The organism is Demequina sp. B12 (assembly GCF_028823635.1).
GTDB lineage: Bacteria > Actinomycetota > Actinomycetes > Actinomycetales > Demequinaceae > Demequina.
The window spans coordinates 56,236-110,730 of the sequence record NZ_JAPEHU010000001.1; the positions used below are offsets into that span (position 1 = coordinate 56,236).

The 54,495-nt window shown below is 64.7% G+C and carries 63 protein-coding genes, 1 tRNA gene and 1 riboswitch (2 of these 65 cut by a window edge); of the genes, 30 read left to right on the forward strand and 34 right to left on the reverse strand.

The window, feature by feature from the left end; genetic code table 11:
• Nucleotides 1-1,082, forward strand: partial view of an acetate--CoA ligase gene (gene acs, locus ON058_RS00280; protein ID WP_274667037.1) — the 3' portion only. 916 nt of this gene lie to the left of the window's left edge; 1,082 of the gene's 1,998 nt are visible here — the last part of the coding sequence; its start codon lies beyond the left edge, outside the window; it ends in the stop codon at nt 1,080-1,082.
• Nucleotides 1,083-1,206: 124 nt separating this feature from the next.
• Here acs and ON058_RS00285 read toward each other — a convergent pair whose 3' ends face one another.
• From ON058_RS00285 to ON058_RS00295, 3 genes are read right to left on the reverse strand one after another with little or no spacing between them, the layout of a single operon-like run.
• A complete protein-coding gene (locus ON058_RS00285) occupies nt 1,207-2,064 on the reverse strand; it encodes an ABC transporter ATP-binding protein (protein WP_274667038.1) in 858 nt (285 codons plus the stop codon).
• Entirely contained in the window at nt 2,057-2,899 is an 843-nt protein-coding gene (locus ON058_RS00290; protein ID WP_274667039.1) for an ABC transporter ATP-binding protein, read from the reverse strand. The genes ON058_RS00285 and ON058_RS00290 overlap by 8 nt, the downstream gene beginning before the upstream one ends.
• The gene (locus ON058_RS00295) at nt 2,896-3,924 is read right to left on the reverse strand and encodes an ABC transporter permease (protein ID WP_274667814.1); all 1,029 of its coding nucleotides are present in this window, start codon (nt 3,922-3,924) and stop codon (nt 2,896-2,898) included. Before ON058_RS00295 ends, ON058_RS00290 begins: the two co-directional genes overlap by 4 nt.
• Before the next feature lie 160 nt (nt 3,925-4,084).
• Here ON058_RS00295 and ON058_RS00300 point away from each other — a divergent pair, with 160 nt between their 5' ends.
• A complete protein-coding gene (locus ON058_RS00300; RefSeq protein ID WP_274667040.1) occupies nt 4,085-4,681 on the forward strand; it encodes a TetR/AcrR family transcriptional regulator in 597 nt (198 codons plus the stop codon).
• 22 nt (nt 4,682-4,703) lie between these two features.
• Here ON058_RS00300 and ON058_RS00305 read toward each other — a convergent pair whose 3' ends face one another.
• From ON058_RS00305 to ON058_RS00330, 6 genes are all read right to left on the reverse strand, one after another.
• Nucleotides 4,704-6,881 (reverse strand): prolyl oligopeptidase family serine peptidase, encoded by a 2,178-nt coding sequence (locus ON058_RS00305; protein ID WP_342452931.1) that lies wholly within the window; start codon nt 6,879-6,881, stop codon nt 4,704-4,706.
• 136 nt (nt 6,882-7,017) lie between these two features.
• The gene (locus tag ON058_RS00310; protein ID WP_274667041.1) at nt 7,018-7,290 is read right to left on the reverse strand and encodes a hypothetical protein; all 273 of its coding nucleotides are present in this window, start codon (nt 7,288-7,290) and stop codon (nt 7,018-7,020) included.
• A gap of 44 nt (nt 7,291-7,334) precedes the next feature.
• Nucleotides 7,335-8,039: a phosphatase PAP2 family protein gene (locus ON058_RS00315; protein WP_274667042.1), complete on the reverse strand. Its 705-nt coding sequence runs from the start codon at nt 8,037-8,039 to the stop codon at nt 7,335-7,337.
• A gap of 27 nt (nt 8,040-8,066) precedes the next feature.
• The gene (locus ON058_RS00320) at nt 8,067-9,722 is read right to left on the reverse strand and encodes an ABC transporter permease subunit (RefSeq protein WP_274667043.1); all 1,656 of its coding nucleotides are present in this window, start codon (nt 9,720-9,722) and stop codon (nt 8,067-8,069) included.
• Nucleotides 9,722-10,681: an ABC transporter ATP-binding protein gene (locus tag ON058_RS00325; RefSeq protein ID WP_274667044.1), complete on the reverse strand. Its 960-nt coding sequence runs from the start codon at nt 10,679-10,681 to the stop codon at nt 9,722-9,724. The genes ON058_RS00320 and ON058_RS00325 overlap by 1 nt, the downstream gene beginning before the upstream one ends.
• On the reverse strand, nt 10,678-11,190 hold the full coding sequence (locus tag ON058_RS00330; protein WP_274667045.1) for a GbsR/MarR family transcriptional regulator: 513 nt from the start codon (nt 11,188-11,190) through the stop codon (nt 10,678-10,680). Before ON058_RS00330 ends, ON058_RS00325 begins: the two co-directional genes overlap by 4 nt.
• A 166-nt stretch (nt 11,191-11,356) precedes the next feature.
• Here ON058_RS00330 and ON058_RS00335 point away from each other — a divergent pair, with 166 nt between their 5' ends.
• Both ON058_RS00335 and ON058_RS00340 read left to right on the forward strand, forming a co-directional pair.
• Nucleotides 11,357-13,522, forward strand: coding sequence for an RNA degradosome polyphosphate kinase (locus tag ON058_RS00335; RefSeq protein ID WP_274667816.1), 2,166 nt, complete (start codon nt 11,357-11,359; stop codon nt 13,520-13,522).
• A complete protein-coding gene (locus tag ON058_RS00340) occupies nt 13,519-14,490 on the forward strand; it encodes an NUDIX domain-containing protein (RefSeq protein WP_274667046.1) in 972 nt (323 codons plus the stop codon). Before ON058_RS00335 ends, ON058_RS00340 begins: the two co-directional genes overlap by 4 nt.
• A gap of 429 nt (nt 14,491-14,919) precedes the next feature.
• Here ON058_RS00340 and ON058_RS00345 read toward each other — a convergent pair whose 3' ends face one another.
• Together ON058_RS00345 and msrB are read right to left on the reverse strand one after the other, a co-directional pair.
• Entirely contained in the window at nt 14,920-15,549 is a 630-nt protein-coding gene (locus ON058_RS00345; protein WP_342452933.1) for a hypothetical protein, read from the reverse strand.
• Between the two features lie 5 nt (nt 15,550-15,554).
• Nucleotides 15,555-15,980 (reverse strand): peptide-methionine (R)-S-oxide reductase MsrB, encoded by a 426-nt coding sequence (msrB, locus tag ON058_RS00350; protein ID WP_274667047.1) that lies wholly within the window; start codon nt 15,978-15,980, stop codon nt 15,555-15,557.
• Between the two features lie 492 nt (nt 15,981-16,472).
• On the opposite strand from msrB, the gene ON058_RS00355 reads away from it, so the two are divergent.
• From ON058_RS00355 to ON058_RS00420, 14 genes are all read left to right on the forward strand, one after another.
• Nucleotides 16,473-17,489: a siderophore ABC transporter substrate-binding protein gene (locus tag ON058_RS00355; RefSeq protein ID WP_274667048.1), complete on the forward strand. Its 1,017-nt coding sequence runs from the start codon at nt 16,473-16,475 to the stop codon at nt 17,487-17,489.
• A 3-nt stretch (nt 17,490-17,492) separates the two neighbouring features.
• Nucleotides 17,493-18,479, forward strand: a complete 987-nt coding sequence (locus ON058_RS00360; protein WP_274667049.1) for an ABC transporter permease — start codon at nt 17,493-17,495, stop codon at nt 18,477-18,479.
• Nucleotides 18,466-19,530: an iron chelate uptake ABC transporter family permease subunit gene (locus tag ON058_RS00365; RefSeq protein ID WP_274667050.1), complete on the forward strand. Its 1,065-nt coding sequence runs from the start codon at nt 18,466-18,468 to the stop codon at nt 19,528-19,530. Before ON058_RS00360 ends, ON058_RS00365 begins: the two co-directional genes overlap by 14 nt.
• Nucleotides 19,527-20,285: an ABC transporter ATP-binding protein gene (locus tag ON058_RS00370; RefSeq protein WP_274667051.1), complete on the forward strand. Its 759-nt coding sequence runs from the start codon at nt 19,527-19,529 to the stop codon at nt 20,283-20,285. Before ON058_RS00365 ends, ON058_RS00370 begins: the two co-directional genes overlap by 4 nt.
• A 71-nt stretch (nt 20,286-20,356) precedes the next feature.
• A complete protein-coding gene (locus ON058_RS00375) occupies nt 20,357-20,737 on the forward strand; it encodes a DUF2218 domain-containing protein (protein WP_274667052.1) in 381 nt (126 codons plus the stop codon).
• Nucleotides 20,738-20,977: 240 nt separating this feature from the next.
• Nucleotides 20,978-21,265, forward strand: coding sequence for a DUF1540 domain-containing protein (locus tag ON058_RS00380; RefSeq protein ID WP_274667053.1), 288 nt, complete (start codon nt 20,978-20,980; stop codon nt 21,263-21,265).
• Between the two features lie 130 nt (nt 21,266-21,395).
• Complete coding sequence (locus tag ON058_RS00385) at nt 21,396-22,157, forward strand: PH domain-containing protein (RefSeq protein WP_274667054.1); 762 nt, start codon at nt 21,396-21,398, stop codon at nt 22,155-22,157.
• A gap of 22 nt (nt 22,158-22,179) precedes the next feature.
• Entirely contained in the window at nt 22,180-22,992 is an 813-nt protein-coding gene (locus ON058_RS00390) for an AzlC family ABC transporter permease (protein ID WP_274667055.1), read from the forward strand.
• A complete protein-coding gene (locus ON058_RS00395; RefSeq protein ID WP_274667056.1) occupies nt 22,989-23,306 on the forward strand; it encodes an AzlD domain-containing protein in 318 nt (105 codons plus the stop codon). Before ON058_RS00390 ends, ON058_RS00395 begins: the two co-directional genes overlap by 4 nt.
• Nucleotides 23,307-23,608: 302 nt before the next feature.
• Nucleotides 23,609-24,049 (forward strand): MarR family winged helix-turn-helix transcriptional regulator, encoded by a 441-nt coding sequence (locus ON058_RS00400; protein ID WP_274667057.1) that lies wholly within the window; start codon nt 23,609-23,611, stop codon nt 24,047-24,049.
• A gap of 2 nt (nt 24,050-24,051) precedes the next feature.
• Nucleotides 24,052-24,705 (forward strand): NAD(P)H-dependent oxidoreductase, encoded by a 654-nt coding sequence (locus ON058_RS00405; RefSeq protein ID WP_274667818.1) that lies wholly within the window; start codon nt 24,052-24,054, stop codon nt 24,703-24,705.
• 33 nt (nt 24,706-24,738) lie between these two features.
• Nucleotides 24,739-25,089 (forward strand): YciI family protein, encoded by a 351-nt coding sequence (locus tag ON058_RS00410; RefSeq protein ID WP_274667058.1) that lies wholly within the window; start codon nt 24,739-24,741, stop codon nt 25,087-25,089.
• Between the two features lie 19 nt (nt 25,090-25,108).
• On the forward strand, nt 25,109-26,086 hold the full coding sequence (locus tag ON058_RS00415) for a phosphotransferase (protein ID WP_274667059.1): 978 nt from the start codon (nt 25,109-25,111) through the stop codon (nt 26,084-26,086).
• Between the two features lie 13 nt (nt 26,087-26,099).
• Nucleotides 26,100-26,175, forward strand: a tRNA-Lys gene (locus ON058_RS00420).
• A gap of 96 nt (nt 26,176-26,271) precedes the next feature.
• Here ON058_RS00420 and ON058_RS00425 read toward each other — a convergent pair.
• Together ON058_RS00425 and ON058_RS00430 are read right to left on the reverse strand one after the other, a co-directional pair.
• Nucleotides 26,272-27,480, reverse strand: a complete 1,209-nt coding sequence (locus ON058_RS00425; RefSeq protein ID WP_274667060.1) for a site-specific integrase — start codon at nt 27,478-27,480, stop codon at nt 26,272-26,274.
• A gap of 12 nt (nt 27,481-27,492) precedes the next feature.
• Nucleotides 27,493-27,912: a hypothetical protein gene (locus ON058_RS00430; RefSeq protein WP_274667061.1), complete on the reverse strand. Its 420-nt coding sequence runs from the start codon at nt 27,910-27,912 to the stop codon at nt 27,493-27,495.
• Between the two features lie 42 nt (nt 27,913-27,954).
• On the opposite strand from ON058_RS00430, the gene ON058_RS00435 reads away from it, so the two are divergent.
• Together ON058_RS00435 and ON058_RS00440 are read left to right on the forward strand one after the other, a co-directional pair.
• The gene (locus ON058_RS00435) at nt 27,955-28,539 is read left to right on the forward strand and encodes a hypothetical protein (RefSeq protein ID WP_274667062.1); all 585 of its coding nucleotides are present in this window, start codon (nt 27,955-27,957) and stop codon (nt 28,537-28,539) included.
• A complete protein-coding gene (locus tag ON058_RS00440; protein WP_274667063.1) occupies nt 28,539-29,240 on the forward strand; it encodes a hypothetical protein in 702 nt (233 codons plus the stop codon). Before ON058_RS00435 ends, ON058_RS00440 begins: the two co-directional genes overlap by 1 nt.
• A gap of 367 nt (nt 29,241-29,607) precedes the next feature.
• On the opposite strand, the gene ON058_RS00445 is transcribed toward ON058_RS00440, so the two are convergent.
• The 4 genes from ON058_RS00445 to ON058_RS00460 all read right to left on the reverse strand — a co-directional run bounded on the left by ON058_RS00445 (nt 29,608) and on the right by ON058_RS00460 (nt 32,144).
• On the reverse strand, nt 29,608-29,940 hold the full coding sequence (locus ON058_RS00445) for a hypothetical protein (protein WP_274667064.1): 333 nt from the start codon (nt 29,938-29,940) through the stop codon (nt 29,608-29,610).
• A 155-nt stretch (nt 29,941-30,095) separates the two neighbouring features.
• Nucleotides 30,096-30,515: a type II toxin-antitoxin system death-on-curing family toxin gene (locus ON058_RS00450; protein ID WP_342452934.1), complete on the reverse strand. Its 420-nt coding sequence runs from the start codon at nt 30,513-30,515 to the stop codon at nt 30,096-30,098.
• A complete protein-coding gene (locus tag ON058_RS00455) occupies nt 30,482-31,039 on the reverse strand; it encodes a Panacea domain-containing protein (protein ID WP_274667065.1) in 558 nt (185 codons plus the stop codon). The genes ON058_RS00450 and ON058_RS00455 overlap by 34 nt, the downstream gene beginning before the upstream one ends.
• Before the next feature lie 202 nt (nt 31,040-31,241).
• A complete protein-coding gene (locus ON058_RS00460) occupies nt 31,242-32,144 on the reverse strand; it encodes a hypothetical protein (protein WP_274667066.1) in 903 nt (300 codons plus the stop codon).
• Nucleotides 32,145-32,208: 64 nt separating this feature from the next.
• Between ON058_RS00460 and ON058_RS00465 the strand changes: the two genes are divergently transcribed.
• Nucleotides 32,209-32,403: a hypothetical protein gene (locus tag ON058_RS00465; protein ID WP_274667067.1), complete on the forward strand. Its 195-nt coding sequence runs from the start codon at nt 32,209-32,211 to the stop codon at nt 32,401-32,403.
• 76 nt (nt 32,404-32,479) lie between these two features.
• Here ON058_RS00465 and ON058_RS00470 read toward each other — a convergent pair whose 3' ends face one another.
• Genes ON058_RS00470 through ON058_RS00480 form a run of 3 tightly spaced genes read right to left on the reverse strand, consistent with a single transcriptional unit; the run spans nt 32,480 to nt 33,302 of the window.
• Nucleotides 32,480-32,725 carry a helix-turn-helix transcriptional regulator gene (locus ON058_RS00470; protein ID WP_274667068.1) on the reverse strand — a complete coding sequence of 82 codons (246 nt, stop codon included), beginning with the start codon at nt 32,723-32,725 and terminating at the stop codon, nt 32,480-32,482.
• Nucleotides 32,722-33,069 carry a hypothetical protein gene (locus tag ON058_RS00475; protein ID WP_274667069.1) on the reverse strand — a complete coding sequence of 116 codons (348 nt, stop codon included), beginning with the start codon at nt 33,067-33,069 and terminating at the stop codon, nt 32,722-32,724. Before ON058_RS00475 ends, ON058_RS00470 begins: the two co-directional genes overlap by 4 nt.
• Nucleotides 33,069-33,302 (reverse strand): helix-turn-helix domain-containing protein, encoded by a 234-nt coding sequence (locus ON058_RS00480; protein WP_274667070.1) that lies wholly within the window; start codon nt 33,300-33,302, stop codon nt 33,069-33,071. The genes ON058_RS00475 and ON058_RS00480 overlap by 1 nt, the downstream gene beginning before the upstream one ends.
• 392 nt (nt 33,303-33,694) lie before the next feature.
• Between ON058_RS00480 and ON058_RS00485 the strand changes: the two genes are divergently transcribed.
• Entirely contained in the window at nt 33,695-34,147 is a 453-nt protein-coding gene (locus ON058_RS00485) for a hypothetical protein (protein WP_274667071.1), read from the forward strand.
• 55 nt (nt 34,148-34,202) lie between these two features.
• Here the strand turns inward: ON058_RS00485 and ON058_RS00490 are convergent, their stop codons facing one another.
• On the reverse strand, nt 34,203-34,910 hold the full coding sequence (locus ON058_RS00490) for a GPP34 family phosphoprotein (protein ID WP_274667072.1): 708 nt from the start codon (nt 34,908-34,910) through the stop codon (nt 34,203-34,205).
• 183 nt (nt 34,911-35,093) lie between these two features.
• Here ON058_RS00490 and ON058_RS00495 point away from each other — a divergent pair, with 183 nt between their 5' ends.
• From ON058_RS00495 to ON058_RS00515, 5 genes are all read left to right on the forward strand, one after another.
• Nucleotides 35,094-35,648 carry a VanZ family protein gene (locus ON058_RS00495; protein WP_274667073.1) on the forward strand — a complete coding sequence of 185 codons (555 nt, stop codon included), beginning with the start codon at nt 35,094-35,096 and terminating at the stop codon, nt 35,646-35,648.
• A gap of 57 nt (nt 35,649-35,705) precedes the next feature.
• Nucleotides 35,706-36,077 carry a VOC family protein gene (locus ON058_RS00500; protein WP_274667074.1) on the forward strand — a complete coding sequence of 124 codons (372 nt, stop codon included), beginning with the start codon at nt 35,706-35,708 and terminating at the stop codon, nt 36,075-36,077.
• A 137-nt stretch (nt 36,078-36,214) separates the two neighbouring features.
• The gene (locus tag ON058_RS00505) at nt 36,215-37,501 is read left to right on the forward strand and encodes a nitrate/nitrite transporter (RefSeq protein ID WP_274667075.1); all 1,287 of its coding nucleotides are present in this window, start codon (nt 36,215-36,217) and stop codon (nt 37,499-37,501) included.
• A gap of 51 nt (nt 37,502-37,552) precedes the next feature.
• A complete protein-coding gene (locus tag ON058_RS00510) occupies nt 37,553-39,061 on the forward strand; it encodes a CotH kinase family protein (RefSeq protein WP_274667076.1) in 1,509 nt (502 codons plus the stop codon).
• Nucleotides 39,062-39,269: 208 nt separating this feature from the next.
• The gene (locus tag ON058_RS00515) at nt 39,270-40,121 is read left to right on the forward strand and encodes an aldo/keto reductase (protein ID WP_274667077.1); all 852 of its coding nucleotides are present in this window, start codon (nt 39,270-39,272) and stop codon (nt 40,119-40,121) included.
• 2 nt (nt 40,122-40,123) lie between these two features.
• Here the strand turns inward: ON058_RS00515 and ON058_RS00520 are convergent, their stop codons facing one another.
• The 6 genes from ON058_RS00520 to ON058_RS00545 form a co-directional block, all read right to left on the reverse strand.
• Entirely contained in the window at nt 40,124-40,846 is a 723-nt protein-coding gene (locus ON058_RS00520) for a GTP pyrophosphokinase family protein (protein ID WP_274667820.1), read from the reverse strand.
• A gap of 143 nt (nt 40,847-40,989) precedes the next feature.
• Complete coding sequence (locus tag ON058_RS00525) at nt 40,990-41,769, reverse strand: siderophore-interacting protein (RefSeq protein WP_274667078.1); 780 nt, start codon at nt 41,767-41,769, stop codon at nt 40,990-40,992.
• 153 nt (nt 41,770-41,922) lie between these two features.
• The gene (locus ON058_RS00530) at nt 41,923-43,461 is read right to left on the reverse strand and encodes a bifunctional hydroxymethylpyrimidine kinase/phosphomethylpyrimidine kinase (RefSeq protein WP_274667079.1); all 1,539 of its coding nucleotides are present in this window, start codon (nt 43,459-43,461) and stop codon (nt 41,923-41,925) included.
• Complete coding sequence (gene thiE, locus ON058_RS00535) at nt 43,458-44,105, reverse strand: thiamine phosphate synthase (protein WP_274667080.1); 648 nt, start codon at nt 44,103-44,105, stop codon at nt 43,458-43,460. The genes ON058_RS00530 and thiE overlap by 4 nt, the downstream gene beginning before the upstream one ends.
• Nucleotides 44,102-44,911 carry a hydroxyethylthiazole kinase gene (gene thiM / locus ON058_RS00540; RefSeq protein WP_274667081.1) on the reverse strand — a complete coding sequence of 270 codons (810 nt, stop codon included), beginning with the start codon at nt 44,909-44,911 and terminating at the stop codon, nt 44,102-44,104. The genes thiE and thiM overlap by 4 nt, the downstream gene beginning before the upstream one ends.
• A riboswitch (TPP riboswitch) is annotated at nt 44,903-44,994 on the reverse strand. (Overlaps the previous gene by 9 nt.)
• Before the next feature lie 68 nt (nt 44,995-45,062).
• The gene (locus ON058_RS00545; protein WP_274667082.1) at nt 45,063-45,941 is read right to left on the reverse strand and encodes a methyltransferase domain-containing protein; all 879 of its coding nucleotides are present in this window, start codon (nt 45,939-45,941) and stop codon (nt 45,063-45,065) included.
• Nucleotides 45,942-46,093: 152 nt separating this feature from the next.
• Here ON058_RS00545 and ON058_RS00550 point away from each other — a divergent pair, with 152 nt between their 5' ends.
• A complete protein-coding gene (locus ON058_RS00550) occupies nt 46,094-47,941 on the forward strand; it encodes a BCCT family transporter (RefSeq protein ID WP_274667821.1) in 1,848 nt (615 codons plus the stop codon).
• Between the two features lie 66 nt (nt 47,942-48,007).
• On the opposite strand, the gene ON058_RS00555 is transcribed toward ON058_RS00550, so the two are convergent.
• The 6 genes from ON058_RS00555 to ON058_RS00580 form a co-directional block, all read right to left on the reverse strand.
• Entirely contained in the window at nt 48,008-48,871 is an 864-nt protein-coding gene (locus ON058_RS00555) for a biotin-dependent carboxyltransferase family protein (RefSeq protein WP_274667083.1), read from the reverse strand.
• On the reverse strand, nt 48,868-49,488 hold the full coding sequence (locus ON058_RS00560; protein ID WP_274667084.1) for an allophanate hydrolase subunit 1: 621 nt from the start codon (nt 49,486-49,488) through the stop codon (nt 48,868-48,870). The genes ON058_RS00555 and ON058_RS00560 overlap by 4 nt, the downstream gene beginning before the upstream one ends.
• A complete protein-coding gene (locus tag ON058_RS00565; RefSeq protein ID WP_274667085.1) occupies nt 49,485-50,249 on the reverse strand; it encodes a LamB/YcsF family protein in 765 nt (254 codons plus the stop codon). The genes ON058_RS00560 and ON058_RS00565 overlap by 4 nt, the downstream gene beginning before the upstream one ends.
• 106 nt (nt 50,250-50,355) lie before the next feature.
• Nucleotides 50,356-51,075 (reverse strand): flavodoxin family protein, encoded by a 720-nt coding sequence (locus ON058_RS00570; RefSeq protein WP_274667086.1) that lies wholly within the window; start codon nt 51,073-51,075, stop codon nt 50,356-50,358.
• A gap of 79 nt (nt 51,076-51,154) precedes the next feature.
• A complete protein-coding gene (locus ON058_RS00575) occupies nt 51,155-51,406 on the reverse strand; it encodes a DUF1232 domain-containing protein (protein ID WP_274667087.1) in 252 nt (83 codons plus the stop codon).
• 114 nt (nt 51,407-51,520) lie between these two features.
• The gene (locus tag ON058_RS00580; RefSeq protein ID WP_274667088.1) at nt 51,521-52,009 is read right to left on the reverse strand and encodes a carbonic anhydrase; all 489 of its coding nucleotides are present in this window, start codon (nt 52,007-52,009) and stop codon (nt 51,521-51,523) included.
• A 219-nt stretch (nt 52,010-52,228) separates the two neighbouring features.
• On the opposite strand from ON058_RS00580, the gene ON058_RS00585 reads away from it, so the two are divergent.
• Together ON058_RS00585 and ON058_RS00590 are read left to right on the forward strand one after the other, a co-directional pair.
• Nucleotides 52,229-52,996, forward strand: a complete 768-nt coding sequence (locus ON058_RS00585) for an SDR family NAD(P)-dependent oxidoreductase (protein WP_274667089.1) — start codon at nt 52,229-52,231, stop codon at nt 52,994-52,996.
• Between the two features lie 82 nt (nt 52,997-53,078).
• Nucleotides 53,079-53,348: a hypothetical protein gene (locus ON058_RS00590; RefSeq protein WP_274667090.1), complete on the forward strand. Its 270-nt coding sequence runs from the start codon at nt 53,079-53,081 to the stop codon at nt 53,346-53,348.
• A gap of 165 nt (nt 53,349-53,513) precedes the next feature.
• Here the strand turns inward: ON058_RS00590 and mmsB are convergent, their stop codons facing one another.
• Nucleotides 53,514-54,495, reverse strand: the 3' portion of a protein-coding gene (gene mmsB / locus ON058_RS00595) for a multiple monosaccharide ABC transporter permease (protein WP_274667091.1). The gene runs 197 nt beyond the window's last position; only the last 982 of its 1,179 coding nucleotides appear in the window; the start codon falls outside the window, past its right edge — the gene reads right to left on this strand; the stop codon is at nt 53,514-53,516.

Consider the following 54,495-nt stretch of genomic DNA (forward strand, 5'->3'; position numbering starts at 1 on the left):
CGGAGACGGACGTGTACTGGTGTTCGGCGGACGTGGGCTGGATCACGGGCCACTCGTACATCGTGTACGGCCCCATGATCAACGGCGCCACTCAGGTCCTTTATGAAGGTGTGCCGAACGCACCTCACGAGGGCCGCTGGTGGGAAATCATCGAGAAGTACAAGGTGTCGATCTTCTACACCGCTCCCACCGCTATCCGCACCTTCATGAAGTGGGGCGAGGCGATCCCAAACAAGTTCGACTTGTCGTCGCTGCGTCTGCTGGGGTCCGTGGGTGAGCCCATCAACCCTGAAGCGTGGATGTGGTACCGCCGCGTCATCGGTGGTGACCGTTGCCCCATCGTGGATACCTGGTGGCAGACGGAGACGGGCTCGATCATGATCGCTCCGCTGCCTGGGGTGACAGCGACCAAGCCGGGTTCGGCTCAGGTTCCGTTGCCGGGCGTGTCTGCCGCTGTGGTGGATGACGATGCCAACGAGGTGGGTCCTGGTCGTGGCGGCTATCTGGTGTTGGATCAGCCGTGGCCGTCAATGCTGCGTGGCGTGTGGGGTGACCGCGAACGCTACGAGGAGACGTACTGGAGCCGCTTCAAGGGCCTGTACTTCGCTGGTGACGGGGCCAAGCGTGACGCCGATGGCGACATTTGGCTCATGGGCCGTGTGGACGACGTCATGAACGTGTCAGGCCACCGTCTGTCCACCACGGAGATCGAGTCCGCGCTGGTGTCTCACCCGTGGGTGGCGGAGGCTGCCGTGGTGGGCGCCAAGGACGAAACCACCGGCCAAGCTGTGGTGGCGTTCGTGGTGCTGCGCGACGACTCCGAAGGCGCCGGTGCTGACGGCCACGACATTGCGGTGGCGCTGCGTGAGCAGGTCCGCAAGGAGATTGGCGCGTTGGCGAAGCCGCGCACCATCTTGGTGGTGAAGGAAGTGCCCAAGACGCGTTCGGGCAAGATCATGCGACGCCTGTTGCGTGACGTGGCCGAGCACCGCGAGGTGGGTGACGTCACCACACTGGCCGATGCTGGCGTGATGGCAGCAATCCGTGACGGCATGGAGTCGGGCAAAGCTGACGACGACTAGGCCGTTCATTCACGCGCCTTTGGCAGACTTCACGTTCGCGTGGAGGTAAGGCGCACAGCACACGAGAGCGCCGGTGCCTTCCAGGGAGGGAGGGGCACCGGCGCTCTTGTGTTGTGACGAGTGGCTAGCGCCGTTCGCGCACCACCATCGCTTCTTCGAGGGTGGCGTGCGCCACGCTGGTGGTGCCGGTGAGGCCCGCGTCCGCGAGTGCGGCAGCCACGGCATCGGCTTCCGTGTCCACGACCCGTACGCGGGTGCCGGCGAGAGACACGAGCAGGCCTGCCGCGGAGAGTGCGGCGAAGGCGGCTCGCCAGTCATCGGTTTCCACTTCGAGGGCGGTGGCGTCACCAATGATGTCTGTCTCTTGGCCTGCCGCGACTTGTGCACCTTGGGACATGAGGACCAGCCGGTCGCATTGTTGTGCTTCTTGCATGTAGTGCGTGGTGACCAGGACGCCAACGCCGGATTCGGCCTTCTCGTGGACGGTGTCCCACAGGCGTGCCCGCGATAGTGGGTCCACACCGGAGGTCGGTTCGTCGAGCACGAGCAGTTCGGGTGTGTGGCCCAATGCTGCGGCGAAGGCGAGTTGGCGTTGGTATCCCAGGCCGATCTGCCCGACGGTGCGGTCTGCTTGGTCGGTGAGCGCCTCCGGCATGGGGGTGCCGTCAACACCGAAGGCCTGGTCCACAAAGTCCAGGTTCTCGCGTGCGGTGAGGGAGTCCCACAGTCCCAAGCCTTGGGGCACGTAGCCCAGGCGTGCGCGGGTTTGCCGTGAGGGTTCGTGGCCGAAGAGCCGCAGGTCACCTTCGGTTGCGGGCAGGAGTCCCAGGATCATGCGGATCAGGGTGGTTTTGCCGGCACCGTTGGCTCCGAGCAGTCCCACGATCTCCCCGGGCTCCACGGTGAGGGAGACGTTGTCGACAGCGGTGAAATCACCGAACTTTCGGGTGACCTGGGTGGCGGACAGTAGTGGCTCAGACATGTGCGGTCTCCTTTGCCATTCCTGCGGCGACCATGGCGTCTTCGAGGTCGGCCACGGGTGCGGTGCCGGCGGGCGGGGGTGTGGGCGACCATTGCCGCCAACTGCGTCCGCGCCGCCAGGCCAGGGCGCGTTCGGTGGGGGTGTCGACCACGGTGACGTGTCCGGGGACGCGTTCCAGCACCTGCGCGGGGGTGCCTTCGATGAGGGTTTCCCCGTTGTCGAGCGCGAGCACGCGGGAGGCTCGCTCGGCTTCGTCGAGGTAGGTGGTGGCCATGACCACGGCGGCTCCATCTGCGGCGGCACCGGAGATCATGCGCCACAAGTCGATGCGGCTGACGGGGTCCACACCGGTCGAGGGCTCGTCGAGGATGAGGAGTTCGGGACGGTGCAGCATGGCCAGGGAGAACGCGAGCTTTTGGCGCATGCCACCCGAGAGCTGCTTAGCCAGACGTGTGGTGGCGTGGGTAAGCCCAGCACCTTCGAGCAGTGCTTCCCGGCGTTGTCCCAGGACGGTTCCGCTGATCTTGTGCGCGGCGGCGACGAACTCGATGTTCTGGTCCACGCTGAGGTCCGCCCACACTCCTGCAGCGGTGGGCATGAAGCCGATGCGTTCCAGCGAGGGCGCGTCGACGCGTCCCTTGGTGGGGGCAACCGCGCCGGCGAGGCAACGCAACGCAGTGGTCTTACCTGCGCCGTCACCGCCGACGACGGCATGGACTTCCCCGGGCACCGCGCGCAGGGTGACGCCGCTCAATGCTGCGCGGTCGCCGTAACTCACGCTGGCATCGGCCAGTCCCCAGCCGGAACCGGAGGGTGCGCCTGTCGCGGACGTCACTTGGCACCGTCCTTGGTGGCGCGCTTGTGGGCGCTGGGTGCCAGGTCGCGGCGGAAGCGTGCGACCGCTGCACCAAAGATGACGACGGCCATCAGGGTGAGGACTCCGAAGTTCACCATGAGGGAGTCGAATCCTGCTCCGCGCAGCATGATGCCTTGCGAGATCTCCACAAAGTACGTCAGCGGCAGCAGGTGGCCGATCCAGGCGATCACGGTGGGCATGGCGTCCAGCGGGAAGATGAAGCCGGACAGCAGGATCTGTGGCAACAGCATCATGATCGCCATCTGGATGGCTTGCGCTTGGGTTTGGGAGGCCGTCGAGATCAGTACGCCAAGGCCAAGCACGACGAACAAGAAGATGGCGGCACCCAGAGCGAAGAGGGCGACGTTGCCGTTGAAGGGGACGTCGAACAGCCAGACGCCCACGACGGTCACGACGACCATGTCGACGCACGCGAGGATGAAGTAGGGGACGATCTTACCCAGGATCACGTCGGACGCCTTGAGCGGCATGACGGCGAGTTGTTCGATGGTGCCGGACTGGCGTTCTTTCACGAGCCCGATGGACGTGATGATGGTGCCGATGAAGGTCAGGATCAGGCCGATGAGGGCAGGCACCATGACCCAGGCGGTGGTGAGGTCCGGGTTGTAGAGGATCTCCACGGAGACGGCGCCGTCAGGGAACTGTGCGAACGCGGCCTGGGCGCTTTGGGCGGCGAACAGGCTGGACCCGTCGATGTAGACGGCAGCGGGCTGGGTGGAGGTGTCGATGGCGACGTCGACCACGTTGTCGCGGATGAGTTCTTGGGCGGTGGCGTCCGCGTCGACGTCGGACTCGACGGGGAACATGTCGGGGAGCTGCTGCTCGATGGGGGCGGCGTTATCGCCCACGACCGCGGTGGGGATCTCGTCAACGTTGAAGTTCGCTGCGTATCCGAAGATCGTCAGTAGGACGATCGGCAATGCGATGAGCATGGCCATGGTGCGCTTGTCCCGCCGTAGTTCGCGGAACTCCTTGAGAATCATTGCCTTCACGAGTGCCTCCTGGGCTTCATATGGCCGATGCCGGGTAGGGGTGGCATTGCCGCTCCACCTAGCGTGAACGAACGTTCATTCGCTAAGGCCCATCGTGGCTGACGCGCCCAACTCTTGTCAAGAACGAATGTTCATTCACTATGATGGCCCTATGCCCCAACGTTCGCCACAGCACCACGAAGAACGGCGCGACCACATCCTCGCCGCCGCGCTACGCGTGTTCTCGCGCGACGGATTCCAAGCCGCCTCGATGGCAGACATCATCGCGGAGGCGCAGGTATCAGCAGGCTCGATCTACCGCTACTTCCCCTCCAAAGCAGACCTCGCCGCCGCGGCAGGCAAATCCGTGTTCCTGCCCGCGAGCGCCCCACTGAGACAGATCATCGAATCCGGAGAAGTGGTACGTCCCACGGAAGCCATGGGACGCCTCTTCGCAGGGCTCATCGAACGCGCCACCGCAGGCGACACCGACTACACCGCACTCACCGTGGACGCCTGGGCCTACGCCCAACGCGACGAAGGCCTGCGCACCGAACTCGCAGAGGTCTACAACGGGATCCGCAACAACCTGCACATCCTCGTGACCCGTTGGCGCGACGCCGGCCACCTACCCGCGGATGCAGACACCTGGGGATTGACCATTGCGCTCGCCGCAGTCATGCCAGGACTCCTGTTGCAACGCCAAATGCTCGGCACAGTCGACGCTCCTGCCGCGCTCACGGCGTTCGCGGTACACGCGGGGATCTAACGCCTCTCGCTGACGCGACTACCTACCGCCCAGCGCCGGAAATCTTGAGCGCCTCCGGGATCTCCTGCACCTCACCCAGGACGTGCTGCGCGAGGAAGTGGAACACCGCCTCGTACCAGACCACCGCGTGCTGGGGGGTAAGGATCCAGTGGTTCTCATTCGGGAAGTACAGGAACCGGTGCGGCATCGAGCCGTCCGGAGCAGCGAAGTGCTCTGCCAGCTCTGCCCACAATCGCAGGCCCTCACCCACGGGAACGCGGTAATCCTTGTCACCGTGAATGACCAGCATGGGGCTCGTGATGTCCGCGACGGCGCGGTGCGGAGAATGCTCCACCATCGACTCCGGCGTGAAGATCGACTGCCAGTAGTCGGCGTGATCGGTGGTGGGACCGAACTGATCCAGCGCCCACAAACTGGCATGAGTCACAACCGCATTGAAACGGTCGGTGTGGCCGGCCACCCAGTTCGCCATGTAGCCACCAAAGGAGCCGCCCATGGCGGCGGTGCGCGTCTCGTCAATCTCCGGCCGGGCTTCCACCGCATCGGTGATGGTCATGAGATCCGTGAAGGGTTTGTGGCCCCAACTGTTCCAGCCGCGCGCAATGAACTCCATGCCGTAGCCGGTGGACAGCGCGGGGTCGGGCAACAGCACCGCATAGCCGCGAGCCACAGCGAGCGCCGGGGACCACCGCCACGACCATGCGTTCCACGACCCCAGCGGGCCTCCGTGGATCCACAACAGCAGTGGTGCCGGGCTCGCCTCGCTGGCGTCAGGCGGGGTGAGGAGCCAACCGCGCACGCGGGTACCGTCCTCCGCCTCGCATTCGACATCGGTCATGGTGACGTTCGCCGCCACCGCGGGTGCGGGGGTGCTGAGCTCCGTGACGGTGGCGCCGTCTGAGTCGACGTCGATCCGCACGGGATGGGCGGGGCGCAGCCAGTTGGACCGCAGCGCGACCAGCGCTCCGGAGTGACGGTCCACCTGAACTGCCATGTACGCGTAGTCATCGGTGGTGAGGGCGGTCACGGAATCATCTGCGAGGTCCACCCGGAAGATGGGGGCACGGCCATTGTCATCCGCGGTCACGATGAGCGAGGCGCCATCCGCTGAGAACTGCAGCGATGACGGCCAACGGTCCCATGCGGACGCCACCTGCCGGGCGTCCGAGCCGTCAAGCGCGCTGACCCACATCTCCACGTGGGTGGGACCGTCTGGGGTTGCCTTGACATTGCGGGTGTACGCAATGAGAGAGGCGTCCGGGCTCACCGCTGGCGCCTCGAAGTCCACGGCGACCTCGTCACGCAGCACCGTGAGTTCGCCGGTAGCCACCTCTACTGTCACCAGCGTCGCGTAAGAACTGCGTCCGTTCGCGACCGGATAGCTGACTACCGCAACAGTGCCGTCTGGGGTGAGCGCAGCAGCGGGCGCCGTCACCCACCGCATCGCCGCGGGCGTGAGGTCCGTGGGGCGCGGGAGATGTGCCGGGTACGGGCGTGGTTCCGCATCCTCGGTTGGGGCCGATGCCTGGGCTGGCTTGGCATGGCCGGGAACCTCGGGCGCGAGGCCAGCAAGGTCGATGGCGCAGATGTGCGTGTGGTCGGGGCCTAGGTCGTGATCCCAGTGGCGAATCGGATACGAGTCGTGCAGGATCGCCGCGACCGAGCGCTTGTCGCGCGTGGCACGCAACGCTGCATCGTTCTCCCAGGTATCTGCTGCGGGCATCACTCCTGCGGAGAACAACGCCACCGGAGCATCGGCCGCAACCGCGCTTAAGCCCCCGGCACCTCCGGCCAAGGCGGAGACCGGGCGAGCCTCACCGCCCGCTGTGGGCAGGATCCATAGTTGTGGCTTCTCATCGTCACCGGCGCCGGGACGGGACGAGGAGAACAGCAGGTCCCCGTTGCTCAGGAACTGTGCACCGCCCTCACCCTTCGCCGAGCGCGTCAAGCGCACCGGAACGCCCTCGCCAGTGGCGGGCACCTCCCACAGCGAACGCTCATACGTGGTGCCGTCCTGGGACAACGATGCCACCGTCAACACCACGCGCGTGCCGTCCGGCGACAAGGCGGCGCCCTCGAGGCGCGGGATCGCGATGTAGTCGGTCAGGGCCGAGTACGCGGGAGCGTCGACGGCAGAAGCGTTCGTGGTGGAGGCGTTCGTGGTGGAAGCGTCGGTGGCAGAGGCGTCGGTGGCAGTCACCGCTCCACCGTAACCCGCCCGCCGCCCCCGACCTTTCCGCCGGCCACCACCCCATCCGCGTCAAATGGAGCCATCTTCCTGTTTCAGTTAGCTGAAACAACCAAATGGCTCCATTTGGCGGGTAGAGGTTGCGGGTTCAACTGGACAGGAGCAGCACCAGCAAGCCCGCAAACGCCACGGAGCCCACGAGTAGACCAAACATCCACGCTGTTGCACGCGCCCATTCATCGCCGCGGAGCAGGCCGCGCGCAATAGCGATTCCGCCGAGCGCCACGAGTAGGCCCACGACAATGCCCAGGAGCCCGGCCCACATGGCTTCCCATTCGGCGGCGTTGGCCAACATCAGCAGGACGAGCGCACCACCTGCCACCACTCCGAGGGCACCGATGCCCCATGCCACGACCTTCATACCGGCACCCTAAACAGCGTGACGCGGGGAGACTGCCATGCGTGTCACTTTGCGTCCGAAATGTGACCCTTATCCGCTGTGGGACGGCTATCGAGCCAACGATCTGCACAGATCACGAGCCCCAACGTGAAGAGCCCCACGAACGCTCCCGCCAGGACGTCGGTGAGGAAGTGGTAGCCCAAGTACATCCGGGTAAACCCCACGGTGGTGATGATGAGGGCCGATGCGAGGGCCCAGCCCGCGAGTAGCCGCCGGGTTCTGCGGCGGCGCCACAGCAGGTAGCCCGTGACGAGGACGAGCGTGGCGGCACCAGTGGTGTGGCCGGATGGGAAGGAGAAGGACGTTTCGAGTCCGGGAACTGCTTGGACGTCTGCCGCGGGGCGCGCTCGCCCCACTGCCACTTTGGCGAGCAACGCCAATCCTGACGCGACGCCCATGGCGCCTATGAGCAGCAGCGGTTCGCGCCAACGCCGGGTCCGCCAGCCCCACACACCGCATCCCACGGCAACCACCAGCGGCAACACGGTGGTGCCAAACAGGTTGGTGATGAACGTCATGATGGCGGTGACACCGTCCGTGCGATGGTCGGCGAGCCATTGGATCAGGGGTTCATCGAGACGCACAAAGGCATCCTGTTCGAGGACCTCGTCGAGGATTTGCAGGAAGCCGAACGCCCCTACTGCCGCCGCCAGAAGCCCTGGTAGCCACACGCGAACCCACGGCGGGGCGGAAGACCAGAGCCGATGCATCGGCCCAGGCTACGCCCCGCCGGGACACTATCCGCGTAGGTCGCGCCGCTGATAGGCCGCTACACCGAGCGCGACCAGCACAGCGCCAGCACCGATCAACACGGCGAACCCGCCCCAGGCCATGCCCACGTCGAGGGGGTTGTCGTGGCCGTAGTAGTAGAACGGTGAGATGCGGGCCCAGTCGGCGTAGTCGGGGTTGACGGGGATGAACGAGTTGATTCCCCACCACAGTGCGGTGAGTCCCGCGGTGCCGGCGACAGCCCACTGGGACCGTCCGCTGATCGCACCAATGGCGAACGCCACGCCGCCCAGGCAGATGCCGAGCGCGGCTGTCATGAGCCCAGCGGCGCCGATCCCCACCCAGGACATCCCGAGCCCTGCAACCAGGTTGCCGAGAGCGAGCCCGAGCGCGACCAGCACCCCGACGAGCACGGCGGCGAGCGTCATGGCGAGGGCCTTGGACCAGGCGAGCCGGGCCCGGGACAGGGGCAGGGTGCCCAGCACGGAGATGGTGCGCTTCTTTTCTTCTGCGGCGAGCGCTGCACCTGCGTTGATGGCGACCACGGCCACGATGAGCGGCCCCACGATGGAGAGGACTTCCGCATAGTAGAAGCCTTCTGGGGTGGACATGTCTGCGTATCCGACCATGGCGAGGATCGCATCGGGCATGGAGTCCACGAGTCCGGAGATGTCGGACCCGATGGCGTTGTACAGCACTCCCACGACGGTCGCCTGGAATGCCACAAAGGCGCCGCCCAGGAGGACAACGGGGCGCACGTCGGAGAACGCCTTGGAGGTGACGCCGCGGGTGGATCCGGAGCCTGCGACTCGGCTAAGTGCGTGCGCGAGGCGGGGGTCGGCTTTGAGCCGTTCCAGTAGTGGGGCTTTGGCGGTGCCGGAGCCCAGGTCACGACGGTCCACGATCCACAGTGATGCCGCGACCAGGACGACAACGATGCCGGCGATCACAAGCAGCGGGATGCCGTCCACTCCGTTGATGAGCGGCTGGGGTCCTTGCAGCCAGTACCAGGGCGACCATTCCGCGAGCCAGTCCCAGCCGGGGAACAGCGGTGCCATACCTGCGACGAGGAATGAGATGACGATGAGCCCCACGGTGGTGCCGGATGCTGCGCCACGGTTACCGGTAGCGGCGCCCAACAGTCCCGCGAACGCGGTGAAGAACAACGCGACCACCACGAGGTGCACGGTCGCGGCAGGCACGTTGATACCCACCAGGTCTTCTCCGGACAGGACTGCGGCAAGCCAGTAGGAGCCGCTGGCAAGAAGGGCCGATGCGATGACTACCGTGGCGGCGGCAGCGAGCTTGGACCAGAGGAGACGGCGGCGGGACCGGGGGATGGAGGCGAGGACGTTCATGGTGCCGTCGGCTTCTTCTCCGGCGATGGCGGCGGCGGCCATGGAGAGCCCGATTCCGGCGATCACGAATGGCCCCATGAAGTTGAACATGTTGGACAGCATCATGCCCACCACGCCACCTTCCGAGGAGATGCCGGTGAGGGAGAGGTAGGCCTCTGGCATGGCGTCGATGAACTCCATGGCGTCGTCGCCCATGCCGGAGAACGCTGCCACTCCCATCCAGGCCACCAGGAACAGTGCGCCAACTCCGATGAGGGCGCCTGTCCACCGGTCACGCAGTGTTTTCAGGTAGACGCTGCGGAGCATTATGCGGCTCCGTTGGTGTTGTCGAGGTCGGCGTTGTCCAGGTCGGTCGCGTCTCCGGCGGCGACCACCTCGTCGCGGTAGAACTCCAGGAAAATCTCGTCGAGGTCCACGGAAGCCGATGCGACGGACAAGACATCATGTGCGGTGGCCACGGCGAGCAGGGGTGCCATGGAGCCTTCGTACTGGGCAGTGACGGTGGCGCCTTCTGCGGTGGCTTCGTGCACGCCTTCGACGCCGTGGAAGACGGTGGCGGGGACGGGCTGCGAGAACTCGAGGGTGATGCGGCGCAGTGCCTTGTCTTGCAGTTCGCTCATCTTTTCTACGGCGATGAGGTGGCCGCGACGAATGAACGCCACCTTGTCCGCGACGCGTTCGACCTCAGAGATGGTGTGGGACGACAAGAACACGGTGCGACCCGCATCGGCCGTCTCCTTCAAAAGAGTGTGGAACTCCAGCTGCACGAGCGGGTCCAGGCCGGTGATGGGTTCGTCCAGGATGAGCACCTCGGGTTGGTGCATGAACGCCTGGATGATGCCCAACTTTTGGCGGTTTCCGGAGGAGTACTCACCCACCTTCTTGGACAGGTCGGCGTCGAGCCGGTCGGTGAGTTCACGGACCACGCTCCAGTCGACGCCGCCACGCAGGTTCGCCAGGTACTTGAGGGTCTGCTCTCCGGTGAGGTTGTTCCACAGCGCCAGGTCTGCGGGGAGGAAGCCGATGCGGCGGTGGATTTCGACGGCGTCCTGACGGCTGTCGAGGCCCAGGACTCGGCAGGTGCCGGAGGTGGGCCGGATGAGGTCAAGGAGGGAGCGGATGGTCGTGGACTTACCTGCCCCGTTGGGGCCGAGGAACCCGAAGATCTCCCCCGGATGGATCTCGAAACTCACGTCGTCAACGGCGGTGAAGTCGCCGAACTTCTTGGTGAGGTGATCCAGTTCGATGCTGGGGGTCGCGGTCATGGCCGCTCCTTTCGTTGAAACTCTTCGCGTTCAAAGTCGGCGTAGCGGGCGAGCACGTGGGGCCATTCCTGTTCAAAGAAGCGCACCACGGTGTCGAGGGACTCCACACGGTCGGTCCTGGTTTGGGGCCGGGCGGCGAGTGCGGCATCGGCGATCACTCGAAGTCCTGCGATGCGGGACTGTTCGGAGCCGATGACGGCGGACCACACGTTGACAGGTAACTGATATCTCGCGGACCGGGAGCCTTGCTCACGCACTTTCTCCACCAGGCCCATCGTGACGAGCGCTTTGAGTTGGGTGGAGACGGAACCGGCGGACAGTTGGAGCTCGCGTGCAAGTTGCGCTTGCGTGAGTGCGGCGGGCTCGCAGGTCATGAGATGCCCCAAGATGATGCCGGCGGCGTGGGAGAACCCCACCGCTTCCCAATATTGAGCAACCGCGGTGACATGTGGCTCGGGCCCCGTCGAGTCTTGCTCGTTGGGGCCGGGGACGTCGGCACGCTCTGTCATGTTTCAGTAATATCTGAAATCACTGAAAGTGACAACTTCACAGACACGAAACCTCAACGGCTAGTACCACGTCACATTGCCGTGCCACGATGGGGCCATGACGAAAACTCCTCCTGCGTCCTCACCTGTCACCGGTGACCCCGCCGAGTCCGAGGAGACCTTCGCCATGCCCACGATCTCCGCGGACCTCGACGAGCAGGAACCGGAACCGCAAGACCTCCCCGAAGACCGCTTCCTCGACCGCGAGATGTCCTGGCTCGCGTTCAACGAGCGCGTGCTCGAACTCGCCGAAGACGAAGGCACCCCGTTGCTCGAACGAGCGCGGTTCCTCGCGATCTTCGCATCCAACCTCGACGAGTTCGTCATGGTTCGAGTCGCCGGACTCAAGCGCCGCATCGCCGCAGGCTTCGCCGTCCCCTCCGCCACCGGCATGAGCGCCACCCGCCTTGTCGACGTGCTGCTCGACAAAGCCCACCAACTCATGGACCGCCACGCCGCAGTGTTCCAAGGCCAAGTCGCCCCCGCACTGTCCGAAAACGGCATCTGGATTGTGCGCCACGACGAACTGGGCGACTCCGAACAAGAGCGCCTGCGCAAACTGTTCCGCTCCGACATCTTCCCCGTGCTCACCCCACTCGCCGTGGACCCCGCACACCCCTTCCCCTACATCTCCGGGCTCTCCCTCAACCTCGCCGTCGAACTGCGCGACCCCGACTCCGGCAAGAACCTCTTTGCCCGCGTCAAGATCCCCGAGACTCTGCCCCGCTTCCTCTCCGTCGACTCCGACGGCCACGCCGCCCAGGTCACCGACGCATCGGCCCTTGACGACGAACCCCGGTCCTTTGTGCCGCTCGAAGATGTCATCGCCGCGCACCTCGACTACCTGTTCCCCGGCATGGAAGTCACCAGCCACTACACGTTCCGCGTGACCCGCAATGAAGACGTGGAAGTGGAAGAGGACGACGCCGAAAACCTCCTCAAAGCCATGGAGAAGGAGCTACTGCGCCGCCGCTTTGGGCCCGCGGTGCGGCTCGAAATCGTCGAAGACGTCCCCACCCACATTCACGAACTCCTGGTCCGCGAGCTCGGCATCACCGAACACGACGTGTTCACCCTGCCCGCACCACTGGACCTGACCGGCCTGAACGTCATCGCAGACCTGGACCGCCCACGCCTCCAGTTCCCCGCCTTCCGCCCCACCACCCACCACCAGTTGGCCCCCGTGGAAACCGCGGAAGAACAGAACGTCTTCCAGGCCATTCGCCGCGGAGACGTGCTGCTGCACCACCCCTACGACTCGTTCTCCACCTCGGTCCAGGCGTTTCTCGCCCAGGCCGCAGTGGACCCCAAGGTCCTCGCGATCAAGCAAACGCTCTACCGCACCTCCGGCGACTCCCCCATCGTGGACTCCCTCATCGAGGCAGCCCGCAACGGCAAGCAGGTCGTGGCACTCGTGGAAATCAAGGCGCGCTTTGACGAACAGCGCAACATCTCTTGGGCGCGCAAACTCGAACAAGCCGGCGTGCACGTCGTCTACGGCCTCGTGGGCCTCAAAACGCACTGCAAACTCTCGCTCGTTGTCCGCCAAGAAGACACCGGCCTGGTGCGGTACTGCCACGTCGGAACCGGCAACTACCACCCCAAGACCGCACGCCTGTACGAAGACTACGGACTGCTCACCAACGACGCGGAAGTCGGCTCGGACCTCACCAAACTGTTCAACCAGCTCTCTGGCTACGCACCCAAAGCGAAGTTCCGTCGCCTCATCGTGGCCCCCACCGGAGTCCGCATGGGGCTCATTGAACGCATCAACACTGAGGCCGACCGCGCCCGCGAAGGCAAGCCTGCCTGGGTGAAGCTCAAGGTCAACTCCATCGTCGACGAAAAGACCATCGACGCCCTTTACCGCGCCTCCCAGGCGGGTGTGAAGGTCGACCTTGTGGTGCGCGGCATCTGCGCACTACGGCCCGGCGTCCCCGGCCTGAGCGAGAACATCCGCGTCCGCTCTGTGCTCGGACGTTTCCTCGAACACTCCCGCATCTACGCCTTCTGCAACGACGGCACTCCTGAGGTGTTCATCGGATCCGCCGACCTCATGCACCGCAACCTGGACCGCCGCATCGAGGCGCTCATCACTATCGAGGTCGACCAGCAGCGCGAACTCCTCATTGAGAACATCGACATGGTGATGTCCCCCGAGTTCTCCGCCTGGGAACTGGGCGAAGACGGCGTCTACGTCAGGTCCGTCGAAAACGCTGAAGGCGAACGCCTGCGGGACGTCCAAGACACCTATATCAAGCGCCAGCCCAAGCGGAGGGCCAAGCGGAAGTGACGCCGTATCCGCCCGGAACCGTCATCGCTGCAGGAGCCTTGGTGTGGAGAATCCGCCACGGCGAACTGCAAGTGCTTGCCGTCCATCGGCCCCGGTACAACGACTGGTCGTGGCCTAAGGGCAAACTCGACGAAGGCGAGACTCTTCCTGCCTGCGCGATCCGTGAAGTCGCAGAGGAAACCGGCAAGCAAGTCATTCTGGGTCAGCCGCTTCCCACACTTCGCTACCCCACGGGCGGCAAAACTAAAGTCGTGAAGTATTGGGCGGCACAGGTTGCACCCAAGGGCGCGGTTTCCGTTGCTGCCCGGCCCGCAGTGAAGGCTGCCTCGAAGAACGAAATCGACAACGTGCGGTGGCTCACCGTCGATGAGGCACGCTCCCGCATCACTTTCCCGGAAGACCTACGGCCCCTGGAGGTCCTGGTCGAAACGTATGCTCGCGACCGGCTCGACACGCGCGCATTTGTGCTGGCTCGACACGCGCGAGCCAAGCGCCGCAAAGCCTGGGAGGGCGAGGACATCGAGCGCCCCATCACCAAAGCTGGAGCCGCCCGCGCTCAGCAACTCGTGCCGCTGTTCGCAGCCTTTGGTGCGGGCCGCATCGAGTCCTCCCCCGCGGAACGCTGCATGGCCACGGTGCGGCCCTATGCGGAAGCGACCGGCCAAACCATCAGGGAACACCCCGCGCTCACCGAACCTTCACACGCGGACAAACCCCTCCGCACCGCAGAAACCTTCGTCAAGCTCCTGAAGAAGCCGTCCTCGCGAGTGGTGTGTGCGCATCGGCCTACCCTGCCCACGATTGTGGAGATGCTGCGCGCCGCCACCCGCTCCTATACGCGCGGCGCCTTGCCTCGCAAGAACCCGTACCTGCCGGCAGGCGGGGTGTTGATCGCGCACGTCGCAGACACCGAATCAGGGCCCATTGTGACGGCGATCGAGACGCACCTGCTGCACGTGCATCCGTAGCCACACCCCCACCTCCCCTGGCCGTAGATCCACGGCGGGGATTCGCGCGTTTCCGCGCGCTGGCCGTCACTCTTGGGCGGTCCGCGAACATGAGAACGGACACCGGACCGGGAGCGCCAGTCGGCGCGAAGGCCGCTCGTGGCGGCTGATGTTGGAGCCCGGGGCTACCGCGGTCCGATGCCCTACATCTACTGTACGTCCCCCGGCGGTTTCTTGGGTCCACGGGAGACGCTGCCCTAGAGAATCTGCCCCTGGAGCAGGGACGATGTTCCCAAGTGACTGACATTTCTAGGCTCGCAGGGCGACACGCCGGCTTGCGGGCGCTACCGCACCGGAACTCAGTCAGTTGGGGACGCGGGGCGCGGCTCACCACGCGGGGGAGGCAAGGTCACGACGGCCACACTCACGCCGCGGCACGGGTGGAGCGAGTTAGTCGAGCCGTTCCTCGCGCCACAGTGCCGCGCACTTCTCGAGGTCCTCGCCGGTACGCAGCAGCTGCGCGGCTCGCAATGAAGTCTGGTGGGCGCGCTTGTCGTGGTGGCCGTCGTCTGATTCGGCTTCGAATGCCGCTCCGGTGGCGACCACTCGGCAGAATGCGCCGGCCCGTTCCAGAGCCACTGCCAGGTCTCCGGAGAAGACCCCGGACAGCACTGAGTCGGCGAGGGCGCGCACTTCGGATGGTCCGGGTGGGTCTTCCACTCCGGCGATGGCGTGGCGGACATGTGCGGCCTGGACACCGTGGTGGTAGGAGCGTGCGACGGCGTCGGCGTCGAATTTCACCCATTCGCGCAGCATGTAGATCCGCCATAGTGCGCCGGGCAGGGTGTGTGATCCCGCTTTGGACCACATCATGGCGACGGTGTCGATGCCTTCTTCGTCGACGAGCGCCACCAGGCGGGCGGTGAGTTCGGGGTCGCGTGAGGCACGTGCTTGGGACACGAGTGCGAGCGCGGTTTCGTGTGCGATGAGTCCGCGGTCGGCGGGGTCGATGTCGCCTTGGATTTGTTCGGCCTCTTCCATGTCGAGCATGGCTGGCCGGCGGAAGCGGGGTTCTACCAAGGGCTTTAGTTCTCCTGGTCGTCGAAGGTGAGGCAGACGGAGTTGATGCAGTAGCGGTCGCCGGTGGGGGTTTGGGGTGCGTCGGGGAACACGTGGCCTAGGTGGGAGTCGCAGGTGGCACAGCGGACTTCGGTGCGGACCATGCCGAGCGAGACGTCTTCGCTGAGGACGACGGCGTCGTTTTCGGCGTTGAAGAAGGAGGGCCAGCCGCAGTGGGAGTCGAACTTGGTGTCGGAGCGGAAAAGTTCAGCATTGCAGGCGCGGCAGCGGTAGACGCCTTCACGCTTGTTGTCGAGGAGTTCGCCGGTCCAGGCACGTTCGGTTCCGGACTCGCGGAGCACTTGGTATTCCTCGGCGCTGAGGAGTTCACGCCATTCGGCGTCGGTGCGCTGGATCTTGGGGGTGTTGCCGGTGGGCCGGACGTCGGTCATGATGCTCTCCCTTGTGGCGGCGGCCCGTAGGCCGCATGTTGAGGAACCCGCCCCGGCGTGCGCTCCCGAGCGTCTGGGACGGCTCCAGGGTATGCACTGTTCCGCACGCGTTGGGCACCGCGCTGACGTCACGGCCGGCTGAGGGGGGATTCGGCCGGACATCGCGCGGTGCCTCTTTGCGTCCCGTGCGGCGTCTCGCCGTGGCGGGTTCATATGGTGTGACGCTCGTGGGCCGTGTTTTGTTCCCTGTGGTGGAGGGCCGATGCGAGATTTCGCTGGGAGCGCACGGTTCGGTCTGGGGTGGGGGTACCGGTGGCGGGGGTGGATGGCGAGCGCCCATCCGCTGGGGGCAGCAAGGTCACATTTCCACAACATCGGCCTTACGGATTTCCATTTTCGCAACTTATCGCTACTGTAATTCCCGTTGCGCCTAGTAAGGCTCACCTTACCGACGTTGATGTCGCATCCACCCTCCCCTACATCAGGAGAACCATGTCTGCTGTCAAGAACCTGCGTGTTCCAGCCCTGCTGGCCGCCACTGCCGTAGCGCTCACCGCGTGCGCCACCGACTCCACCGACGAGGCCGGCGCATCGGACGCAACCACCGCTGAGCCCACGACCACGGCAGTTGCCGAGGCCGCGGAAGCTCCCACCGAGGTCACCGTCCAGACCGCCCAGGGTGAAGTCACCGTTCCCGTCAACCCCGAGAACGTCGTGGTGTTCGAGCACGGCATCTTGGACACCATCCAGGCGCTGGGTGCTTCCGACAACGTGGCTGGCATCCCTCACCACGCTCTCCCCGAGTACCTGGCGACGGACTTCGAGACCTCGACGGAAAACACCGGAACGCTCTTCGAGCCCGACTACGAGGCCATCAACGCCCTCGAACCCGACCTGATCATCGTGGGTGGCCGCTCGGCCGCGACCATCGAGGACATGTCGGCCATTGCTCCCACGATCGACCTGTCCTTCGGCTGGGGCTCCGCTCCCTTCCAGGAGTCCTTCGTCCGCAACACCACGTCGCTGGGCCAGATTTTCGACGCTGAGGACGAGGCACAGGCAGCTATCGCCGATGTCACCGCCAAGGTCGAGGCCACCGCTGCGGTTGCCGCTGAGGCTGGCCCCGGTCTGGTCGTCATGACCTCGGGCGGCGAACTGTCCGCCTACGGCCCCTCCGAGGAAGGCCGCTACGACTTCGTCTACAACCTGCTGGGTGTGGTCCCCGCCGCCGAACAGGTCGCTATCGACACCCACGGTGACGCCATCTCCTTCGAGTACCTCGCCGAGCTGGACCCGTCGCTGCTGATCGTCCTGGACCGTGACGCTGCCATCGGCACCGAAGGTGCAGAGTCCGCACAGGCTGTTCTGGACAACGACCTGGTCAACGGCACCACCGCAGTGTCCAACGGCGACGTCGTGTACGCCGACACCGCCAAGTGGTACCTCTCGTTCGGCGGTCTGACCTCGGTCAACTCGATCGTCGACGAGGTTTCCTCGCTCGTTGGCTAAGTAGTGAAGCTTTCACGCTCAACCGTCGCGGCCGTCGCCCCCTGGGTGGCGGCCGCGGCTGTGCTTCCCTTGGCAGTCGTGTCGGTGTTCGTGGGTGCCGCAAACGTGGACTTCGGTGCGCTGTGGTCGGACGAGCAGTCACGCCAGTTGCTCCTGCAGTCCCGACTGCCCCGCACCTTCGCCATCATTTTGGCGGGTGCAGCCCTCGCCGTCGCTGGCTTGATCATGCAGCACCTCGCGCGCAACCGGTTTGTGGCGCCCTCGACGGCCGGAACGGTAGACGCGGCAGCGCTGGGATTGCTGACCGTCACGATTCTCACGCCAGGCATGGCGGTGATGGGCAAGGTGCTGGTGGCTTGCGTCTTCGCCCTCGCGGGCACTGCGCTGTTCGTGATGCTGATCCAGCGTGTGCAGTTCAAGGACGTTATTTTTGTGCCGCTCGTGGGCATCGTGCTCGGTGGCGTGTATGCCGCAATCGGACAGTTCTTCGCGTACCGCACCAATCTGACGCAGACCATGAGCGTGTGGATGAATGGTGACTTCTCCGGCATCATTCAGGGCCGCTACGAGACCCTGTGGCTAGCCGGTGGGGTTGCTTTGCTGGCCTACTTGTTTGCGAACTGGTTCACCGCTGCAGGCATGGGCAAAGACTTCGCCACCAACATTGGCGTGAACTTCAAGTGGGCCATGGCAGGCGGCCTGAGCATTGCCGCCATGGTGACCGCTGTGGTGGTGACCACCGTGGGCGCGATCCCCTTCCTGGGTCTGATCGTCCCGAACATCGTGACCATGATTCTGGGCGACAACTTGCGCCGGATCCTGCCCACGACCGCGCTGGCCGGTGCCGCACTTGTGCTGGTGTGCGACATCGTGGGCCGCGTCCTGATCTTCCCGTACGAAATCGCCGTGGGCGTGATCGTCGGCACCATTGGCTCGGCGATCTTCCTGGCCCTGATCTTGCGAAAGAGCAACCGCTATGCCGCCGCGTGAGGAACACACCATCGTATTGGAGACGGAAGCGGAACCCGCATCGGAACCGGACGGCGCGCGTCAGGACTATGCCGGCGGGGAGCGGTCCGGCTTTGCGTTGACGCCGCGTCAGAAGCGCGTGTTTGTGACTCTCGCCTTGCTGCTGGCGGCGTCGCTCGTGCTGTTCTTGACGTGGGATGTGAACGGCCATTGGGACTTCGCGTTGCCCCGTCGCAGCGAGCAGATTGTCGCGCTTGTCATCGTGGGCTTGGCCGTGTCGACGTCGACGGTCGTGTTCCACACGCTGACCGCGAACCGCATCCTCACGCCGTCGATCATGGGTTTCGATGCCCTGTACGTGCTGGTGGCAACGGCGCTGGTCTTCATGGTGGGATCCGCCACCGTGGCTCAGATCGACCCGCTCGTCATGTTTGGTCTCAACACTGCACTGATGATGGGCTGTGCCACGGCCATTTATCAGTGGATTTTGGGAAGTGGCGAGCGCGGGCTCTACACGCTGATCTTGGTGGGCGTGGTGGCGGGCACGTTCTTCACCTCGCTGACGAACTTCATGTTCCGCACCATGGACCCCAATGAGTTTGACTCGCTGATGACCACGCTGTTCGCGTCCTTCAACGCGATCGACACCACGTTGTTGTGGATCGGCGGCGGCCTGCTCCTTGCGGGTGTGGTGGTCGTGTTCCGGCTCGTTCCGCGCTTGGACGTGTTGGGGTTGGGCCGCGAGCGTGCGATCACGCTGGGCTTGGACTACCGCAAGACGGTGACGTGGCTGTTGCTGGTGGTCGCGCTACTGGTGTCGGTGTCGACGGCGCTGGTGGGACCCATTACTTTCTTGGGGCTCTTGGTCGCCAACTTGGCGTATCAGCTGACGCAAACGCATCGGCATTCCGTGAACCTGGTGGCGGCAGGCCTGGTGTCGATCATCGCCCTGGTGGCGGGGCAAGCAGTTTTGGAGCACGTGTTGGACCACAACGGCACGCTGGGCTCGATCATCAACGTTGTGGGCGGCCTGTACTTCATTGGCCTGCTACTGAAGGAGGCACGCTCGTGATTACGATCGACGCACTTACGAAGGCATACGACGAAACCGTCGTGGTCGACCACGTCAACCTGCAGCTGCCTGACTCCGGGGTAACGTCGCTCATTGGGCCCAATGGTGCGGGCAAGTCCACGTTGTTGTCGATGGTGTCGCGCATTCTTGGGGCCGATGCTGGCTCGGTGTCCGTTGAGGGCGTGGACGTGTTCAAGGCCCCCAGTAAGCAGGTGGCGCGCAAGTTGTCGATCTTGCGTCAGGACGCTCACACCACGGCACGCATCACGGTGCGAGAGTTGGTGGAGTTTGGACGCTACCCCCATTCGCACGGGCGCCTCACCGCTGACTGTCATGCAGCGGTGGCGGAGGCGTTGACGTACTGCGACCTTGAGGACTTGGCGGAGCGGCCCATTCACCAGTTGTCGGGCGGTCAGCGCCAACGCGCGTATGTGGCGATGGTGTTGGCGCAGGACACGCGTTACGTGTTGCTGGATGAGCCGTTGAACAATCTGGACATGGTTCACGCCACTGGCTTGATGCAGTTGCTGCGCCGGCTTGCGGATGAGAAGGGCAAGTCCATTGTGCTGGTGCTGCATGACGTGAACTATGCGTCGGTGTACTCGGACCGCATTATCGCGATGCGCAACGGCGCGGTCGTTCACGACGGACCGCCGGAGGCCGTCATCACTGATCACGCGCTGGGCGATGTCTATGGCATGGAGTTCTCTGTGCACACCTTGGGCGGGGACCGTATCGCCGCCTACTTCCGTTAACCACTACTGGCCGCGTTGCTGGTGGGTGAGCGCAGCATCGGCCCTCATGTAGTTCAGGCAAGGAGACCCTGATGACGCTTTCCATTACTGGCCGTGCCCGCACTGATCGTCCGGGCCGGTACCTGAAGCAGTTGTGCTCTCACTTGGCGGAGAAGCTGCCGGTCGAGTGGGACGAGGCTGGCGGGACGGTGACGTTTGAGACGGCCACCAGCACTCTGACCGCCGTGGACGGGTCTTTGGAGATTGCGATCACTGGCGCGGAGACCTTGCACGTGTACCGGTCCATGGGCATTGTGGCGGGGCACTTGGAGAAGTTCGGTGCCAAGGCGGGGCTGAGCGTGGAGTGGGACGATGCTGAGGTGGAGCAGGCGTACCTGGCTAAGCGTGCGGAGATGATGGCGGCGCGGGCGCGAGAGGTGGAGCAGGAGCGGCAAGAACAGGGCAACTCTTAGGCCACTGAACTGGGCCTATGCAGATTTTTCTTTTCACCACGAGAGCGTGCAATAAATCAGCACCAGAGCCCTCCCGGCAGGCAAACTGCCTGGTAGACGAACTATAAGGCAAGCCTAATGAAAACAATTGCGTTGCGTAATTCATTAGACAATGCCTCCGTGATTTAACTTCTTACGGTGGAGTTCCAGGAATTTCCTGCCTATATTTGAAGCATCAGATCTTCGTCCATAGGAGGAATCATGGCCACCACCATCAACCTGCCCATCGTCTCCGCATGCTCCGTCGAGACCTGCGGCTTCAACCACGACGGCTGCCGCGCAGGCGCCATTAACGTCTCCGGCGAGCACGCCCACTGCTCCACGTACGTCGCCAGCGACGCCAAGGGTGGACACGCAGACGTCGCCGGGGTGGGCGCATGCATGCGCACCGAATGCAAGTTCAACAACGACATGGCCTGCACCGCGGAAGCCATTGAAGTGGGCGCGTCCTTCGACACCGCCGACTGCCTCACCTTCGAAGCACGCTAACTCCAGGCAGGCCAAGCCGCACCTGAGCTGCCAGCACGCGCCGCCGCGCGCGCTGGCAGCTTTCTGCTGTCACTATGAGAGCATCGGCCACACTAGATAGCCGCTAGCGCGCCAACGGAGGCCTGCGACGATGCTCACCCATACCCGCACCGTGGGCCTCGCCCATGGCCGCCAGAGCCTCAGCGCCGAGTCGCGTCGAGCAAGCGGCGGCACAATCGTCGCCATCGTCGTTGCACTCCTTGCAGGGATCTACTTTGTGGCGACAGCACCCACTCCGCAGGAGAGGGTCGCGCCAGGAGCCATCGCGGTCCTCGCCATTGCCAGTGGCCTTCTCGCGCTCAAGGACCACCGCGACATTGCCCGGGGGCGCGTCACTCTCCGCCAGCCCCCGGGATTTCAGTTCACCCGGCGCCTCTCAACCTGCATCACTGAGGCCACTGTGGGAGCCATCGCCATCGCGACCGGGTTCGCGGTAGCGCTCACAGGGGACGATGCTGACTCACTACTCCAGACCTTCGAGGGATGGCTGGGCGCTCTCCTGGTTGCCGTGGGGGCAGGGATGTGCGCCTACGCTCTGATCTCCATCGCCAGGCGCACGGGACTGCGGATCGACCAAAATTTAGTGACGTACCGGACCGCCTTTCGTACCCAGTCCGCGCGCTGGGAGCAGGTGGAAGGCGTGACCGTGTCAGGGACCTACCCGTATCTGCGACTCGTGATTGACGGCAGTGGCCGGACGTTGACGGTGAGCTCACGAGCGATCGGCTCGGACCCGTCTGCGGTCGCCGCCATCATTGACTTCTACCGTCAGCACCCGGGGCACCGTCACCACCTCACCGATGCAGACGCGGCCATCACGTGGGTGGAACAGACGCACACGGCAGTCAGTTGAACGCCCGTGACACACTGGTGAGGTGACCGAGTCCCCCACGCCGTCGCACGTCCCTGGTGAGCATAGCGGCCGGACTGTGTTGCGCATCGGCCCTCAACAATGGCGCGATCTGTGGCACGGCACGCGAGCCATTGCCCCCCTCATGCCTGGCGCCGTGGTGTTTGGACTGGCCTTTGGCGCGCTCATCTCTGAAGTGGGGCTGCCGCTGTGGCTCGCACCCTATGCCTCCTCAACCGTGACCGCGGGTGCCAGCCAGATCGCCATCGTGGAAGCGCTCAGGCAGGGCGCCCCAGCGTTGATCGCGATCGCCACCGCGCTGGTCATCAACGCCCGCCTGGCGCTGTACTCCGCGGCGATGGCACCCATCTTTGCGGCGTTCCCTCGCCGGTGGAAGGCGGTCCTGGCATACCTGATGACGGACCAGTCGGCGGCAGTGTCCGCGTTCGAGGCGCACCGTTGGCCCGACCCGGTGCGCCGGCGCTGGTTCATTCTGGGAGTGTCGGGGCCATTCGTGGCGATTTGGATTGCCGGCACGGCCGCAGGCGCGATCCTAGGGCCGGTCATTCCGGACGCATGGCAGATTGGCTTCATTGTGCCGCTGATGTTCATCGCGGTGATGGTGCCCGCAATCAGGTCGTGGCCAGCGGTCGCGGCAGCGGGAATCGCCGCCACCGTGGTGCTGATCCTCAAGGACCTTCCGTATGGGCTGAACGTGCTGATCGGCGCGCTGGTGGGCATCGCGATCGCGAGCTTTGTGCCTGACCGTGCGGCACCGGGCGGGAGCGCCGAGCCGGGCCGCTCCCCAGAACCGGGCCCCGAGGGAGGCCAGTCATGATGACGGCCTTCATTGTCTTCACGGTTGCGGCCGCGGGCACCTATCTCATTCGGCTCTCGGGCATCGCGTTGCTGGGCGGCGACCGGGAGCTGTCTCCCCGTGTCCGCAAGGCGCTGTCCTTGGTGGCTCCGGCGGCGATGGCGGCGATCATCGCGAACTCGCTCTTCCTTGACGGCGGGCAGTGGCGCGCTTTCGGGGCATGGCACCTGGCAGCCGCGGTTGCGGTGGGCGTGGCCTTGTGGAAGCGGTCGATGGGATGGACGTTGAGCGCCGGGGCAGCAGTCTTTGCGGCGTTGCTTCTTGCAGGGCTCTGACGACCCGTTGCGCGCTGCCCTGCGACGACCCGTTGCGCATGTCCCCAACTGACTGAGATTTGGGAGCCGATGCGTGGCTCGCCGGCGTGGCGCGGGTCCTGCGAGGTCGGTTCAGTCACTTTGGGACGGTGCGGGACGGCGCGGGACGCACGGGGAGCGCTGCGGGGACGCCGGGAACGGCTGGGCCCGGGCAGTCATCTCGTGTCACTTTCCGCACAGATGTGGCAGTCAGGTACTGCTAGCACGCACCCCCAGTGTTAACGGGTTGACAACCAAGGGTGTTAACGGGTTAACTCATTCCCGTGTCCGACAAACTTACCTTCACGCTCCACGAGGCAGTCAGCGTCATTGACCGTGCCGCAGAGCAGTTCCTGCAGCGCGAGTACGGCGTTTCCGGTCCCATCTTCGTACTGCTGGCGACGTGCGAAGAAGTGGAACCCACGGACGTCACCTCCTTGGCACAGTGCCTCAGCATCAGCAAGGCCGCAGTCTCCAAGCGACTCCCCGGCCTGGAACGTGACGGTTGGATCACCCTGGGCAAAGACCCCGCCAACGCACGCCGCGTCGTCATCACCCTGACTGACAAGTCACGAGATGTGGTGCGCCGTGCGGGAGCAGAACTCGAAGGCAGGTTCGCCGCCGTGTTCAACGATCCCCGTGCCGCACACATCGACCCCCAGGCACTCAACCGTGACCTGGGAATCATCACCCAAATACTGCTCGAGAAAGGTCCCCTCACGTGAGCATGCGCATTGCCGTCGTTATCGGCACGCCCCTCCCCGACAGCCTCAACCACGCCCTTGCCGCCCGGTATGCCCAGGCCGCACGGGACGCAGGTGCGGAGGTGCGTGTCATCGACTTGGCGGCACAGCCCATCCCGCCGCACCCCAACGCACTCGCACAACTCCAGGCCCGCGAAGGGTCCGCAACGGAACACCTCCCTGAAGAGGTTGCCGAGTCGATGCGCACCATCGAATGGGCCGACCACGTCGCGCTGTTCTACCCCCAGTGGTGGGGCACCTACCCCGCGGCATTCAAGGCTTTCCTTGACCGTCTGCTGGTCCCGGGCTTTGGCTACAAGCACACCGGCAAGGGCCTGGGATGGGACAAGCTGCTCGCGGGCCGTACCGGACGCATCGTCCACACCATGGATTCCCCGACTCTATGGAGCGGCATCCTGTATGGCGACTCCGCCATCCGCACCGTGCGCCGCGCCACTCTCTGGTACGTGGGCATTCGCACCATCGGCGTCACCCGCCTAGCAAAGGTGCGCACCTCCACACCCGAGCTGCGTGACCGCTGGATCGAACGCATGGGCCGGTATGGCGCTGCCGACGCCCAGCGCACTCCCAAGCTCACTCATCCACAGGACCGCACACCGGAGCAGGTCCGCGCCTAATCTGAACCAAAGGTCACAATCCGGGGAGATCACATGGCCGAGTTCCTTCTATCCGTCCACCACGACTACGACGCGCTTGAGATGCCCGACCAGGCAACGCTCGAGGCACGGTTCGAATCAGTTGACCGGTTCAACCGGGCGCTGCAGGCGGCCGATGCGTGGGTGTTCGCAGGCGGCCTGCTGCCCCCGGATCAGGCTGTCGTGGTGGATGGAACGGCCACGGATGCGGTGACCACCGAGGGGCCCGCCGCAGACTGCGTCACGCAGCTCGGTGGCTTTTGGGTCATCAACGTCCAAGATCTTTTGGAAGCACGGGCATGGGCGATGCAAGCCTCGTCGGCATGCGAAAGCCCAGTTGAGGTGCGCGCGTTCCAAGGGGCTTAGCCGCTGATAGCGTCGCACTATGAGCGATGTTGCTGCGGGGCCGTTAGACACGGGGCCGCCGCGAGCGCATTCGGCGATCTCTACCGAGTTGGTGCGAACGCTCCTCGCGTCCCAGCATCCTGACCTGGCCCACCTGGAGGTGGGTGAACGGTTCGACGGCTGGGACATGGCGGTGTTCCGCCTGGGCCCAGATCTGAGTGTGCGGCTACCCCGCATGGAAGCTGCTGTAGGGCCACTTGAACTTGAAGCGCAGCTCATCGAGAACCACGGTGCCGGATGGGCGTTCCCCCACCCTCACGTGGTGCGCACCGGCCGGCCCCAAGGCGACTACCCGTGGGAGTGGAGCGTGGTGGCGTGGCTACCCGGCCGCACCACCGACCGCGAACCGCTGCCGGCGTCCGCAGCTGTCGAGTTGGGCCGTGCTGTAGCAAGCATCCACCGGCCCGCCACACCCGATGCCCCCTACAACCCGGAGCAGTCCTTGGCTTTGGCGGAGCGAGGGGCCGATGTTGAGGATGCCTGGGCAACGTTGCGTTCCCGGCCGTCGTGGCCGAGTATTGCGGGGGTGACGTTGGATGAGGAAGCGGCGCTGGCGATGTGGGAGACGGCGCTGGGCGCGCCCGGACCGCTCGACACGGTGTGGTCTCATGCGGACTTGCACGGCTCCAACGTGCTTGCACGCCACGACGGGCTGGGTGGCATCATCGACTGGGGCAAAGCAGCCGCCTGCGACCGGGCTGTTGATCTGGGGTTCCTGTACACGGTGCTGCCGGTGGGAGAGGTAACGCCGGGAGGCTCAACGCAACCGGGCGAGGCCGTGGCGAGTGCCGTCGCTGCCTACTGCGATGCCACCGGCACCGACGACCCGGGCCTGTGGCCGCGACTCCAGGGCATCGCGCTCGCCAAGGCTCTCAGGTGGGCCACACTCGACCGCGAACTCAACCTCCTCATGGCAGGCCGAGCCCTCCGTGCGCTCGGAGTCGCTCAAGCCTCGTAAGATGGTGGGCCGAGGGCCTCTAGCTCAGTTGGTAGAGCAGCGGACTTTTAATCCGTAGGTCGTGGGTTCGAGCCCCACGGGGCCCACCAGTATTTACCAGGCGGGACACAGTCAGTCAGGGCACATTCGCGCACCGTTTGAGGGCATGTGCGCACGATGTGTGCACGTCGATACGAAAAGTCACGTCACACCGCCCTCAAGTGACGGGCCCGCTTGCGCGCTGGAACCAGGTCCGCGGCACGGTTCGCCGCCTGCGTCGCAACACCCGCGATCAGGTGCGAGTAGGTGTCTGCCGTGATGGCGAGACTTGAGTGCCCCAACATCTTCGACACGATGGCGATGTCGGTGCCCGCCGCGAGGAGCAGCGACGCGGCGCCGTGACGCAGGTCGTGGAAACGCATCACGCGCAGACCCGCGCGGCGGGCGAGCCGTGCGAATGTCTTCGACACGTAGTCGGGGTGGAGGTCGGTGCCGTCCTCGCGCGTGAACACTCGCCCGGTGTCCAGCCAAGCGCTGGCCCACGCTTGACGGTCGCGTGCTTGCTGTTCCTTCTGTGCAACCAGAGCGTCGAGGGCGCGTTCGGAGATATCGACGCGGCGGCGTCCGCTCGATGTCTTGGGGCGCTGTTCCGTGACGTGCTTGCCGCTCGACACTAGCTGTCGGCGGACCGTGACGACGCCGGTCTCGAGGTCGACGTCGTCCCATCGCAGCCCGAGGACCTCGCCGCGGCGTAGGCCGGTGAAGGCGGCACACTCGAACAGCGGGCCCGGGCGGTCGCCGTCGACCGAGTCGAGGAACGCGGCGAGTTCGTGAGGCTCCCACGGCGTGAGCTCATGCTTACGGACCTTGGGGAGGGTGAGGCCGACCCCGGCCGCGGGGTTCGACGCGATGAGGTCCTGTGCGACCGCATCGTTGAGAGCCTTGCGCAGGGTGGCGTGGATGCGTCGGATCGTGGCCGCGCTGCGCTTCCCATCAGTGATCTTGTCGAGGAGCTGGTTGACGGTGGCCTTGCGCACGTCACGCAGGCGCACCGCGCCGATGGTGGGAGCGATGTGGTTGTCGATGTGTCCCCGGTACGAGCGGATGGTGCCGGGACGGATGTTGTCCGCCGCGATCGCACGCTCGAGCCACCGGTCGAGGTACGCCCCGAGCGTCAGGCCGTCGTCGTGACGCAGCACGCCATCATCACGCTGGCGTAGCACCTTGTTCAGTGCGGCGCCAGCCTTTGCTTGTGTGGGGAAGCCGAACTTGGTGATCCATCGCCGGCGCCCCGTCGCTGGGTCGGTGACGGACGTGCGATAGCCCCACGAGCCATGCCCGCCCTCACCGAACCGGTCGCAGGTCTTCCACCGTGGGTTGCCGTTGTCGTCGCGGCACCCGCACCGCCACGCCACGCCACGCCAGGCCTACTCGTCGCCATCGCTGAAGTCCCAGCTTTCGAGGTCGACCGGTCGCCCATCAATGCGCTGCAGCACTCCGAACGGAGGCGGCGCGGACGGGTCGTCAAGGAAAGTACGCCATGCGGCGATCGCCCACGCGCGGTGATCCTCGGGCACCCCCGACATGTCCACGATTGCCGAGAGCGCACGTTCGCGCACCTCTGGATCGATTTCTTGCAATTGGTGCAGTTCTCGCGTGCCGCGAGCGCGCTCTTCGAATCGCGAGTACGCATCAATGACTTCTGCCCACAAGGAGATCAGTGCGCCTGCTTCGTCGAGCAGCCACTTCGCGCCGAGGAACTCCTCGGGAAGCATCAAGTCTGCGATGTTGATATCGAACACGCGACTGAAAGCAACGAGCTCGTTGACAACGATGCGCCGCGGCACCACCAACCGCCCACCCCGCGTGAGCTGAAAGAGAGCACGACTATGCCAACCCCTACCGAAGACCTCGCGACCGCGCAGGCCGAGGTCGCGGCCCTTGAAACCGCGCTCGCCGACGCCGACACTGTCATCGCAACCCACACCGCCGCAATCCAGGCTGGCACCGAGACCGATGTCACCGACCTCGAGACATCCGAAGCCGCCAAGCGCGTCGCGGAAATCTCCCTCAAGGGTGCACGGAACCGCCTCGCTCTCGCTGAGCGCGCCGTCGCCGACGAAGCGCTTGCAGCCCTCGACGCCGACGTTGACGCCTACACGCATACGCGCGGTGCCGCTGAGGCCGCTTTCGAGGCCGCGGTCGCCACGGCGGCAGCAGCGTTCCGAGACTCCGTCAACGCCGATGTCGCCGCAGTGGAGACGATCATGCAGACCGCTCGTGCCGCCGGCGTCACCGGAGGTGCCCCGGCCGATCCCGATCGGCCGTACCGATTCTTCTACGGTAGCGACCTGCGTTACGGGGGCCGCACCCGAGTGTCGCCGCCCTACCCGATCAGCCACGGCAATACCGAGAACCGACTCGACAAGCTTGCCAAGCAGGCAATCCGCTCCATCACCCAGGAGCGTTCCTAATGGGATACGAGAGCCCTTCATTCATGCGGCATCGGGAGGCCCTGGCCCGCCACGCCCAGCCCGTGCCCGAACCGGATTGGCAGAACGTGACGGTCGAAGAGTTCGCAACCATGTCCAACACGGACCGCAACAAACTCTTCGTGCACAACCGTGACCTATACGGGCGTCTGCGCGACGAGCTCGACGACCGCCACCACGGCCGCACCACCGCCACACCCGATACCGAACCCGAAGACGGCGACGAATCTCCACAGGACGACACCAGCCCGTGGCGCGACACCGTCGCGGGGCCCGCAACCTGGACGGGCCCCGCGACAACCCTCCCAACACCCCAAAGGAGCACCACCATGACGATCTTCCACACCGCAGACGACCTCATCGCCGCCATGACCGAAGCAGCCGAGACGGGGCTCAACAGGGTCGCCCACGAAGTGGCTGGAGTGGCTGTCGATCGTGCGCCGCTGAGGGATGGTGACCTCAGATCATCATTAACGCCAATCCCCACACACCACATTCACGCCGACCAGCCCACCTCCGCAGTCGGCTCAGACCTCCCCTACGCCGTGAGACAGCACGAGGACCTGAGTTACCGCCACGACGACGGACAAGCGAAGTTCCTCGAGACTGCGGCACTCGACATCGCGCAGTCCGACTTCGAAAAGATCCTCGCGACCGCGGTCCACGACCGAATGAAGAACTAACACCCCCGCCCACTATTTAGAGAGAAGTCGTGCTTTCATGAACCTCAGAGTGCCGAACTAAAAGCCCTACTCACCGCGAACACCCGACCACTTCGAGCAGGACGCGCACGGCAACCTCAACCTCGCGGGGGCCGCGCCGTTGTCTCCGATCGCGCACGAGCCACATCAACAACACCCGCATCAACATCTACATCGACCACGTGCGCGAGTGCGACGCCTTCATGGACCGGATGCGAGAGGAAGCGTTCACCCACTCCAACGGCGGGTACCGAGACTAACCCGCCCCCATGCTCCGCTCGATGGACGACGACGAAAAGGGGGGTGCAAAAACTGCACACCCCCCCGGCGGTACGCTGGCCGTCTCTGGCTACGCCTGTTGCTCAATGAACACCAGCTTGGTTGCGAGCGCAGTGGCCATGCCGACGCGTCGCGCCTCTGAGGTCCCCGTTGCTTCGAGTGCAGACTCGAAGAATGCCGCCGCGCGAGCGCCGTCGAACCCCGCAGCGAACGCAATGACTGCGATCTTGGTGAGGAACTCATCTTCGTTGGCCGGGATGCCGTACGGGTCTCCCGGTACACCTTCTCCAAAACCCAGTCGGCTCCATGAGTCCGCAAGCACGACCCGCAGCCCCGTCGGAATCTCCGGCCATGCATCCCGCACCGCCGCGATCATGTCGTCGCTCACACCGTGTTCAATCATCCTTGCTCCTTTGGCTCGGTCTCAAGGAACAAAGGTAGCCATTGGGGGTGACAAGAAGCGCCGCGACATCATCGAACGGAGGCTACTGTGACTAGCCCGCAGATCAGTCTTGCGCTCTTCCATCACGGACTTCGCGTGTTGGCAACTTGCGATCGCTAGCGCCACTGCGTTGGGCTGGACCTCTCGCTCAACCACGCCGCAATCTCGTCTGGTGTGTACCGATGCTCAACGACGCCTTCGACGAACTCTGCCGCCTGGTCGTTGTCGATCGCGTCGAGCGGTGACCCGTTTAAGCGCAGAAAAGCCAAGGTCAGCATCCACGCGGTGCGCTTGTTCCCGTCATCAAAAGGATGGTTCTGACAGAGCGCCTCGAGCAACGCGGCTGCCTGCGAGATGAGGGTCGGATGCAATGGCACGCCCTCAAAGGTCGCAAACGGCCTCTCGAGAGCGCTCTCCAATCCGTGCTGATTTATCAGCAAAGCCGACCGGCCGAGCAGATATTCATTCGCCCTCAGTGCGTGCTGCGGCGCTAGCCGCACACTCACTGAGCGAGACGCTCCAGCGTACGAGTCCACCGGGGCAGCTCGGCTTCGAACGCCGCGTCGAAAACATCATCATTGACGACATCCACGCTCATAGCGGGGCGCGACGGCACGGCGCCGCCGATCTCTGCCAGCTCACTATAGAAGCGATACATGTCAACACTCTCAATCAAGGAATTCTTGCCGCGCTGATACGCAGCTCTCCATGGGCGCTCCCCGTGCGTCAGGTTCACGAGTGCGGGCTTGTCGAATTCACCGTAGAAACGAACAACTTCATCGACGATCGCGAGGGCATTTGGCTCAAGCCTCGAAATGTCTGCGTCGGGGAGTCTGGTGTCGTGGATGTGGTCTCGACCGTACTTATTCACCCGGAACAAGGTTGGCGCCACTGGCCCGTCAGCCCACGCTTCCAAGCGGTCAGCGAAGATAGGCCGGCCGGTCCAGGCAAGACTCCATGCCTGTGCGTAGTAAGTGAGCTTCTGCAACTTCCAGGAGTCCACCCACCCCAATTTCTGATATATGCGTTGAGCGACATCGAAGTCGCGTGCGTCTGTCATGGCAACTCCCTCTCTCGCTCTCGGTCATCGTAGGGCCAACCTAGCGCAGGGGTGGGACATCCGGCGCGTCAAGTCGAACAATCATACGCGCCTGTCGCATCTGACACTAGTCCCTAGCGGAATCCACCGGGCCTCCTTACGCAACCTACGCCTACGCCAAACGAGCAACGGTAAGCTTCTTCGGTTCCAGGCGCCTATTCGGCTACGCGACAGAAACCGTCGCATTCAGGGAGCAGGCAGGTACTGTCCTTCGACTTTCGTAGAGGTGTTCGGCGGCACGGCTCAGTAGCGCTCCGTGAGCGAGTATCGGGAACAACGACGTGCAGGTGTGGATGTCACGCATCTCGATGAGGTCCCCCTCGAGTTCGCGCGCTCTTCCTAGTTCCCCAGTTTGCAATGCCCGCAGGGCTTTGGGCCACATGAACCCATGAGCATCACCGCTCGTAGTGCGCCAGATAAAGTTGGAAAACACCGGCAAGCCCAGATCGCCCCGATAGGCGTAGGCAGCGGCGTCGCCAAGGGCAGCGGTCTGGTCAAACGCGGGCGGGCGCTTTCCAGTCTTGTCCTGGCCACCCAGGTTTGTGAGCGCCTCATGGGCGGTTGCGGTTCGTGCTTCCGCACGCTCGAGATTCTGCCTCTGACCGTCTAGCAGCGTGGGGTCGGTGATCCCTATAGCCGATGCGCCGTTCAATGCATCCCGTTGCACCTTCGTTGCCTCTTTGAAGTTGGCGGCGGCGAACATCGCTGTGCGTCGTATCCGTTCGCTACGGTTCGCGGGGTGCAATAGCCAGAGGGCGTTTCCCGCACCGATGATTGCCGCTCGAACTAGGACTCCGTACGCCGACGGTAGGAGCACGCCGCCTTCGTGCGACCGCCACAGAAGGGCTGTCGCGAGTAGGTTCTCCCGGGCAGCCATGAGACCGGCCTGCACGGCCTGGGATGTCGACAGCAGCGAGAACTCAGCGTCGTCCAAAGCAATCGAGCTACCGGCCTCGGGTGACGCAACGGAGAGGTCGGCGTCGTGCCACTTCATGAACTCGTCGGCCAGCTCCTCGATCCTGCGCTGCGCGCCCGCCTCCGTTGCTGGATCTCGGCCATCACTCATGTGGAGAGGGTATTCGCCGCCCCCGACATGAACCGATGTCACACCCGGCCGCTAGCCTGCGAACATGCGTGGATCAGACATCGTAGACATCGCCGTCGAGGTGCTCCCTAAGGACGTGGTGAGGGTTCTCCTGCTGGCGTTCATCGCAGTCATGACGGTCTTCGACTGGTGGGCGCCGGCGCTTTGGTATGTGCACGACAAGGCCGCAGGCATCACCGAGGCAGTGCTCAGCGCGTACACGCCTGTCCTGACGCCCTAGAGCACGCCAAGCGACGCAGGGGCGCCCACCCAGCCTCGTGGACTGGTGGGCGCCTTCTCTTGCGTTCTACGGCCGCTTAGTGGCCGGCGGCTTGCAAGAGTTCGCTCGGCTTCATGTCGAGCGCTTCCGCGATACGGAACACATCGTCGAGCCGGAACACTCGCCTTCCGGCCAAGAGCGCCACCAGGTTCAGAGGACTCACACCCGCTCGGGCCGCAACGTCACGCTCAGTGTGCGGGCTCCGAATGATTGCCAACCGCACTTGCAGTGCGAGGTCGCGGTCACGGTGCGGCGTCAACGGCACATTCGTTGTGGCCGTCATGCTGCGCGCCCGTTCCGGTGTGGCTGCGAGTCGCATGTGAGCCGCTCCCAGTCCTCGGCAGCGGCAAGCAGCGCACGGGCGAAGGTGCGTGCACTATCGGGATCGGCGAAGGATAACCATGTGCCGGGGAGCTCGTCGCTCTCGAGACGCTCACCCACTGTCTCGTTGTAGGTGACTTCGAAACCGAGGTTGCGGGCGGTGCCACCTTCAGTTGCGAAAGAGGCGCCTTCCTGACGGAGGACGGCGACTGGGACGAGTCGCTCGAGGTACGTGCCGTCGAGTTCGCTGTGCCGAGTGGTCCAGGCGGGACGCGTTGTGGGTGCAATAAAATTACAGGTAGTCATCATGCTCTCCATTGAGTATTGCGGGTCGCTTTGAGTGGCCGTGTGCGGGCCCAGGGGTCACGGTTGAGAGCTTTGCCACGGAATGCGTCTAGCGCTTCTGGCGTGATTCGAATGCGTCCGTTGGGGCCGCGGACGCGATAGTGGTCAAGGCGACGTTGCCGGATCACCGAGTAGACGGTGTGGACGGAGCAGCGCAAGACTTCCGCCACTTCTTTCACAGTCATGTCAGTCATCTAGGGTTCCTTGTCTGCTGGTCTGGGGTGCTGCGGAGGGCCATGTGTGCACGGAAGTGCGCACGGACTGGCCATTACTTGCCATGACGCGACGGGATTGGAGGAGGGCGGGACACCCGATCTACCGGGAGGAACAAGCGTGGACGGGACCGAAACGACCCGGACGGGATGAGGACTGTCTTACTTTTAATCCGTAGGTCGTGGGTTCGAGCCCCACGGGGCCCACCCTTACGCCAGGCCTGTGCCGCTTGGGTGCGGCCCGAGCCACTGGCAGCCCTATCCACAGATCCTGACTTTGCCCGCACGCCCACGCGAGCGATGGTGTACCACTGACGTGTCAGGAGGGGCGAACACCTCCGGCGTCACGGTGATGCAGAACAAAGGGCGGGCGAATGGTGCACAAGTCACGAACAACGGCAGGCAGTCTTGTAGCGGTGGTCGCGGCGGGCTTTGCCGCTCTCAGTTCGTCAGGGTGTTCTGTGGTGGCACCATCGCCGTGTTTCGACAGCGTGGACGGAGTCGTCGACGAACTCCTGACCTTGGCCTCCCAGGACGCTCCATCAAGTGACGTTCAACCGCTGCTTTCCGATGACTTTGTGGTCGATGAGGCCAAGTACCAACAGTTCCGTGAGCGCCTCAACCATGCAGGTTTCGACGCCGTGAAGTACACCACGACCGACGTGATCACCGACTACTACTCGGTGGACTTCTACGTCTCGCAGTACGAGCCGTTTGAGCACATCAATGTCAAAGTCCAGTCAGGGTGCTACGTCCTACCGTGGGGAACCCACCCCGAGTCCACGGACTTCCCCACCCCTGCCACAACAGGGACACCCACGTCATAGGGGCGCTCCACGACCGCCGCACTCCGGCCACTTGGCCAGTTGCCAGGCACAACTCCTAGTTGGTGGTGGCGACCGCGGCGGTGGTGAGCACTACGGACGTGGCCACAGCAGCTGCCGCACTCCGGACAGCCGTACTGACGCCGTGGGCAGCCCAGTCGCCCTTTTCGAGTTCTTTGCCGCGCTTGGCGACCGCGCTCGACCAGGGGATGTCCCGGTGCAGGGAATGCAGTTGACCTGACGCGGACAGCAGTGCACCCAGCACGGCGGTCCGGGGCGAGGGGTCAAGGCCGTGGATCAGAACGGCCGTCATCTGCGACACGAGTTCGGGTCTGCGCGCGGTGCCACCGTCGGTCAACTTTGTGGTGGTGAAGATGCGGAGCACCTTGCGGGAGGTTCGCACAATGTCGTGACGTGCGACGATGCGGTCCAACACCGGTCCGCGTAGTTGTGGCCCCACAGCGGCCAGGAAGTTCTGGGCTGCCTGGGGCTTTTTCTCCAATCGCTCCCATGCGTCACGTAGCAGCGGGTCTTGAGGCCCAGGGCCAACAGCAGTCACTTTGCCTGCGGACAACGTGCCACCGGACTCAATCTGGATGTGGTTGTTTAACGCGAGTTCGGCGAGTACAGCCCCACCCAAGGGGTAGTACAGCACGCCCTCTCCAGCGATGGTGCCGTTGCGTGGATTGAATAGCAACAGCATGAGGTCAGCCGCAATGGTGGGCTGGTTCGGCACGTACGGTGCCGCCCCTTCATCGTCCGTCATCTCTTGATCGTGTCACGCCCGGCACAACCATGGCATCGGCCCTACGACCGATTCTCCACACCACCCGCCACCCTCCTGGCCTTCCTGAGCAGTGGCCGGGATAGGGTGCCTGGTGGTGCGTGCAACAGTTCAGACAGTCTGCGCGTTCACGCCTTGCACATCCACTCTTGAGGATCAGTCCCTATGCCCTTGCTCGCTCCGTTTGCTAGCCCTGAGCTTGCTGTTGCCCTGGTAGCGGCCTTGGTGGTGCTGGTGTTGGGCGTGATGAGGGGGCGCGCTGCGCGGCTGGCACTGTGGATGGCGGTGGCGTTCAATGTGGCCGCGATTGTGGGGGTAACACTGCTGTTGCCCGGTGCTGCTGGTGAATCTGGCACTCGGTACGCGAACCTCACTCCGTTGCAGGAGATTGAGCGGGGCTTGGAGAATCCTGGGTCCGGGCCGTGGCTGAACCTTGTGGGCAATGTTGCGATGTTCATTCCGTTGGGGATTGCGGTGGCTTGCCTGATTCCGGGCGGGTTCTGGCGCCGTCTGCTCACTGCGACGGGCTTGGGTGTGGTTTTCACCGGTGCGATCGAGTTCTTGCAGTTTGGGCTGAGCCGGGTCGCGGACATCGACGACATCATTTTGAACAGCACAGGCGCTTTCATGGGTGCTGTGGTGGGCGCCGCGGTCTCCGTGATCGTGGGGAGCATTCGTGCCCGCCGCACCGCACCCAAGGACTCTCCCCCTGCGCCTTAGCCTGCGTCAGCGCACACTGGAACGGTCACCCCGCCAGAACCCAGTGAAGGAGACGCCATGGCACACGGAGACATCACCCACATTGACATTCCGGTCACGGACCTCGCGGCAGCACAGGACTTCTATCACGCGCTGTTTGGTTGGCAGATCGCGGAGATGCCCGGGTTCGAGGGATACCCGATGTGGCAGGCCCCTAACCAGATCAGTGGGGGCGGTTTGGCGCCACGGTCCGATGGTTTCACGCAGCCGCGTAGTTATGTGGAGGTGGACTCCATTGATGAGACGGTGGCGCTCGCCGTGGCACGGGGCGCGACCGTGTTGGAGGAGAAGTCTCCGATCACAGAAACCAGCTGGTGGGCCGTCATTGGGGACCCGGACGGCAACGTTGTGGGCCTGTACGAAGGTATCACGGAGGTAGACGGCGCCTAGCTCGCCTTGCTGCTCGTAGGATGGGGCGGGCCGTAGCGCTGAAGCCGGCCCACCCATCGTCCCCACACCTTCAGGGGAGACCTATGCCAACGAGCACACCACCCGTGCGTCCACGCCCGCCAGTAGTGGCGTGGACGATGTTTGCGACCGTAGCGTTCGTGTACTTCGTTGCAGTGGTGCAACGCACCGCGCTGGGTGTTGCAGGGGTGGAGGCGCTGGACAGGTTCGGCGTTGAAGCGTTGGGGCTGGCATCACTGTCGGTGGTGCAGATCTCCATCTATGCGGCCCTGCAAATCCCCGCTGGAGCGCTACTGGACCGTGTGGGCCCCAAAGCGATGTTGGCGGTCGGCTCGCTCGTCATGGCCTCGGGGCAACTCCTGCTCGCTCACGCAGACTCCCTCTGGCTGGCGTTGGCCGCCCGAGTGCTGATCGGAGCCGGCGATGCTCCCATCTTCATCTCTGCCACCCGGCTCGCATCCGAATGGTTCCCTCCCCGCCAGGCACCCGTCATGGTGCAAGTCACCGGACTCTTGGGTCAAGCGGGACAGTTGGCATCTGCAGTGCCCGTGGCGTGGCTGCTGCATGCATCCGGATGGACGGTGACCTTCTCTGTGCTCGCCGGCCTAGGTGTAGCAGCAGCGATCATGGCGGTCCTGCGCGTCCGGATGCCCCACCACGGCGAACTCCATTACGCCACGGCAGCGCCCCACCACGGCGCGGCAAAGATCAGCATCCGCGAAGCACTCCGTCCCCCGGGCGTACGCCTGGCGTTCTGGACGCATTGGACGGGCATGTTCTTTGCCAACACCATCGCCATGCTGTGGGGGGTGCCCTTCCTGATCCAAGGGCAGGGCCTCACCCCCGCACAAGCCTCCGTGTTGCTGTCTGTCTTAGTCATCGCGAACATGGCAACCGGTCCACTCATGGGCGCTCTGACAGCCCGCCATCCCCTGCGCCGCAGTTGGATCATCCTGGGGTCTGCTGCCGTGACCGCCACCGCCTGGGCGAGCGTGCTCATTCCTGCGACACCGCGCCCCATGATTCACCTGATCCTGTGGGCGGCGCTGCTGGGGGCAGGCGGACCGGCGTCGCTCGTGGGAATGGACTTTGCCCGCACGTTTGGCCGTCCGGGACGGCTGGGAACCGCTACCGGGTTCGCGAACATCGGCGGGTTCGCCGCCACCGTCTTGTCCGTCGCACTCGTGGGAGCCACCCTCCAGATCGTCGCCCCCGGCACCTCCGAATACACCCTGGACAACTACCGGATCGCCCTCGCCACCATGGGAATCCCCTGGGCCATTGGCGTTGCAGGCATCCTGCACTCGCGCCGCCGGACCAGAGCCATCATGGCGGCAGACGGCATCCACGTGCCGCCCATCCGCGACGCCATCGCCCGCCACCGCCGCTCCTCACCCCGCTCGTAACTCTGCGCCAGTTCCCAGCCCACTCCCAGCATCGGCCGGTCCAATGGTTTCATGACGTCACCCCGGACCTTCAAGATCTCCGCCGTTATTGCCTCACTGACCTTCGCGGCGGCGTGCACCGCGCCCACTGACAGCTCCGCACCCACAGATGGCACCGCGAGCAACACCGGAGCCGCGGTCGCCGCAGACCAAGCCTCAGTAGCGTCCAGCCCGGAGGTTTGGGACTCCAACGACATCCACGAGTTCACCATCACCTACGACCAAGGCGACTACGACAGCCTGGTCGCCGCGTACCTGGAGTCCGGCGACAAGGAATGGATTTCCGCGACCGTCACCATTGACGGCGAGACCTACCAGGACGCAGGGCTCAAACTCAAAGGCAACTCTTCCCTGCGCGGCATGACGGAAGCAGACGCAGCGAGCCCCCAGGACCTGCCGTGGATCATCAACCTCGACAAGTTCGTGGACGGCCAAGACCACCACGGCGCAGAAGAGTTCGTGATCCGCTCCAACACCTCGCAGACAGCACTCAATGAGGCCGTTGCGCTCGATCTGCTCGACGCCGCAGGCCTCGCAGCCGAAGAAGCGATCGCCGCAACCGTCACCATGAACGGCTCCGACGAGTCACTGCGCCTCGTGGTCGAAAACCCCAACACCGACTGGATGGAACGCGAACTCGGCAACGGGTACCTGTGGAAGGCAGAATCCGGTGGCACCTGGGACTACGTGGGTGAGGACCAAGCCGACTACGTGGACTCCTTTGACCAAGAAGGCGGCGACGACAACTACACGGCCCTCATCGACTTCCTGGACTTCATCAACAACGCCGACGACGCCACCTTCGCAAGCGACCTGTCTACCTGGCTCGACGTCGACGCCTTCGCCACCTACCTGGCCTTCCAGACCGTCATCAACAACTTTGACGACATCGACGGACCCGGCAACAACGCCTACCTGTACTGGGACATCGAAGACCAACAGATGACAGTCGTGAACTGGGATCTCAACCTGGCCTTTGGCGCCAGCAATGGAGGGCCGATGGGCGGTGACGGCGAGTGGACCGGTGGCGGTGAGAGGCCTGGCAACGGCGAATGGGCCGGTGGCGATGCTCCGGGCGGGCAGGCGCCTGGCGGGCTTGGCGGGCTTGGCGGCGGAGAGGCCAGCGACTTGGGCGGGCTGGGAGACGGCAGCGGGCTGGGAGACGCCAGCGGGCTGGGAGATGGCAGCGGCGACCGCCCCATGCCGGGCGCGGGCGAGACGCCACCGGAAGGGATAACCCTGCCCGAAGGCATGGACCTCCCCACCGAGGGTGTCCGCGGCGGGTTTGGGGGAATGAACCAATCGAGCATCCTGTCCGAACGGTTCCTGGCCGTCGAGGACTTCTCGGCCTTAGTGGACGCGGAGACTGCGCGGCTTACCCAAGAGTTGTTTGAGTCAGGGCTCGCCGGTGAACTCCTGGAGGACTGGTCCAGCCTGCTGACCTCAAGTGCCACGGACCTCATCCCCGCCGCGACTGTCGACGATGAGTCCGCGGCCCTTGAGGAGCAGTTCCCCGCCTAACCGCACAGTGAACGTTCGTGGGTGGCGTCCTCGCATCCGCCACTCACGCGCCATGTCCTGAACCTGCGTGTGCTGAGGGTTCAGGCCCCGGGGTGGTCCGGCTTCAGATGGCATGAGGCCGGCCCACCTTCCCGCTTCCGCCCGTCGGGAGTTCGTCGCCAGAAACCTTCTTGCACGTGCAGCGGTGTCCGGGCGTAGGTTGGAGGGCATGGCACAGATTCCTTGGCATGAACTGAACGACGGCCATCACATCCCTGGGATTGGCTTTGGCACCTACCCCATGAAGGGGGATGAGTGTGCCTCTGCAGTGAAGCAGGCGCTGGAGGCGGGCTACCGGCTGATTGATTCGGCGGTGAACTACGGCAATGAGGTCGAGGTAGGCCAAGGCATCAGGGAGTATCTGCATCAGACGGGGACCCCGCGGTCGGAGGTCACCGTCCAGACCAAACTTCCGGGCCGCCACCACGACTTTGAAGCCGCGATTGGCTCTGCGCAGGAGTCCTTCGACAAGCTCCAGTTGGGCGCCATCGATGTGCTGCTGATCCACTGGCCCAACCCCCTCACTAACAAGTTCCGGGACGCCTGGCGAGCGCTAGTGGAACTGCGCGAGCGTGGCGTGGTCCGCACGATTGGGGTGTCCAACTTCACGGAAGAGCATCTGCAGATCGTTTCCGATGACACGGGTGTGGTGCCCGCGATCAATCAGGTTGAGCTCCACCCGTACTTCAATCAGGCGGCGTTGCGCACCTTCCATGATGAGGCGGGCATTGTGACGCAGTCGTGGAGCCCGCTGGGGAAGCGTCAGGCACCGTATGGCGAAGAGGCCGTGGTCTCGGCAGCGCAGGCGCACGGGGTGACTCCTGCGCAGGTGATTTTGCGCTGGCAGGTTCAGCTGGGGAACGTGCCGCTGCCCAAGTCCGCCACACCGTCGCGTCAGGCGGAAAACCTCAACATCTTCAACTTTGAGCTCACCGCACCACAAATGGCCGCGATCAACGCCCTGACCAACCCTGATGGACGGTTGTTTGGCGGCGATCCCACCACTCACGAGGAGATGTAGCGCTACTCCTGGACCCCGGCGTTGAGTTGCCGCCACAGTTGCGCGAGCGCCGCGTCGTCGATGGATTCCCGTGGAGAGTCCGCCTCGCGGCCTGGTGCGCCGTGGACCTCGTTGTGGAGTTCTTCCATTTGGATGTCGAGCCGTTCCGCCATCATCGCGGCGTCGGACAGGCTTTCGGCAAGGTGGTCGGGGACTTCGCCGTCGTATTTGTAGAAGATTTTGTGTTCGAGCGAGGCCCAGAAGTCCATGGCAATGGTCCGAATCTGGAGCTCCACGGGCACCTGAACTGCACCGGTGGACAGGAACACCGGGATCTCGATGATGGCGTGGATGGACTTGTAGCCATTGGGCTTGGGGGTCGCGATGTAGTCCTTGACATTGATGACACGGACATCGTCTTGGGAGACCAGCGCCTCGAGCACTTGATAGGTGTCTTGAATGAAACTGCACGTAATACGGACACCGGCAATGTCATGGATGTTTGCGCGGATGGCTTCCGGGTCGGGGGCCACCCGTTTGCGGGCCATCTTCTCCACCAAGGAGGTGGGGCTCTTGACGCGTGACGTGACGTGTTCGATGGGGTTGTAGCAGTGCAGATGCACGAACTCTTCGCGCAGAATCGTCACCTTGGTGAGGACCTCGTCCACCGCGAAGCGGTACTCCATCATGAGCCGCGAGACGTCCCTGCGAAGTTGCCGGGCGCGTTCGAACTCAGGGTGCTCCATGAGGCCGTCGGAGGGGACGTTGATTGTGGTCACGCCTAGGCAACGGACTGCCTCAGACCCCGGTTCCACAGAATGTGGTTATCCACAGTGGGCGCCGCTGGAGTAGCGGTCTCGTAGCGCAGCCGGCCGATGCTCGGGGCGCGTTAGGCGGCGGGGACGCCGTCTTGTTCGGCTTCCATGCGGGCCACGAACTCACGCTTGGAGGACTGCCATCCGTCTTCGTTCATGCCGGTGCGCCAGTAGCCGGAGATGGACACTCGGTCACGGGGCACAGCACGTTCGTTGAACAGGTAGTGGCGCAGCGGCTTAATCATGTCTGCGTTGCCGTGAATGAAGCACTCCACATCCCCGTCGGGGAAGGGCGCGGTCTGGACGGCGTAGGTGAGCGCTTCTCCGTAACCCATGGCGTGCTCGTCGCGGTGAATCCAGTGCACGTTGATGCCGTCGCGGTCAGCAAGCGGCTGGCGTCCGTTGGCATCGGGGACTTCGATGTAGACCTCTGCGCGGGTGGTGGCGGGCAGCGCGTCGAGTGCGGCCGCGATCGCGGGCAATGCGGAATCGTCCCCGACGAGGAGGTGGGTGTCTGCTGTGGAACGCGGAGCCCACGCGCCGCCGGGCCCCATGAAGGTGAGGGTGTCTCCCGGCTGCGCGCGTTGGGCCCAGGGGCCGGCGAGCCCTTCGTCGCCGTGGACGACGAAGTCGAGTGCCATCTCGTGGGTGGTGGGGTCCAACGACCGGATGGTGTAAGTCCGGGTGACGTCACCGAACTTGATCTTGATGTAGTGGTCGGTGAGTTCCAGAGGCGGAAGCGCCGCAAGGTCGGGACCGCCCAGAATGAGCCGCACCATGTGCGCGGACAGTCGTTCGGTACGGAGCACAGTGGCGGTACGGACGGGACGCGGGGGACGATTTTGAGGAGACATCATCCTCATCATACGTAACAAGCCCGTTGCGTAAATACCTGGGGTGGGACTCGGGGTCTGCGGGCCTAGAAGTCAAGGTGCGCCCCGGTAGTGCGCGACGCCAATGTAGTGAGGGGAGAACTGGCATCTCGCGCTACCGGGGCGACTGGGTCACTAGACAGCGAGGATGGCGAACTCGTCTCCCAGCACCATGCGTGCCAGGTCGGATCGCACGAGTGGCGCGGCAAAGAAGTCGCGCTCGTGACGGGTGGACAACTCGAAGGCGCGGGTCGCGGCACGCCGGGTCTCGGCATCGGCACGAGCTGCCGCCGCAGACGCATACCCGATCGCCTCCCGCGTGGCCTCCGCAAACTGTTCGTCCGCGTACGTCTCCAACCACGCGCCGTAGGGGTGTCCGTCATAGTTGCGCGCCGACAGTCGCGTGCCGACGTCGTGGTACACCCAGTAGCACGGCAGCACCGCGGCAGTGAGGACCGCATAGTCGCCGCGCGCCGCGGCCGCCAGCAGATGGTCGGTATACGCGGTGGTGACGGGGCTGGGCTCGGCATCGAACGTGTCGCTGTCGCGCAGATAAGTGCGGTGCAGTGCGATCTCGATCGTGACGCACGTGTGTGCCCCGCGGGCCCAGAAGGCTTGCTCTTGCGCGGTGGGCGCCAAGGATGAGGCGGCGGCCAGCACCCGCGAGTAGTCCCGCAAGTACAGGGCGTCTTGCTTGACGTACCAGAGGAAGTCGTCGTGGTTCAGGTCGCCGTCGCCGAGCTGCTGGACGAACTCCAAGGAGTCAATCTGCCCGCGCACCTCTGCCGTACCGTCCCACCACGCATCGGCGATCGCGCCGGCCTCAGGCGCGGTGCTCAGGCCGGACTGCCACAGGTCAGCAAAGTGGGAGATGGGCCCGTGGCCTTGGCCCACGTGAAGGGCCGATGCCGCCTCCAGCGAGCGGGTGAGCCACTCCTTTGCCTGGGCAACAGCGTTGTCCCACCGGCCCGTGCGAGCGCGCAACGTGGCCACGGCCGACGACAGTGAGCACCCAGTCCCGTGGGTGGAGGTCGTCTCTACGCGGGGGGATTCCAGGATCACTGGAGCCAGCGAGCACGGCGCCACGATCGCGTCACGCACCACGTCACCAGCCAGGTGTCCGCCTTTGGCCAGCACGGTCACGTCGTAGCGCTGCGCCAGGGTTTCGGCTTGGCGCAGCACGGTGGCCCAGTCTTGGGCGACGGGCTGCTCCAGGAGAGCGGCCAGCTCCGGCACATTCGGGGTGACCATGTCTGCCAGGGGCAGCAGGGCGCGCAAGGCTTCCTCAGCATCGGCCGTCAAGAGCCGGTCTCCAGAGGTCGCCACCATCACCGGATCGATCACCACGACGGGCGGTTGGGTGCGTTCAAGCCATCCACGCACCACTGAGATGAGGTCAGAGTCGAACAGCATGCCGATCTTCACGGCATCGATGTCGACGTCGTCGCTCACAGCCTCGAGTTGTGCGGCAAGGAACTGCGCTGGCGGGGCATGGACTCCGCGCACACCTTGAGTGTTTTGCGCCACGAGGGCCGTGACCACGGCCATTCCGTAGCCGCCGTGAGCCGCGATCGCCTTGAGGTCTGCCTGGATGCCTGCACCGCCCGTGGGGTCCGTGCCTGCAATGGACAGCACTCGGGGCGCATCAGGAATGTCGGGAGAAGAGAACGTCATGCTGCCGCCTCCCACACTCGGTTCAGCATGGACGCCGCCGCTTTCGGGTCGGGCGCTGCGCAAATCCATGACACCACTGCAGCTCCAGCGAAGCCGCCGCGACGCAGCCCAGCCATGTCGTCTGCACGGACGCCACCAATCGCCACCGCCGGCACCGATGAGGACCGCGCCAACTCGCAGGCACGCTCGATTCCAAGCGGCGGCGGCGGGTCTTCTTTGGACTGTGTCTCGCGCACCGCACCAATTCCGATGTAATCCGCGCCTTCGGAACAGGCGGCCAGGATCTGCGACTCGGTGGACGTCGACACCCCAATGACAGCCTGCTCACCCAGGAGCCGTCTGGCGATCTCCAACGGCATGTCCTGCTGGCCCAGATGCACACCATCCACCCGGATACCCAAGCGTCGCGCCGCGAGCGCCACATCCACGCGGTCGTTGATGAACAAGGACACATGCTCAGGCAAGGCATCCGCGATGGAACGGGTGAGCCCCAGCAACGCGCGGGTTTCCGCATGCTTACGCCGGATCTGGACTGCCGTCACACCGCCGGCAACGGACTCGCGCACCGTGGTGACGATGTCGCGGCCGCATCCCGCGGACTGCTCCACATCGGTGACGAGGTAGACGGACAGGTCCACGCTCATGCCGCAGTCTCCTGCGCACGCAGCTGCTCAGGAGTGAGGGCGGCGAGTGAGTCCAACAGTCGAGAGCGGAACTCACCGGGGCCGGCCGCCACGTGGGCGGCGCGCTCGGCGGCTTGGCCGTACACATCGCTAGCGGCAGCGGCCGCCTCGAAGGGGTCGGCGTGCACGGCGGCGAAGGCCGCCATGAAGCCGCCCAACGCGCAGCCGCCTCCAGTGATCTTGGTCAACAGCACATGCCCGCCGGAGATCCGTACCGTGCGGTCCTGGTCCACAATCATGTCGACGGGCCCGGACACCGCGACAGCACCACCAGTGCGGCGTGCCAACGACCGTGCTGCGACCTCGGCGTCTTCAACTTCATCGGCCGCGTCCACACCCCGCCCGCCGGCACCCACGCCAGCGAGGGCAAGAATCTCCGAGGCGTTGCCCCGAATGATCGTGGGACAGAACTCCAGCAGTTCCGCCGCCAACGGCGTGCGCACCGGAAGCGACCCCACCGCCACGGGATCCAGCACCCAAGGGGTTGCGGCTTCGCTCGCGGCGCGGGCAGCCTCCAGCATCGCCTGGCGTTGCTCAGCGTGCGGAGTACCAATGTTGATGTGGACCGCGGAGGCGATCGCCGCGAACGGGCCCGCCTCCCCCACGATGTCCACCATGGCGGGAGTGGCCCCGGCAGAGATCAACACATTGGCGACCAGTTCAACGGTCACATGGTTGGTGAGCGACTGCACCAGGGGCGTGTTCTCGTGAACAGCAGCCAGTGCGCTCGAAGACGGAATGGGCAGGTATGCAGGCGTACGCGTCATGCGCGACATCCCTTCGCTAGTACGAACTAGATCAGGTTCGACGGGTCTGTTCTCAGCCCTGGTGGGCACCCCGTGTCACGTGGTTCGAACACCGTAGCGGGTCTGCGCGGTACTTGTGAACCCCCGGTCACTTTTTGTTTCGCAGCGCGGCTCAGGCCTTCCACACGTCGATGCGGACAGCAATGGTGGTGGCGGTCGGCAACGTCGCCGCATCAATGTCCGCCTCCGCATGGTGGTGACCCGTGGGGCCCATCAGCACCACGTCACGAGCGGCCTGAGCACTGAATGTCACGCCCTTCACCACTTCCTCGCTCGCCACCCGCGTCAGCGAAGCAAACTGTTGCGCCAATCGCTCCGGCTTTCCCGGATGAATCGCCACCCCGTCCACCGCCTGCTGAACTTCGGCCAGGTGCCCCGGCATCGGCGTCACCACCGCCAGGACCCCTCCTGGCGCCAGCACTCGTGCAATCTCCTCCGGCACACGCGGGCCGAACACGGAGACCACCGCATCGGCCGTCCCGTCCCCCAACGGCAGGCGCCCCAAAGCATCCCCGCCGACCGCGACGAGCCGCCCATGTGCCCGTGCGGCCCGCTTCAACGCGGGAGTGGAGATATCCAGGCAGATCCCCTCCCACCCAGGAAGAGCATCCAGCACGGCCGCACCGTAGTAGCCGGTGCCCCCAGCAAGATCGACCAGCACACCTTCAGGACGCGCGTGCGCCTTCACAGCCTGCGCGAGCGCAGTCGCGATCGGCTCGTACCAACCCCCAGCCAGCAGCCGTTCCCGTGCCATCACCATCGGTGCCGTGTCAGCGTTCTGGGAGTTCTTGTGGCCGCTACGCAACGTCACATACCCCTGGCGCGCACGATCAAAACGGTGACCCACCCCACACAGCAGGCCCTGTGCCTCATCACCCGAGCCATCGGCCGGCCCCGCGGCTCGCATCACGCCGTGACACACCGGGCACCTCAACGCCGCCCAGGCCGCACCCAGACCCTCACCCCAGCCTGCGGCCGTCGTCTCACTCACAGCGACGACCCTACGCGCATCTCCCGCGCCAACCGTGTGAAGTCGACTAGCGTTGCTCCCTAGAGGAGGCAGCCGCCCGGCAGAAACCCCCGGGCGCGCACGTCATGACTGAACACAATGCCGCGGCGGTGACGCACACACCCCGCGAGCCCATGTCTAAGTCCACCCTGGCAAAGTGGGTTTTCTGGCCCTCGGCCATCCTGATCCTTGGCTTCGTTGCTTTCGCGATCGTGGCCCCCGGAGCCGCAGAAAGCCTGTTCGACGCCGTCCAAGCCGACATCATCAACGCGTTCGGCTGGTACTACGTCCTGATCGCTGCGTGCTTCGTGGCGTTCGCACTCGTCATGGGCTTCAGCCGCTTCGGCAACATCGTCCTAGGCAAAGACTCCGACAAGCCCCAGTTCTCCATGTTCTCCTGGTTCGCGCTGCTGTTCGCAGCCGGCATGGGCATCGGCCTGGTGTTCTACGGCGTCTCCGAACCGCTCGCCCACTTCTCGAGCCCCCGCCCTGGCGTTGCCGGAACCCCCGAACAGCTCGCGCAGCAAGCCATGTCCCAAACGTTCCTTCACTGGGGCATCCACGCCTGGGCCATCTACATCGTGGTGGGCCTGGGAATCGCGTATGCGGTTCACCGTCGTGGCCGCCCCGTGTCGATCCGGTACGCGCTCGAACCGCTCTTGGGCAAGCGCATCAAGGGTGGCTGGGGAAACGCGATCGACGTGACCGCCGTGGTGGGCACACTGTTCGGTGTCGCCACCTCGCTGGGCTTGGGCGTCATGCAAATCTCATCCGGCCTTGAAGCGGTCGACATCGCTGAACCGTCCACCACCACCCAGATCTGGCTGATCGTCGGCATCACCATCGTCACGATCTTCTCGCTGGTGACCGGACTGCAACGCGGCATGAAGTGGCTGTCCAACATCAACCTGGCGCTCGCGCTGTTCCTGCTCCTGTTTGTCCTGTTCGCGGGCCCCACCGAGTTCCTCATGCGTGAATGGGTGCAGTCGATGGGCGCCTACATTCAGAACTTCATTGGCCTGAGCTTCAACGTGTCCGCCTTCCAAGGTGCCGCCGGTGAAGATTGGCAGGCATCCTGGACCACGTTCTACTGGGGCTGGTGGATCTCCTGGGCACCGTTCGTCGGTGTCTTCATTGCGCGCGTGTCCAAGGGCCGCACCGTCCGTGAGTTCGTGTGGGGCGTCCTGCTGGTTCCCTCCGTCATCACGTTCCTGTGGTTCGCCGTGATGGGCGGCACCGCCCTGTACGAAGAGCTCTACCTGGGCGGCGGCATCGTGGGCCCCAACGGAGAAGTCGACTACAACGGGTCGCTCTTCCAAGTCCTCGAAACGCTACCCGGCGGTGCAGTCCTCACGTTGGGCGCGATCATCCTGATCGCCGTGTTCTTCGTCACCAGTTCCGACTCCGGGTCGTTGGTCCTGTCGATGATCACCACCGGTGGCGACGAAAGCCCCAAGCGCTGGATCCGTGTGTTTTGGGCCTGCACCACCGCGCTCGTGGCCATCGCGCTGCTGCTGTCCGGCGGTCTCAACGCCCTCCAGACAGCCGCCATCATCACGGCGCTGCCGTTCTCCATCGTGATGATCGGCATCTGTATGTCTACGGTCAAGGCATTCCGGCGTGAACATCGCCTCTACCTGGCCGCCAACCGCGCCGACTTCATGGACCACATCCGGGACACCATTTCCGGCGAGTACGGCCTGGAGCCCACCGATGCGGACGTCGACATCGAAGGTTCACGCACACGCTGGCCTTCCTGGGCACGTACCGGGATCAAGCACAGGTACACCGATGCTCCGGCCAAGCCACCGCGCCGCTATCGCGACGTGGTCTCGGAGGCAGAACCTGGCACGCGCGCGATTCCTGTGGTCACGGAGGCGGGAGCCGATGCGCCCACCGACACGGTCGACGAAACCCCAGCATTCGAAGATCACCACACGGACGAGATCATCCAGCCGGATGACAAAGGCCGGGATATCTAGCGCCTCGGGTGTGGTGCCGGGCAACGTCCCGGCACCACACCCGAGGCCCACGCGCGAGCGTGTCCACTAGCGAGCCATGCGCAGGCGCACTCGCTGGCCGGGTCTGCACTGTGTCGCGAGCGCCAGCGACACCTCATCGAGGACTCCCACCACTGGATAGCCACCGGTGGTGGGGTGATCGGCCAGGAACACTACGGGTTGGCCGGACGGTGGCACTTGAATCGCTCCGGCGACGATCCCTTCGCTGGGGAGTTCACCCGTCCGGGACCAGGCGAGTTCCCCTCCGCTGAGCCGTAGGCCGATGCGGTTGGAGTCCGTGGTGGCGTGAAAGACGTGTTCGGCAAGAGCGCCTACACCACTGATCCAGTCGGCACGTGGACCGGGCCACACCTCCAGTTCCACGACCTCGTCGAGCCCTGGAATCGTGGGGGCAGCGCCGTGAGTCGCGGCGAAGAGTTCTTGTCCAGGCGCCGATGCCGTGCCCACGGTGATCCGGTCCCCCACCTTCAGCGGTGCCGGACCTAGGCCGGACAGGGTGTCGGTGGCTCGGCTTCCCAGGGTCAATGGCCCCTCGACGCCGCCACGCACCGCAAGGTACGTACGCAAGCCAGCATCGGCGTGTCCGATCTCCAGCGTTTGGCCGGCGCCTAGCCGGATGGGCCGGTCCATCGGTGCAGGGACGTCTCCCACGAACACCGGGGCGGGCGCTCCGGACACGGCCACCACCACGGACTCACGGGTCGCGAGCACGGCCCCCGTCAGGGTTGCTTCCAGGACTGCAGCCGTGGACGCATTGCCGACGAGCGCGTTTGCCCGCCGTGCCGCAGGAGCGTCTGCCGCACCCGAACGTGGCACCCCTAGGTGTGCCATCCCGCGCCGTCCCGCATCCTGCACGGTCAGCAGCAGGCCCGGATCCACTACCTCGATCATGCGGTGAACCTCACGCGCACGCCGGGCGCCAACAATGCAGGCTCACGCCGGGACGCATCCCACAACGTCACCTCACGGACGGTGCCCACCAGTTGCCATCCGCCCGGAGACTGACGCGGATACACGCCCGCGAACTCTCCTGCCAACCCCACCGAGCCGGCCGGAACCTGAGGGCGTGGGTCGCGCCGGCGCGGCACCGCTCGCTGCGCACCCAAGCCGGACAGGTACGCAAAGCCGGGCGCAAACCCACAGAACGCGACCGCGAACGGCGTGGCGAGCATCGTCTCCACCACATCGTCCCTGCCGGTGTTCCACAGGTCTGCAACTTGATCCAGGTCCGGGCCATCAAAGGTGACGGGCACCTCGACCAGCGCCCCGGCATCGTGCGCAGCTTCCGTGAGGGTCCAGGTACGTGCCAGGGCCGCCACCTGCGCCGCGTCCACAGGGCCGATGCCGTCGATCAGCACCGTACGCGCCGCCGGAACAATGTCCGTCGCAGCAAACTCGCCTTCGTCTCGGGCAGCGATGACACGCTCGTAAAGGTCGGCGACCTGCCCCGTCGAAGCGGCCTCCAACACGATGGCAGTGCGCCCCATCGGCCGCACGTCGACACTCACGGCACACACCGCCGCACGTCGACTTCTGCAGCCGCGAGCGCCGCACGCACCTGACGTGCATGCTCCACGGCACCCGGAGTATCACCGTGTACGCACACCGAGCGGGCCTGCACGGTCAACGCGTTGCCGTCGATGTCCGTGATCGCTTCACCCGTGGCGAGCCGCACCGCCTGCGCCACCACGGCATCGGCCTCCACCAGCACTGCCCCGTCACGCGAACGCGGCGCCAGCGACCCGTCCCCCAGGTAGGCGCGGTCCGCGAAAGCCTCCGTTACCGGCGCACAACCCTGGGCCTCAGCTTGTTGCAGCAACGCGGAACCCGGCAGACCCAACACGGGACGTGCCCCGGCAAGCAGCACACCCTCGATGATTGCCGCAGCCTGGTCGTGATCCCACACCGCGCGGTTGTACAACGCACCATGAGGCTTCACATACGAGACCTCAGTGCCGGCAGCACGCGCAAAGACTTCCAGAGCACCAATCTGATACGCGACCTCCGCGGCGAGTTCCTGTGGCGGCACTGCCATCTCGCGGCGGCCAAAACCAGCCAAGTCCCGGTACGCGACATGCGCTCCAATCGCGACACCGCGCTCGGCCGCCATGTCACACACGCGGCGCATCGTGGGTGCATCCCCCGCATGGAAACCACAGGCGACGTTCGCGCTGGTCACCACATCCAAGAGCGCAGCATCGTCCGTCATCACCCAACGTCCCAAGCCTTCGCCCAGGTCCGCGTTCAGATCAATGACGTGTGCGCTCATAGACCCAACTTAGTGCGGACTCCATGCGTCCTGGCAGCCGTTGACAGTCACCTATCGACCACAAGTGACACCAGATGACTGCCAGCGTACCGGCACGCACCGGCATCTACGGATTCGGATGCCCAAACCGCTCGCCGTCATCCCACGCGGCCCGCGAGTTGCCGCCCTCAGGGAAGCCCCCACCACGCTTCAGAAGCGCCGCCATATGCATCAGATTCCACGCCATAAACGTGGTGTTCCGGCGCGTGAAGTCGCTCTCCGGCCCACCTGAGCCCTCATCCAAGTACGACGGGCCCGGACCAATCTCTCCCAACCATGCGGCATCGGCCTGCGGCGGAATCGTGTACCCCACATGCTGCAACGCATACAGCGTGTTCATCGCCACATGTTTGGCGCCATCCTCATTGCCGGTGCTGATCACGCCGGCCGCCTTGCCGTAGTAGACATACTGGCCGCGGTCATTGGTCTGACCGCTCAAGCCATACAGACGCTCCACCACCCGCGACGCCACCGACGAACGCTCCCCTAGCCAGATCGGGGTGCCCAGCACCAGCACGTCCGCCGCGAGAATCCGTTCCGCGAGGGCTGGCCACTCGTCAGTGCTGCGGTTGCCTCCTGGCACGTCTTCCGTCATGTCGGGATACACGCCCGGCGCAATGTCAAAGTCCACCGCACGAACCACGTCCACCTGGACGCCCTGGGACTCCATCACCGCAATCGCGTTATCCATCAGCCCTTGAGTATGGCTGAGTTCCGGGGACGGTTTGAGGGTGCAGTTCACGAACACGGCCGTCAGGTCAGCAAACGGTGCATCAGTAGTGGTCATCAGTGACACCTCCTGCCAAGGACAGCGTTTCACCGGACCTGGCTATTCCGCACGGCGGGGGCCGCGCAGGTGGGGCGGTCTACACGTCAACCACGTGCGCCTGCGCGGTGAGGCGTTCCTCCCACAAGGACTTCTCGCGGTTCAACAGCATGAGCGTCACGCCCCACAGCCCTAGGTCGTCAACGAAGCCGAGCGGGCCCAGCAGGAGTTCGGGCAAGAGATCCACGGGCGACAGCGTGTACAGCACCGCCACAAGGCCGGTGAACCAGGTAGTGCCAGCAACCTTGTGGTCGCCACGGCGGACGGCATTGAAGAACTTCCACCACGACATGTGTACCTCCCCTGCACCCGGAGTGTTGCCGGCGATGCCCGGCGGGCGCGTATACACGTAACGCTCGCATCGGCCTTGGATGTTCCCAGGCCGATGCGAGCGTCAGTGTGCGTGCTAGACGACCTCGCGCAAGCGACCCGTGTGGACGTCGAACACGAAACCGCGCACCTGCGTGGAGTCCACGAGGAATGGGTTGCGGCGCAAACGCTCCATGGACTGGCGCAGGTCCGCGTCGAGGTCCTTGAAGGACTCTGGGCTCCACGTGGGCTTCAAGCCGGTCTCGTCGAGGAGCTGGTTGCGCAGTTCGTCATCGGTGAAGGTCAGGGCGCCGCAGTCGGTGTGGTGAATCAGGATGATTTCGCGGGTGCCGAGCTTGCGCTGCGAGATCACCAGCGAGCGGATCATGTCATCCGTGATGACGCCGCCAGCGTTACGCATGATGTGCGCGTCACCAACCTCAAGACCAAGCATCGCGAAGGTGTCCAAACGCGAGTCCATGCACGCCACCACGGCAAGTTTGCGGCGCGGCGGGAGCGGCCGGTCAGGGGCGTACGACTCCGCATAGCGGAGATTGTTCTCAACAAGTTCGTCAGCGATTCCCATGTTTCCTCCGAATCGTTTCGTTTTTTGGGTCGGAAGACCTGGCCACCATCGTAGGAGGAAGGTAACGTTCTCATAACCGAGGCCGTACAGCTCCGGGCGTTGTGTGCCGTTCCGGTGCTGTGCGGCTTTGGCCTGATGTGAACTGTGGAAGGCCCTTCTCCCTTTCAGGTGGAAGTGCTTTTGCATGCCCGCGTCAGGTTCACACCAGCAAGGAGGGGCATGGCCCGGATATTCGTTACCGGTTCTACGCAGGGCATCGGCGCGGAGATTGCACGGCAACTCATCGCCGCAGGACAACACGTGGTGCTTCACGCTCGCAATCAGGACCGTGCGTTCGCGGCTCGGCGTGCCAACCCCAAAGCTGCCGCCATCCTGGTGGGCGACCTTGCACACCGGCGCCAAACAGCCGCACTTGCCGCCACGGCATCGGCTCACGGCCCCTTCGACGTCATCATTCACAACGCCGGCATCGGCGCGAGCGATACACGCCAGGCAGCATCGTCCGGGATGGAAATGGTGTTCGCCGTCAACGTGGCCGCCCCCTACCTCCTGACCGCCATGATGCCCGTGGCGCCCCGCATGATCTACCTCAGCAGCGGCCTGCAATCCCAAGGCGTGTGGCGTCCCGATGACCTGCAATGGGAGGCCCGTCCCTGGGACGGCCACCAGGCATACGCCGACTCCAAACTTCACGACCTCATGCTCGCCACCGAGGTTGCCGCCCTGCACCCCGAGTCCGTGGTGACCGCGGTAGACCCCGGCTGGGTACGCACCCAAATGGGTGGACCACACGCAGAAGAACCCGTGGAACGCGGCGCCGAAACCCCCGTCTGGCTCGCCACATCCGACGAGCCCGAGGCACTGCGCACCGGGCGCTTCCTCAAACATCGCGAAGACGTCAAAATGCATCCCCGAGTGGCCGATGCCAGCGCCAGGGCCGCGCTCATCGCGCACCTAGGACAACGCACCGGCATTGCGCTGTCCTAGCCAGCCGTCGTCCACCCAGGCGCTGTCATCACACCCGGCGGTGGTACTACGGGGAGCGCCCTGAATAGGGGAAGATAGAGGCATGATCGTCCCCGCAGTCGTGGCCGCCACTCAAGAGTCATCAGCAGCCGCCCCCTGGGCCAACGCGTTCTTCTTCATCGCACTCTTCGCTGCGGTGGGCTACTTTGGTTGGAACCTCTACCAAGGCAAAAAGGAACGGGACGATGCCGAGGCCCGTGAGGCCGAGGGCGACAGTGACGCTCCGGACGCCAGCGGCGTACCAGAGCGCGAGGACGGCGCCAGCGACGACGACGCTGGCGACGACGCTGGCAACGACAACCCCCGTCCCTAGCCTTCACCGGCAGCCGGATAGCCAGTCAGCCGGACGCCCAGCATCGGCCCCCATCCGTGCGAACCCAGCGCGAGCATCGGCCCTTCGCCACCATCCCCCACACAGCAAAAAGCGGGGTCCGACCTTCCGGCCGGAACCCCGCCACTTGCCCCTCCCACTGAAGCGCTAGCGCGCTCCAGCCCGCTTCTTGTTCCAGACGTCGAACGCCACGGCCAGCAACAACACCAGGCCCTTGACGACTTGCTGGATGGACTGGTCCACACCCATGAGCTGCATGCCGTTCGACATCACCGCCATGATCAGACCACCGACGATGGCACCAGACACGCGACCCACACCACCGGTCACCGCTGCACCACCAATGAACGATGCCGCAATCGCGTCAAGCTCGAACAGGTTTCCCGCCGCCGGCTGAGCGCCGTTGGTGCGCGAGGAGAAGATCACGCCCGCCACACCCGCGAGCAGACCCATGTTGAGCATGATGCCGAAGTTGACCCACTTGACCTTCACACCAGACAACGTCGCAGCCGTGAGGTTTCCACCGATCGCATACACGTGGCGACCGAACACGGTCCGCGTCGTCACGATCGTGTACACGATGATGAGGACAGCGAGAATGATCAAGACGTTCGGGAGACCGCGCGAGTTCGCCAACTGCCAGGCGAACCACATCACCACGGCAGCAACAGCCACCAACTTGGTGATGAACAGTGGGGTCGCAGCGACAGTCTGTTCGTACGCCACGGCCGCGCGGCGAGCACGGATCTGCGTGAACACATAGCCCGCAACCGCGAACCCAAAGATGACGAGCGTAAAGACGTCATAGCCGTCTCCACCCAGCAAACCATTCTGGAAACCGGTCGCGATCTTGGCGTACTCAGGGGGGAAAGGTGACAGCGAGATGTTGTCCAGCACACGGAACGTCAAACCGCGGAACAACAGCATGCCCGCCAGAGTCGTAATGAACGCCGGGATACCCACAAAGGCAACCCAGAATCCTTGCCACGCACCCGCAAGCAAACCCACCGTGATTCCCGCGAGGACACCCACCCACCAGGGCACGCCCTCACGGATCACCAGCACCGCAGACACCGCACCCGCAAGTGCAGCAACCGAACCCACCGACAAGTCAATGTGACCACCAATG

What these genes read in the sequence shown, in the direction of transcription:
- ON058_RS00285 (WP_274667038.1), bottom strand. Translation starts at nt 2,064, where the DNA reads ATGTCTGAGCCACTACTGTCCGCCACCCAGGTCACCCGAAAGTTCGGT.
- ON058_RS00295 (WP_274667814.1), bottom strand. Translation starts at nt 3,924, where the DNA reads ATGATTCTCAAGGAGTTCCGCGAACTACGGCGGGACAAGCGCACCATG.
- ON058_RS00300 (WP_274667040.1), top strand. Translation starts at nt 4,085, where the DNA reads ATGCCCCAACGTTCGCCACAGCACCACGAAGAACGGCGCGACCACATC.
- ON058_RS00310 (WP_274667041.1), bottom strand. Translation starts at nt 7,290, where the DNA reads ATGAAGGTCGTGGCATGGGGCATCGGTGCCCTCGGAGTGGTGGCAGGT.
- ON058_RS00315 (WP_274667042.1), bottom strand. Translation starts at nt 8,039, where the DNA reads ATGCATCGGCTCTGGTCTTCCGCCCCGCCGTGGGTTCGCGTGTGGCTA.
- ON058_RS00320 (WP_274667043.1), bottom strand. Translation starts at nt 9,722, where the DNA reads ATGCTCCGCAGCGTCTACCTGAAAACACTGCGTGACCGGTGGACAGGC.
- ON058_RS00325 (WP_274667044.1), bottom strand. Translation starts at nt 10,681, where the DNA reads ATGACCGCGACCCCCAGCATCGAACTGGATCACCTCACCAAGAAGTTC.
- ON058_RS00330 (WP_274667045.1), bottom strand. Translation starts at nt 11,190, where the DNA reads ATGACAGAGCGTGCCGACGTCCCCGGCCCCAACGAGCAAGACTCGACG.
- ON058_RS00335 (WP_274667816.1), top strand. Translation starts at nt 11,357, where the DNA reads ATGCCCACGATCTCCGCGGACCTCGACGAGCAGGAACCGGAACCGCAA.
- msrB (WP_274667047.1), bottom strand. Translation starts at nt 15,980, where the DNA reads ATGACCGACGTCCGGCCCACCGGCAACACCCCCAAGATCCAGCGCACC.
- ON058_RS00355 (WP_274667048.1), top strand. Translation starts at nt 16,473, where the DNA reads ATGTCTGCTGTCAAGAACCTGCGTGTTCCAGCCCTGCTGGCCGCCACT.
- ON058_RS00365 (WP_274667050.1), top strand. Translation starts at nt 18,466, where the DNA reads ATGCCGCCGCGTGAGGAACACACCATCGTATTGGAGACGGAAGCGGAA.
- ON058_RS00375 (WP_274667052.1), top strand. Translation starts at nt 20,357, where the DNA reads ATGACGCTTTCCATTACTGGCCGTGCCCGCACTGATCGTCCGGGCCGG.
- ON058_RS00380 (WP_274667053.1), top strand. Translation starts at nt 20,978, where the DNA reads ATGGCCACCACCATCAACCTGCCCATCGTCTCCGCATGCTCCGTCGAG.
- ON058_RS00385 (WP_274667054.1), top strand. Translation starts at nt 21,396, where the DNA reads ATGCTCACCCATACCCGCACCGTGGGCCTCGCCCATGGCCGCCAGAGC.
- ON058_RS00395 (WP_274667056.1), top strand. Translation starts at nt 22,989, where the DNA reads ATGATGACGGCCTTCATTGTCTTCACGGTTGCGGCCGCGGGCACCTAT.
- ON058_RS00405 (WP_274667818.1), top strand. Translation starts at nt 24,052, where the DNA reads ATGCGCATTGCCGTCGTTATCGGCACGCCCCTCCCCGACAGCCTCAAC.
- ON058_RS00410 (WP_274667058.1), top strand. Translation starts at nt 24,739, where the DNA reads ATGGCCGAGTTCCTTCTATCCGTCCACCACGACTACGACGCGCTTGAG.
- ON058_RS00415 (WP_274667059.1), top strand. Translation starts at nt 25,109, where the DNA reads ATGAGCGATGTTGCTGCGGGGCCGTTAGACACGGGGCCGCCGCGAGCG.
- ON058_RS00435 (WP_274667062.1), top strand. Translation starts at nt 27,955, where the DNA reads ATGCCAACCCCTACCGAAGACCTCGCGACCGCGCAGGCCGAGGTCGCG.
- ON058_RS00440 (WP_274667063.1), top strand. Translation starts at nt 28,539, where the DNA reads ATGGGATACGAGAGCCCTTCATTCATGCGGCATCGGGAGGCCCTGGCC.
- ON058_RS00445 (WP_274667064.1), bottom strand. Translation starts at nt 29,940, where the DNA reads ATGATTGAACACGGTGTGAGCGACGACATGATCGCGGCGGTGCGGGAT.
- ON058_RS00455 (WP_274667065.1), bottom strand. Translation starts at nt 31,039, where the DNA reads ATGACAGACGCACGCGACTTCGATGTCGCTCAACGCATATATCAGAAA.
- ON058_RS00460 (WP_274667066.1), bottom strand. Translation starts at nt 32,144, where the DNA reads ATGAGTGATGGCCGAGATCCAGCAACGGAGGCGGGCGCGCAGCGCAGG.
- ON058_RS00465 (WP_274667067.1), top strand. Translation starts at nt 32,209, where the DNA reads ATGCGTGGATCAGACATCGTAGACATCGCCGTCGAGGTGCTCCCTAAG.
- ON058_RS00470 (WP_274667068.1), bottom strand. Translation starts at nt 32,725, where the DNA reads ATGACGGCCACAACGAATGTGCCGTTGACGCCGCACCGTGACCGCGAC.
- ON058_RS00475 (WP_274667069.1), bottom strand. Translation starts at nt 33,069, where the DNA reads ATGACTACCTGTAATTTTATTGCACCCACAACGCGTCCCGCCTGGACC.
- ON058_RS00480 (WP_274667070.1), bottom strand. Translation starts at nt 33,302, where the DNA reads ATGACTGACATGACTGTGAAAGAAGTGGCGGAAGTCTTGCGCTGCTCC.
- ON058_RS00485 (WP_274667071.1), top strand. Translation starts at nt 33,695, where the DNA reads ATGGTGCACAAGTCACGAACAACGGCAGGCAGTCTTGTAGCGGTGGTC.
- ON058_RS00490 (WP_274667072.1), bottom strand. Translation starts at nt 34,910, where the DNA reads ATGACGGACGATGAAGGGGCGGCACCGTACGTGCCGAACCAGCCCACC.
- ON058_RS00495 (WP_274667073.1), top strand. Translation starts at nt 35,094, where the DNA reads ATGCCCTTGCTCGCTCCGTTTGCTAGCCCTGAGCTTGCTGTTGCCCTG.
- ON058_RS00500 (WP_274667074.1), top strand. Translation starts at nt 35,706, where the DNA reads ATGGCACACGGAGACATCACCCACATTGACATTCCGGTCACGGACCTC.
- ON058_RS00505 (WP_274667075.1), top strand. Translation starts at nt 36,215, where the DNA reads ATGTTTGCGACCGTAGCGTTCGTGTACTTCGTTGCAGTGGTGCAACGC.
- ON058_RS00510 (WP_274667076.1), top strand. Translation starts at nt 37,553, where the DNA reads ATGACGTCACCCCGGACCTTCAAGATCTCCGCCGTTATTGCCTCACTG.
- ON058_RS00515 (WP_274667077.1), top strand. Translation starts at nt 39,270, where the DNA reads ATGGCACAGATTCCTTGGCATGAACTGAACGACGGCCATCACATCCCT.
- ON058_RS00520 (WP_274667820.1), bottom strand. Translation starts at nt 40,846, where the DNA reads ATGGAGCACCCTGAGTTCGAACGCGCCCGGCAACTTCGCAGGGACGTC.
- ON058_RS00525 (WP_274667078.1), bottom strand. Translation starts at nt 41,769, where the DNA reads ATGTCTCCTCAAAATCGTCCCCCGCGTCCCGTCCGTACCGCCACTGTG.
- ON058_RS00530 (WP_274667079.1), bottom strand. Translation starts at nt 43,461, where the DNA reads ATGACGTTCTCTTCTCCCGACATTCCTGATGCGCCCCGAGTGCTGTCC.
- thiE (WP_274667080.1), bottom strand. Translation starts at nt 44,105, where the DNA reads ATGAGCGTGGACCTGTCCGTCTACCTCGTCACCGATGTGGAGCAGTCC.
- thiM (WP_274667081.1), bottom strand. Translation starts at nt 44,911, where the DNA reads ATGACGCGTACGCCTGCATACCTGCCCATTCCGTCTTCGAGCGCACTG.
- ON058_RS00550 (WP_274667821.1), top strand. Translation starts at nt 46,094, where the DNA reads ATGTCTAAGTCCACCCTGGCAAAGTGGGTTTTCTGGCCCTCGGCCATC.
- ON058_RS00555 (WP_274667083.1), bottom strand. Translation starts at nt 48,871, where the DNA reads ATGATCGAGGTAGTGGATCCGGGCCTGCTGCTGACCGTGCAGGATGCG.
- ON058_RS00565 (WP_274667085.1), bottom strand. Translation starts at nt 50,249, where the DNA reads ATGAGCGCACACGTCATTGATCTGAACGCGGACCTGGGCGAAGGCTTG.
- ON058_RS00570 (WP_274667086.1), bottom strand. Translation starts at nt 51,075, where the DNA reads ATGACCACTACTGATGCACCGTTTGCTGACCTGACGGCCGTGTTCGTG.
- ON058_RS00575 (WP_274667087.1), bottom strand. Translation starts at nt 51,406, where the DNA reads ATGTCGTGGTGGAAGTTCTTCAATGCCGTCCGCCGTGGCGACCACAAG.
- ON058_RS00580 (WP_274667088.1), bottom strand. Translation starts at nt 52,009, where the DNA reads ATGGGAATCGCTGACGAACTTGTTGAGAACAATCTCCGCTATGCGGAG.
- ON058_RS00585 (WP_274667089.1), top strand. Translation starts at nt 52,229, where the DNA reads ATGGCCCGGATATTCGTTACCGGTTCTACGCAGGGCATCGGCGCGGAG.
- ON058_RS00590 (WP_274667090.1), top strand. Translation starts at nt 53,079, where the DNA reads ATGATCGTCCCCGCAGTCGTGGCCGCCACTCAAGAGTCATCAGCAGCC.